Here is a 53,990-nt window from a genome sequence, read left to right as displayed (position 1 = left end):
TCAAAACATAAAAAATTCACTACCGCAACAAGAAACTTCTGCGCCGCAGCAGCGAAAAACCGAACTATACGCACATAAACAAACTTTGTCAAAGGGTTTGACGGGAAATTTGGGAGAAAATGGTATAGTTATTGTTTTTATTTGGTATTTTGTTGGGCGTTTTGTGGGGTTCAGCGCAGTTTTTGTCCGCTTTGCCATTCGATGATTGTGCTGGGCTGTTTTCTGTTGCCGGTTCTGCCGCGAATGATGTGTATGCGGCAGCCGAATTGGCGGCGCACTTCGCGGGCGGTTTTGCAGGGTTTGCGTCCGCTACGGTTGCAGGAGGTGGAAATCAGGGCGTTGCCGAGCATGCGGCACAGACGGCGCGCGCCGGTGTGGTCGGGAATGCGTACCGCCAGTTGTTTGCGCCGCCGTCCGCGCAGGGCGGGCAGGACGTTGCCGGCATCGAGCAGGTAGGTTGCGGGGGCAGGCCAGATGTTTTGCAAACGGGCTTGGGTGGTCGGGGAAAGCGGGCGCAGGTAGGGGGTGAGCCGCGACAGTTTGTCGGCGATGACAATCAGTCCTTTGTGTTGCGGGCGTTGTTTGAGCCGCAGGATTTTGCGCAGGGCGTCGGCACGGTGCGGCAGTCCGCCCAGGCCGTAGCAGGATTCGGTGGGATAGGCGACGATGCCGCCGCGCCGCAGATGGCGCACGGTTGCGGGGTTGATTCTCATAAAGCACCTGAAAAAACGCCCCGAACCGTGTGGATTCGGGACGTTGCATTTTAGCGCAAAACGGGTTTAACGGGGCAAGGTAATGCCTTGATTGCCGTTATTGCCGCTTGCGGAAATGCCGTTTACTTCGATTTCCACGCGGCGGTTGGGTTGCAGGCAGGCAATCAGTTCGGTGCGGTTGCCGTTGTTGGCACATTGTTTGACCGGATAGCCTTCGCCCATGCCGAATGCGAGCATCAAGCCGCGCGGCACGCCGCGCTGGTAGAGATAGCGGCGGACGGTTTCGGCACGTTGCTGCGACAACATCATGTTGTAGTAGTCGCTGCCCAAATAGTCGGTATGACCCATGATGCGGATTTGGTCGATGCGCGGGAAGCGGCGCAATTCCACTGCCAATTGGTCGAGTTCGGCTTTGCCTTTGGGCAGCATGTTGGCTTCATCGCCTTTGTCGAACACGAACAGGGCGTCTGCCGACAGGGTGAAGCGGTGCGGTGCGGGCTGCTCGGGCGTGGGCGCGGGAACAGGCTTGGGCTGCGGCAATTCGGGCGGACACACGGCATTGACGGGGTCTACCGCTTTCCAATAAAAGCTGCGGGCAAATTTGTTTTTGTCGAACAAAACTTTGTATTGGCAAGTGGTTACGCCATCCGTGCCTTGTCCGGGCGTGTTGAAGTGGAACAGGTAGTTCCATTCGGTTACGCGGAAGCCTTCGTTAAACTGGGGGCGACCAATCAGGTAATACAGTTGGTCTTTGCTCATGCCGCTACGGATTTCTTTCAGGTTCGCCACGTTGGGAAAGGTGCCGCGGTCTTTGTTAAACGCGGTGCTTTCGGGGTTGGGCCAAACCAGTTGGTCGGCGCTGCCGTCTGCGTGGACATAGGTGCCGGAAGTGCCGCAAGCCGACAGTGCCAACGCAGCCGCCAACGACAATGCCCATGGTTTCATAGTGTGTTTCATTTAAGATTCCTTGTTTGTCTTGCAAGCGGTCTGCGCTTTGGCACAGACCGCCCGCATTACAGTTTGCGCATTACCACTGGTAACCCGCACCGACAGTCGCGCCGAAGTGTCCGCGCGTATGGCCGTTCACCGAGCCTTTGATGACCCAGTTGCCGCCGTCGCTGATGGCGGAGAAGCCTACGGCGTAACCCTGCTTGCCGCGATAGGTGCTGCCGGCAACGGAAACCATGCTCTTGCCGGGCAGATACGCCTGCGGCAGACCTGCGGTCGCCATGGCGGCGGCGGTACCCGCATCGGCCTCATCGGCGATGTCGCCCAAACGGTTGTGGATTTGGGTCAGACCCGCTTTGAGCTGGTCAACGTTCACCGCGTCCGTACCGCGTTTGCCCGGTGCGACATTGTGAATCGTTACCGGTTGCAGATTGCCTTTGTCGTCTTTATTGACCACCAAGCTCACCGCATCGGCTTTCGAGCCGTCCTCATTGTAAACGTGTGCCAGAGGCGTATCGATTTTCACGGTCGGCTGCGGCGCGGTTTTGTCCAGCGACACGGTCGTACCCTGACCATCGACAAATTTCACCGTTGCCGGCGCGTTGCCTGTGGGCTTGACGGTTACCGGCGCTTCATCGTTCACGCCCAGATTCCAGCCCGCGCCCGCTACGGCGTTGACGTTGTTTACAGTGGACTACAGTGCGTACAACTGGCTGCCGTTTACCGCATCGGTGCTGTTTTCGCCAATCATGCCCGGCGCCACGTTTTGAATGCGGCGGGTTTCACCGGCATTGCCCACGCTGACCACGCCGACCACCTTGTCGCGTCCGGCATAGGCATTGTCTGCCACGTTTGCCGCGTCTTGGTTCAAGGCTTTGGACGAATCGTGTTTGTCCGCGCCGCCGGTCGAGCCTTGCGTGTCGCTTGCCGCAACATAAGCGGATTTATCGCCCAAGAACACCGAATTGTCGGCAGTGGTTTCCACATTGCTGCCCAACACGAACGTACTGTTGGTGGCGACTTTATTGTCGTTGCCGATGGTGTAGCTGCCGTCTCCGGACACTACGGACGGGTCGCCGATGGCACCCGAGCGTTTGCCGGTAACTTGGTTGCCCACGCCGATGCTGATGCTGTTGTCGCCAATCGCACCCGCGCCTTTACCGATGGCAATCGCATTCGCACCCGAAGCATTGGCTTCATTGCCGATGGCCAGCGTGCTTTCGCCCGAAGCATCGGCTTTGTAACCGACTGCGGTGGCGTATGCGCCGCTCGCGCTCGAATCATTGGTGCTCTTGCCCTGCTCGACCGGTTTGACCACGCCGTCATTGGTGTGGAAGAACTTGATGCCTTCCTCATTCATGCGTCCGACCGCTTCAATCACGTTGTTGGTCAAGTATTTGCCACGGTCTTTCACATTATAGGTTGTCAGCGTGTAGCCGTTGGACGAAGGTACTTTCTGTTTGGTAACCGAACCGTCCGGCTGGACAACGTCTACCTCAAGCGTGGTGAAGTTGGTTTTCGCGGGGTCGCCGCCCACCACTTGGTACACCTGATACAACTGGCTGCCGTTTACCGCTTCTTTGCTGTCGGGCGCGACTTTGCCGTCTGCAACATTGACAATCTTATTGCCGCCGTTGTCCAAGCCCGTGCCGGTGAGGCTGACCACACCGCCGGTTGCCGGCGTAATCGTCAAGCCGTTGCCGTCCAGCTTGGTGGTTTTGTCGCCGTCTTTGGCGGTAACGCTGACCACATTCAGATTGTCGCTGGTGGCAACCGAGAAGCCGTTGTCGATTTGGGTAATTTTGATGTTTTTACCCGCATCGAGCGTCATGGTTTCGCCGTTGCCGATGCGTTTGTCGGTGGCCTTGCTGTCGCCCAACTCGCCGCCTTCGGACTTGCTGGCATTCAGGTTGAAGCCCGTATTGCCCGCAGCCGTGTTGATGGCTTTGTTCAGGTTTTGCAGGTCTGCCACATTCACCGCATTGTTCAGTTGCGAACCGGTCGCATTCTCCAAAGCGGTAACAAAGGCATCGTCTTTCAAGTTTTCACCCACACCACTGGCAACGTTGTGCAGACGTACGGGCGCATCTTGGTTTCCGCCAATCAGGGTAATGCTGTTGGTCGGTTCGCCCATGACTTTGTTACCAACGTTCTTCACGTCGGCACCGTCGGTGTAGCTCAACGGGGTGTCGATGCGGATGCTGCTGGTTTTGCCGTCTTTGTTGTCGATGACGATGTTGCTGCCGTAGCCGTTGACGAAGTCGACGGTGTCGCTGTGGCGTACGAAGTCTTTGGCTTCGCCGTTGGCTTTGAGGTTCCAGCCGGCGTTGACGACGTCGCTTACGGTGGCGGCGTTGTTGGCTTTCAACTCGGGTACGGCGGTGGACTCGGTGCGGTTGCCCGCTACTTCTTTCTCACCGGTGGCGTCGTACACTTTGTTGCCCGCATCGTCAACGACGTTGAGGTTGCCTTTGACGTTGGCAAGGGTGGTCGGTGCTTTGGTGTCGTCGCCGCCGCTGTTCATGGAGGCGATGACGTCATCGGCATTGACTTTGTCTCCTGTGCCGTCGGGCTGTTTGGTGAAGCTGCCGTCGGGTTGTTTGTAGACTTTGTTGCCTTCGGTATCGGTGTACACGACGGGCAGTTGGGCGTGGTTGGTGATGTTTTGGGCATCAAGGTCTACGGTGATGGTGTGGACGCCGTTGTCGTTTTTGCCGCTGACTTTCACGAGGTCGCCGCCGCTGATTTTGACTTCGCCGGCGTTTTTCACTTGTCCGCTATAGGGGGTGTTGTTGATGCCGTTGTCGTCTTGGGTTTTGTCGGCGCTGATGACCCAACCCATGTTGCGCAGGTCGCCTACGGTGGCGGCGGTGTTGTCAGCCACGGGGGCGCCGTTTTTGCCGTTGCCGGTCAGGTCGAGCAGTCCTGCGGGTTTGCCGTCGGCATGGGTGTTGAGTCCGCTGCTGACGTTGCTGATGCTGACGGGGGCGCCGTCTGCATTGCTCAGTTTGAGTCCTTCAGGGGTACTACCGAGTTTGACGGTGTTGCCGCCGTCTTTCAGGTCGATGCCTTTGAACTCGGGGTTGTCGGCAAATTTAACCTTCAGTTTGCCGTTTTCGTTGGCAATGTAGGTGTTTTTGTCGCTAACCGCTGCGCCGTCGTTGCCGCCTTCGAGGTTGAGGGTTTCGCCGAGTTTTTTGTGAATCTCGGCGCCGTCGTTGCCGGCAAATTTCATGCCGGTGTCGATGAGGTGGTCAACGGCTTTGTTGGTGACGTTGGCAACGTCGCCGGTTTTGGCGAGTTTGTTTTCGTCGGGGGTCGATGCTTTGCCGTCTGTGAAGGTGACGTCGCCGGTCAGGGCGGCGGTGTTCACTTCGTATTTGACGGTGGTGGCGCCGTTGTCTTCGCCGATGGTGACTTTGGTGCTGTCGCCGTCGATGAAGTTGACTTTGCTGCCGGCTTTGATGTCGGCTTTGTCGGCGCCTTTTTCTTGCAGGGTCCATGCGACGTTGTTGACGGCGTTGGCGACGTCGCCGACGGTGGCGATTTTGCCGCTGTCTTCGTTGGCTACGGCTTTTTTGTCTTCACCAACGGTAACGCTGCCGGTCTTGACGTCGAAGCTGACGTTGACTGTGCCGTTTTCGCCCGCTTCAACTTTGCTGGCGGTGTTGTCGCCGTCTTTGAAGTTGAGTTGGTCGGTCGGGGTCAGTTTGGCTACTTCGGTACCCGCATTGTCGCCAACTTTGATGCCTTCGTTGATGTAGGCGTTCAGGTTGGTGAGGGCGTCTTGGACGTTACCGGCTTTGTTGCCGTACGGGCTTTGGTCTTCTTTGCCAACTTGGAAGTCAAAGCCTTGGACTTTGCCGTCTTCAAATTTGGTGTCGCCGCCAAGTACGTTGCGGATGCTGTCGCCCAGGGCGTACAGTTGGCTGCCGTTGACGGCATCGGTGCTGGTTTCGCTCAGGTCGGCAGGGGCAACGTTGGTGATTTTGGCTGCGGCGCCGTCGTTTGCTTCAACTTTGAGGACGCCGTCCTTCGCGGTCAGGGTAACGGGATTGGCGGTCGCAGGGTCGCTGCCTTTGCCGATGGTGACGGTGTTGCTGTTCACTCCGGTAAAGGTGACGGTTTCTTGGGTGCCGAAGGTGAAGTTGTTGCCGTCTTGCTTCACTTTCAGGTTCTTGCCCGCTTGCAGGGTCACTTTGTCGCCCGCTTTGACCAGTTGCGCTTGGTCGCCGCCTTCGACAACGCCGCCTTCAACCGCACCTGCCTGCGCCAACCAGCCGCTATTGTTGATGGCATTGGCAACAGTGGTGGCATTGACGGACTTACCGCCTTCGGCTGCGCCGGGATTCACCACTTTGCCATCACCGCCCACGCTCAAATCGGCAAAGCTGACTTCCGGCACATCGGCAGAAATGGTTACTTTGTTACCGTCTTTTTTCACGCCGATGCCTTTGCCCGCCACCACGGTTACCGTGCCGTTGCCGACTTCGCTTGCGCCTTTTCCGGTCGCCGTGCCGCCGTCTTCATCAACGTCCAGTTTCCATTTCAGCGCATTCAGTTGGCTTACGTTCACGGCGTCTTTACCGTCCACACCGTCTGCCACATTGCTGATGGTTACGGGCGCGTTGGTATTGCCGCCGCCCAATTTCAGCTTGTTGCCTTCCACAGGGCTCAGATTGACGACATGGTTACCGTCTGCCAATTTCACCCCTTTAAATTCGGGATTTTCGGCAAACTGCACCAGCAATTTATCACCGTCTTTGGAAACGTAGGTGTTTTTGCTGCTCACGCCCGTGCCGTTGTGTCCGCCCTCGATATTCAGGGTTTCGCCCAATTTTTTATGCACGGGATTGCCGTCGTTGCCGGCAAACTTCATGCCCGTATCCACCACGTGCTTCACAGCCGCGTTGGTTACATTGGCAACGTCGCCCGCTTTGGCAACTTTATTGGCATCGGGTGCTTTGGCTTGATTGTCTGCGGGGTCGAATTTCACTTCGCCCGTATCCACGCTGTATTTCACCGTGGTGGTGTCGCCCGCATGGGTAACGCTGACTTTGGTGTTGTCGCCGTCAACAAAATCCACTTTGCTGCCCGCTTTCACGTCGGCTTTGTGCGCGCCTTTTTCCTGCACGCTCCACGCCACGTTGTTTACGGTGTCCGCCACATCGGCAACGGTGGCAATTTTGCCTGCCGCGTCATCGGCAACGGCTTTTTTGTTTTCGGCTTTGACTTTGCCTGTTTTCACGGCAAAGCTCACATCAACCTTGTCGCCGTTCGCCGTTACCGTGCCGGTAACGCTGTCGGTGTCTTTAAAGTTCAGTGTTTCGGTCGGCGTCAATTTGCCCTTATCGGCATCGTTTTGGGCAACTTTAATGCCTTCGTTCACATAATCATTCAGATTTTTGAACGCATCGGTAACATTGTTTGCCTGATTGCCGTAATTGCCGTTTTCTTTACCAACTTGATATTTGAAATCTTTCACCGCACCGTTTTCAAACTTGGTATCGCCGCCAAACACATTACGCACGCTGTTGCCCAGCGCGTACAGTTGGCTGCCGTTTACCGCGTCTTTGCTGGTTTCGCTGATGTCGGCGGGGGCGACATTGGTGATTTTCGCCGCAGCATCGTTGTTGCCCGCCACTTTCAATACGCCGTTGTTTGCCGTCAAGGTTACGGGATTGGTGGTCGCGGGGGTGCTGCCTTTGCCGATGGTTACGCTGTTGCTGTCCACATGGGTAAAGGTTACGTTTTCTTGCGTGCCGAAGGTAAACTTGCCGTCTTCTTGTTTGACTTTCAAGTTTTTACCGGCTTGCAGGGTAACTTGGTCGCCCGCTTTCACCAGTTTGTTGGTGGGGTTGCCGTCTTGTGCGCCGCCGTCTGCGGTGCCGGAAGTTACTTTCCAGCCACTGTCGTTGATGGCTTTGGCTACGGTGGTGGCATTAACGGCTTTCGCGCCGTCTGTGTTGCTCGGTGTGGCAACTTTGCCGTCCGTACCGACATTCAAATCGGCGTATTCCACGTTTTGCACGGGCGCACCGGGCTTGACGGTGGACGAAATGGTCAGATTGGTGCCATTTTTTTCCACTTTAATGCCGTTACCCGCCAACACGGTTACGGTTTGGCTGCCCACTTCAACCGCACCTTGTCCGGTTGCCGTGCCGCCGGCCGCATCAACGTCCAGTTTCCATTTCAGGTCTTTCAACTGGCTGACGTTTACAGCATCGCTGTCCTGCACGCCGTTTGCCACATTGCCGATGACCACAGGCGCATTGTTGTTGCCGCCGCCCAAGTTGAGCTTGTTGCCCGCTACGGGGTTCAGATTCACGGTGTTGCCGTTATTGACCAGCTTCACGCCTTTAAATTCGGGGTTTTCGGCGAATTTCACCACCAAATTGCCGTTTTCGTTGGCAACATAGGTGTTTTTGTCGGAAACGCCTTGTCCGCCGTGTCCGCCTTTAACGGTGAGCTTCTCGCCCAAGTTTTTATGAACCGCACCACCCGTATTGCCTTCAAAGTTCATGCCTTTTTCAATCAGGTGGGTAACGGCTTTGTTGGTTACGTCTGCCACGTCGCCCGCTTTGGCGAGTTTGTCGCCGTCTTTGCTTGCCGTGCCGTTTTCAAATTTTACTTTGCTGGTTTCGGCATTGTATTTGACGGTGGTGGTGTCGCCCGCATGGGTAACAACGGCTTTGGTGTTGTCGCCGTCGGCAAAATTCACTTTGCTGCCCGCTTTCACATCGGCTTTGTCTTGACCGTTGCCTTGTGCTTTCCATGAAACGTTGTTGATGGTTTGCGCCAAGTTGCCCGCTTGCACGTAGGCATCGCCTTGTGCGGGGTTTTGCACTTTGCCGTTTTGTACGTTCAGGTTGGTGTTGGTGATGGCGGGGCCGCCTTGCTGCGGGGTTGCGCCGATGGTAATCACAGTTTCGCCGTTTTGTTCTTGGGCAACATTCACGGTTGCGCCGTTGCCCGCCACAAATTTCACTTTGTCGCCGGGGGTAACTTTGGCTTTTTGACCGGTTTTGTCGTGAACTTCCCAGCCTTCGTTGATGTAGTTGTTGAGGTGGGTGAAGGCGTCGCCGACATTATTGACGTTGCGGCTTTGTCTGGGATTGGATTCGTGAACAATGCGGTAAGTCGGGGCAGTGAGATTGCCGTCATCATTTACTTTTGCGTTTCCGCCCAAATGCTGCGCGGTGGTTTTCGCCACATTGCCCAAGCGGTCTTGCGTCCAGTACAATTGCGAGCCGTTGATGGCATCGGTGGAGTTTTTGTCGATTTTGCCCGCCGCCACGTTGATGATTTGGCGTTCGCCGCCCTGTTTGCCCACGCTCACCACGCCTTTGGCGGGTGCGCCTTGTCCGGCAAAGCCACTGTATTTCAAGCCGTTTACATTGGCGGTGTTTTCGGTGGTGGCGGCGCGGTCGGTGGAGCTGTCGCCCAAAATCACGCTGTTGTCCTGCGTGGGATTGACGCTGTTGCCCACCACGAAGGTTTTGTTTTTGCTGTTTTGGTTTTTGTTGCCGAACACGCCCGAATCGGTGCCGCTTACTTTGTTTTCAAAGCCCACTGCCAAGGAGCGTTCGCCCGATGTTTGGGTTTTGGTGCCGACTGCGATGGCGTTTTTGTTGCTTGCTTCGGCTTCCGAGCCGATGGCGGTGGCGGTTTCAGCGCTGTTTTTGGCTTTGAAGCCTACGGAAATGCCTTTTACGCCCGATGCTTTGGCTTCGTTACCGAAAGCGATGGTATGGTTGGCATTGGGTTCGGCATCGGCAAAGGCGCCGATGGCGATGGAAGTGTAGGAATCGGCTTGGGCGCCGCTACCGAAGGCGATGGCATCGTCGCCGGAAGCGCGGGCTTGGCTGTCTTTTTGGTAGTTGGTGCCGGCTTGCGTGCCGTATGAGCCGACCGTTCCGCCCGCATCATTGATGTTGGACGAGCCGATGGCGATGGCGCGGTAGCCGGTGGCGTTGGCGGAGTGTCCGACTGCCAGCGAGCCTTTGCCGGTGGCGGCGGCAACGTTACCGATGGCTTGGGCAAAGTCGGCGTCGGCAGCCGATTGGCGGCCGAGTGCCAAAGCGGTGTTGCCACTGGCGTAGGCGGAAGGGCCGATGGCGATGGTGGACGTACCTTGGTTGGCTTTTTTCACGGCATGGGCATTCGCGCCGATGGCAATGCTCAAGCCCGAGCCTGATTTGGCGCGGTCACCCAATGCCACGCCGCCGTTGCCGCCGGTGGCATCGGCATTCGGGCCGATGACCACGCTCACGGAAGAGGTATTGCCTTCAATACCGGCATTGGTCGCCAGCATCGAGCCGGCGTTTTTAATCACGTAGACGCTGCCCGATTTTGTCAAATTCTCTTGTTTTGACAACGGGTTGAACGGATTTTCGCGGTCAAGGTGGCGGCTGCCGCCGTCCGAGCTTTTCGCATTCCAGCCGATAACGACCGCACCGTCAGTGCCTCTTGCGGCGCTCGCGCCCGCACCCAAGGCAACGGTTGCCAAGCCTTGTGCATCTGCTTTCGTACCGATGGCGATGGCATCGGCTTTGTCGGCACCCTTCTCGCTCAGCCTGCTGGTATTCGATTCGCCGTTGCTGCCCGCCATCGCGCCATCACCGATGGCGATGGTTTGTTTGGAATAGGCAACCGCGCCCGCGCCCACAGCAGTGGCATTGGCGCCGCCCGCCATGGAATTGGTACCCACAGCCGTGGTGCGGTCGGAAGCGGCGAAGCTTTGCGAACCGATGGCGGTTGCCTGAATACCCCTAATCGAGTCCAGATTCAAATCGTTGGTGTTAAACGTACCCGACACCACTTTACCCATGCCCGCAACCGCGCCCGCGCCGATGGCGGTGGCACCGTGGTGCAGCGATTGGGTGTGTGCGCCCAAGCTCAATGCGCCACTGCCTTGCGCCACAGTGGAAATATAGGTATCGGGATTGTTTTTGTCGGTGCGGACAAAGCCCTCGCCCTTACGCTGTTTGTCGTCGCCGTCCACCAAATAGCGGTGGGAAGAAACGATGGTTTGCGCGTTGCCCGGCGTTTGGGCAGTGCCGGTGTCGTCCGTACCGATGGCAATCGAGCCGAAGCCGCCCGCGAAAGTGTCGTTACCTGCGGCGATGCTTTGGTTGCCGATGGCTTGGTTGCGCGTACCCAATGCCAGCGCCTGCGTGCCTTTGGCGATGGTTTTCGGGCCTGTTGCGCCCATCGTGCCGAGCGCAACCGATTCTGCGCCCGCCGCTTCCACCTGACGACCGATGGCAACGCCGAAACGGTCGTTGGCTTCGGCAGCATGACCGATGGACACGGTGGAGGTGTGCCCTTTGGTGCTGGCGCCGATGGCAATCGAATTTTCACCGCTTACAGAGGGAGCTGTACCGCCGTTGGGCTTGATTAAGATATTGGTTCTACCCGAACCGCCGGCGATACTGTCGGTCATCAAAGCAGATGCCATGCCCGATGCGCCGCCGAAGGTCAGTGCCACGGCAGCAGCCACCGCCGTTTTCACCGATTTGCTTTTTTTGCCGCGTGCCGGTTCGTTTTCCGACACGGCGACATAGGTATTGGTGGTTTCGTTATAAACAACCCGATAGGTATGGTTCATAATGCAAAATCCTTTATAAACATTGCTCGGTTGCAGACACGCCCCGCGTGCCGCAGATACGCCCCGACACAGACCGTATGCCTTGAGTCGCGGCTGCGTACCGCGCCAAGCGGCACGCAGATTCGGAAACCGCCCGTTTGCCCGCCCTTTGGCGGCGCTTGGGCGCCAAAGGCAAGAATAAGCAAACGGCATACCACCCGCAAAAAGGCGGAACGGCTTCCGGTTGTGGGTTTGTCGGACGAGTTGCCCGCACCTTGAATTTTCGAGTACGGACTCTCGGTAAGTACTTCAGTTTAACACCGCACGAAAAAGGCATCAACATACGGCGGCAAAATCCCGCGCGCGCACACAGCCATGCCGCCGCGCCGTCCTGCCCGTGCGGGCGCATGGTTCTGCGGTTTCTGCTGATTTGCCGCAGCCGGAAACGGCACGGCAGCGCACCCGAATGCCATTGCAATTTTGCTTATCATACCATTAGATTTTATCAATAGAAAAAAGACGGGGACATGTCATCATGCACCTGTGGCGCGTCATTAAATTAACCGAAAAAACACCACACCGTCATTCCCGCGCATGCGGAAATCCAAGTCGAAGCACGACAAACCTTGATAAAACACGGCTTACCAAGCATCGGGCAGTGGATTCCCGCCTGCGCGGGCATGACGGCAGTTTTTATGCTTCGTTGATTCGCAATGAAAGAAATGAAAGAATTTAAATGATGGCACACCCTGGCAAGCCGTCAATCATGGGGTTGTGCTTCGGGGCGCATCATTTGATTTTTATACCCCGACCCCGTGCATGACCACCAACCAATTTATCAAGGACACAATCATGAACATCAAAATCGCCGTAACTTCCGGCGAACCTGCGGGCATCGGGCCGGATATTTGTCTGGCATTGGCAGATGCGGATTTGTCCTGCCGCACGGTGGTGCTGGGCGACAAAAATTTGCTGGCAGAGCGCGCTGCCATGCTCGGCAAAAACACCGTCCTGCACGACTTTTGCGCCGGTGCGCCCGCGCCCGCACAGGGCTTGGAAGTGCTGCACCTGCCACTTGACACGCCCTGCACGGCGGGCAAGCCCGACCCGCGCAATGCGGAATACGTGCTGCGTCTGCTCGACAGGGCGCATCAGGGCATCGCATCGGGCGAATTTGCGGGCATGGTTACCGCGCCCGTGCATAAGGGCATCATCAACGAAGCGGGCAGGGCGGCATTTTTTAGCGGACACACCGAATATTTGGCGGAAAAATCGGGAACGGAACAGGTGGTGATGATGTTGGCGGGCGGCGGTTTGCGCGTGGCACTGCTCACCACCCACCTGCCGCTCAAAGACGTGGCGGCGCAGATTACCCGCGAACGGATTGTACGGATTGCCCGCATCGTCCACGCCGATTTGCGCGACAAATTCGGCATTGCCGCGCCGCGCATTTTGCTGGCGGGGCTGAACCCGCACGCGGGCGAAAACGGGCATTTGGGGCGGGAGGAAATCGATGAAATGCTGCCCGCGCTGGCGCAATTGCAGGGCGAAAGCATCGACATTCGCGGGCCCTATCCTGCCGACACGCTGTTTCAGCCGTTTATGCTGGACGGGGCAGATGCGGTGCTGGCGGCGTATCACGACCAAGGTTTGCCCGTGTTGAAATACGCATCGTTCGGGCGCGGAGCAAACATCACGCTGGGCTTGCCCTTCGTCCGCACATCGGTAGACCACGGCACGGCGGCGGATTTGGCGGGAACGGGGCGGGCAGACGCGGGCAGTTTGTTGGAAGCGGTGCGGGTGGCGCGGGCGATGTGCGGGAATTAGGGTGCGTCATCATTTAAATTTTTCTACCGAAAATCAGTGGCAGGTTGGGTTGGAACGAAGTGAAAACCCAACGATTTCACGATAAAACAATGTATTGTTGGGTTTGCGCCATGCTTCAACCCAAGCTACGCAGGAATGAACTGTCCTTTAGAGTGCGTCATCAATTAGCCAAAAAAACGCCGCACCGTCATTCCCGCGCAGGCGGGAATCCAAGTCGAAGCACGAGAAACTTTGATAAAACATGGCTTGCCAAGCATTGGGAGGTGGATTCCCGCATAGGCGGGAATCCAACAATAAACTCAAGCAAATCTTGATAAAATATCGCTTGCCAAGCATTGCACAGTAGATTCCCGCATTCGCGGGAATGACGGATTTTTTATATTGCACTGAATTTTCAGCATAAAAAATCAATTGATGACACGCCCTAATCCGTCCAAATGTCTTTGTCGCGCTTCAGGTAAACCTCATCGCTGAAGGTTGCCAGCAAACGCGGGGCAAACGACAGCAAAATCGCGGCAAACAATCCGCTTAAAAACGCTTCGCCCCACGCCAGCAGCACAAATACGCGCAGCACCGCAGCGCCGTGCCAATATTGTGCCAGCACGCCCGTCAGCAGCATACCCGCCGCCGCCGCCAAAAAGCCGTACACAAAGATGTACACAAACACGTTCGGCGGCAGATACCGCGTACCGATGCGCCGCACCGCCACGCCCACCGCCCAAGCGGGCAGCACCGTCAGCAGCGACTGCAGCGGCCACACCGCGACAAAGCCCGTGCCGTAGCGCAGGGTTTCCGCCACCAGCAGCCAAAAGCACGCCACGCACCACGCTGCCCGTCCGCCCAGCATCAAACACGCCAGATTCACCCCGAGCAAATGATACGCCGCACCGCCGTAACCCGCCGGCACCTGCGCCAGCAATGCCCCCGCCGACACCAGCGCGCCCGCCCCCAACAAATCCGCCCGCCCGCGCCACAAACGCACAAACGCCGGAGCGCACCATGCCGTCAGCCCCAAGCACAACACCGCCGCGCCCGCCAGCACCTGCCAAGAAAACCACGCCGCATCTGCATTCACATCATCACCCCCGAAGCCGTTATCGCGGCAGTATAGCCGATTTTGCTTGCCCTTTGCGGCAAACACGGTTACAATCCTCGTTTTCCGTCTCGGAGAGGTGGATGAGTGGTTGAAGTCGCACGCCTGGAAAGCGTGTATACGTGAATAGCGTATCGAGGGTTCGAATCCCTTCCTCTCCGCCAGTTTGCTGCAAGCCTTTCGGTATTCCGAAAGGCTTGTTTTGTTTCCCGTCCCACCGAATCGGGGTACAATCCGCCCCCAAATCTTTTTTTCCGGAGAACAATCATGTCGGCATGGTCCTACGGCTACGTCAGCAACGTCGGCTACACCTACGGCTACTATCACGAACTCAACCCTTTACGCGCCATCGTGCCCATGCTTCAGGAAGGTTTGGCGGTTCCCGAAATCAAAAATGCCTGCGAACTGGGCTTCGGGCAGGGCGTGTCGCTCAACGCCCATGCCGCCGCACAGCAAATCCGTTGGTACGGCACGGATTTCAACCCCGCCCACGCCGCTTTCGCCCGCGATTTGGCAAGCACCTGCGGCAGCAACGCGCTGATTACCGACCAAGATTTCGCATCGTTTTGCAGCCGCGACGATTTGCCCGAATTTGAATTTATCGGCTTGCACGGCATTTGGTCGTGGATTTCCGATGACAACCGCCGCATCATCGCAGACTTCGTCCGCCGCAAGCTGGCGGTCGGAGGCATACTCTACATCAGCTACAACACCCTGCCAGGCTGGTCGGCACACGCCCCCATCCGCCACCTGCTTGCCATGCACGACAACGTCCGCTCGGTTGGCGGTCAAAGCCACGAACAAAACGTGCAAAACGCTTTGGCATTCGGCAGCCGCGTGCTGGCACAAAGCCCGCTCGTCCAACACAACGCCCCCAACATCGCCAAACGCTTGGACGAAATCGCCAAGCAAAACACCAACTACCTCGCCCACGAATACCTCAACCGCGACTGGCACCCGATGTATTATGCCGATTTGGCACAGTGGCTCGAACCCGCCAAAGTGGGCTTTGCCTGCTCCGCCAATTATCTGGACGATTTCAATCTCTGCCTGTACACCGCCGAACAGCAAAAGCTGATGGACGAAGTGGCGGGCACGCCTTTGGCACAAACCGTGAAAGACTTTTTGCTGAACAAGCAGTTCCGCCGCGATTTGTGGGTGAAGGGCGCGCGCCGGCTCAACAACGTGCAATTGGCACAACAGCGCGGCAAACAACGCTTCGTGCTGACCGTGCCGCGTGAAAGTGTGGAATTGAGCGTGTCCAACCACGTTACCGTCGGGCTGATGCCGGAAGTGTTCGAGCCGGTGCTGGAAATTTTGTCCGACCACCAAGTCCACCGCACCGCCGACATCACCCAAGCACTCGCAGGCAAAGCCAATCCCGCCCAAGTTTTTGCGGCACTGACGATTTTGCACGCCAAACACCAAGTGGCACAGGTACAGGACGAAGTTTCGGTGGAAGCCGCACGCGGACGCTGCCGCGCCTTCAACGAATCCGTTATCGCCGCCGCCCACAACAACGGCGAAATTTACTACCTGACCAGCCCGCTCTCCGGCGGCGCGGTCTCGGTTTCCCGCATCGACCTGCTGTTTGCCGAAGCCCACAACCACGGCTTGCGCGAACCGCAACAATGGGCGGCACACACTTGGCAGATTCTGCAAGCGCAAGGACAAGCCATGCTCAACAAAGACGGCGAAGCACTCACCACCGAAGCCGACAACCTTGCCGAGCTGACGCGTTTGGCAGAAGAATTTGCCAAACAACGCCTGATTGCACTGAAAGCCCTGCAAATCCTGACCGAGTAAACCGCACACGCGCTGCCGTATGCCGCTTCGGCGGCGCATCTGCCCCACCCGAGCCGCAAAGGAATGCCGATGAAATACCTGCCCTACTGCCTGACCGCACTGACCGCCATCTTGCTCGACCAATTGAGCAAATACATCATCTTGCAAAATTTTCAAGACCACGAACGCCTGAACGTCATCCCGAATTTCTTTGACCTGACGCTGGTGTACAATCCGGGCGCGGCGTTCAGCTTTCTTGCCGACATGGGCGGGGCGCAGAAATACATTTTTACCGTCTTGGCATTTGTGATTAGCGGCTACTTGGCACGCGCCATCGTCAAAGGCGAATTCGGACGCTTGGGCAACTGGGCGGCAGCGATGATTATCGGCGGCGCGTTCGGCAACGTGATTGACCGCTTCGTACACGGCAAAGTAGTGGATTTTCTGCTGTTTTACTGGCAAAACTGGTATTACCCCGCTTTCAACATTGCCGACAGCTTTATCTGCGTGGGCGCAGCCTTGCTGATTATCGAGGGCTTTACCCAAAAGAAAACGCAGGCTGCCTGAAAGAAAACCTCATGAATCAAAAAACCATCATCCTCGCCAACCCGCGCGGCTTTTGCGCGGGCGTCGACCGCGCCATCAGCATTGTGGAACGCGCTTTGGAAGCATACGGCGCACCGATTTACGTGCGCCACGAAGTTGTCCACAACAAATTCGTGGTGGACAATCTGCGCGACAAAGGCGCGGTTTTTATTGAAGATTTGGCAGACGTGCCCGAAGGCGCAACGCTGATTTACTCCGCGCACGGCGTATCCAAAGCCGTGCAGGACGAAGCGGCGGCACGCGGCTTCCGCGTGTTTGACGCCACCTGCCCGCTCGTTACCAAAGTGCATAAGGAAGTGGCGCGGCTGGACGCGCAGGGCTACCAAATCATCATGATTGGCCACGCCGGACACCCCGAAGTGGAAGGCACGATGGGACAGCTTTCCGAAGGCGCGATGCTGCTGGTGGAAACGGTGGACGATGTGGCGAAACTGGACGTGCGCGATGCGGAAAAACTCGCCCACGTCAGCCAGACTACGCTGTCGGTGGACGAAACCCGCGACATCATCGCCGCACTGAAAAGCCGTTTCCCGCACATCAAAAGCCCGCACAAGGAAGACATCTGCTACGCCACCACCAACCGCCAAGAAGCGGTGAAAGATTTGGCAAAACAATGCGATGTGGTGATTGTGGTCGGCTCGCCCAATTCGTCCAACAGCAACCGTCTGCGCGAAGTGGCGGCCTTGCGCGGCGTGGACGCCTATATGGTGGACAACGCTTCGTATTTGCGCGAAGCGTGGTTTGCGGGCAAACAATGCGTGGGGGTCACGGCGGGCGCGTCCGCGCCGGAAGTGTTGGTGCAGGAAGTCATCGCGCAAATCCGCGCGTGGGGCGCGGACACGGTGCGGCAAAGCGGCGACGTGGAAGAAAACATCGTGTTTGTGCTGCCGAAGGAATTACGCGAAAAATCGGGTAAAGAATAAAACTGTGCCAGTCCGATGGTGGGAAAATACGCGTTTTGAACGAAAGGTGTCAAAATATGAAAGCCAAAATCCTGATGTTGTCCGTTGCGCTGTTGGGCGCGTCCCTGCCCGCGCTGGCCGCGCCGAAACAAAAAGATACGGTGGTGCGCGAATTTACCGCCGCAAGCGGCGACGGCAACAACGGCTGGCGTGCGGTGGTCAAAGGCAACCGCATGGCTTTGGAAACCGTCCGCAACAGCCTGTATTATCCGAATTTGCGGGTGCAACGTTCCGCCTATGCCAAAGGCGTGGAATTTACCGCCAAAACGCCGCACGGCGAAGCGGTGTTGAACATTCGCGGCCAGCGTTGCCGCGACCACAACGGCAAGATGAACGAATTTACCGCCGTATTGCATTATCGCGGTAAAAGCGTGAAAGGTTGCGCGGTGCGCGGGGCTTACGGACACGCACCGACTTGACGGCTTAAACGGTCGGCGCGGGCAAGCATTTCGGGAATCCGTCCTTTACCCGATAAACCCCGCACCCATTGTTTCGCTTCTGCCAAGTCCGTGCCAACTGCCGTAACATACAAAGGTTTGCGGCTTTGTCCGCGATACACGCGATACGTTTCCCCCATATCGCGAAAAGGTTTTTTGGCAATGCCGATAACGGGATAACGTCCGTTTAGGCTACGATGCAAATGTGCGCCCAAACCTTCCGAACCCTCATCGTCCAGATACACGAAACCGTCAATCGCAATTTGGTCAAAGCCCTGATTGACCTGCGCCAGCACCGCCAACAAACACGGCAGTTCGCGCAGATAAAATTTACCGGACTGATACGGTGCAACGGCATCTATATCAGTTTGGTAATTTGCCAGTTCGCACCCGTTGCCGTCAAACAGCACGGCGGCGGCGCGGGCGCGGTCAAACGGTTCGCCGTGTTCGTAAAATACGTCTAAAACCAAAGTTTTCATTTTTCATCGTCAGGCTGCCTGAAAGCCTGATTATAATCCCCATGCCCGACTTTGATTTAAACCATTTTCTCGCCACCCTGCCCGCACTGCCCGGCGTGTACCGCATGCTGGCTGAAAACGGCGCGGTGCTGTATGTCGGCAAAGCGGTGAACCTGAAACGGCGCGTGTCCGGCTATTTCCACAAAAACGCCCATTCCCCGCGTATCGCGCTGATGCTCAAGCAAGTGGCGCGGGTGGACATCACCGTTACCCGCAGCGAAGCCGAAGCCTTGATTTTGGAAAACAATCTCATCAAGTCGCTCGCGCCCAAATACAATATCCTGTTTCGGGACGACAAATCCTATCCTTATTTGAAATTGAGCGCCCACGCCTTCCCGCAACTGGGCTACCATCGCGGCGCAACGGTGAAACCGCACCGCTATTTCGGGCCTTATCCCGACGGCAACGCCGTGCGCGAAAGCATTGACGTATTGCAAAAAGTATTCCGCTTGAGAACCTGCGAAGACAGCGTGTTCGCCCACCGCAGCCGCCCCTGCCTGCTGCACCAAATCCAACGTTGCCACGCGCCTTGCGTGGGCGCGGTGTCGGAAGCTGAATACGCCGTCCACGTCCGCGCCGCCACCGATTTTCTCAACGGGCGCACCGCCGAACTCACCCGCAAACTGGAAACACAGATGCAATCCGCCGCCGATGCGCTGGATTTTGAAGCCGCCGCCCGTTTTCGCGACCAAATCCACGCGCTCGGCACGGTGCAATCGCGCCAGTTCGTGTCGGACGGCGGCGCGGCGCGGACGGACGTGGTGGCGGTGGCAGCGGCGCACGGCACGGTGTGCGTGCATTGGGCGGCGGTGCGCGGCGGTCGCTATAGCGGCGATTGTAGCCTGTTCCCCGACACCCGCCGCGACCCCGCGCCCGACCCGCAAGCCTATGCCGAAGCCTTTGTCGCGCAACGTTATTTGCAAGCGGAAAACGCGCCCGAACTGCTGGTGTGCGCTCTCCCGCTTTCAGACAGCCTGCGCCAAGCCCTGCAACCGATGCGCGTGGTCGTGCCTGTGCGCGGCGAAAAACGCAAATGGCTGGAAATGGCGCAACACAACGCCGAAATCGCTTTGGCGCGGCACATCGGCGGCACGCAAGACCGTTTGCGCCGCCAAGACGAATTGGGGGAAATTTTGGGATTTGCCGTCAAGCGTTTGGAATGTTTTGACATCAGCCACACGCAGGGCGAGGCGACTGTTGCCGCCTGTGTGGTGTATGACGGTTTGGCGATGCAGCCCGCGCAATACCGCCGTTTCAACATCCGCAGCACCGCTTGCGGCGACGATTACGCCGCCATGCGCGAAGCCCTGACGCGCCGTTACGCCAACGCCGACACGCTGCCCGATGCCGTGCTGATTGACGGCGGCACGGGGCAAATCAATGTGGCGCGTGAAGTGTGGGCGCAGTTGGGTTTAAACGTACCGCTTGTGGGGATTGCCAAAGGCGAAAGCCGCAAAGCGGGTTTGGAAGAAATCATCTTGCCGTTTCAAAACAAACGTTTCAGGCTGCCTGAAACCTCTGCCGCGCTGCATCTGCTGCAAACCGTGCGCGATGAGGCGCACCGTTTCGCCATCACCGGACACCGCAAAAAACGCGACAAAGCGCGTTTGCAGTCTTCATTGGACGACATCGCGGGCATCGGCGCGAAACGCAAAAAAGCCCTGCTGACCCGTTTCGGCAGCGTGCGCGGCGTGGCGGCGGCGGGCGTGGACGAAATCGCGCAAACCGAAGGCATCAGCCGTGCGCTGGCGGAGAAGATTTATGCGGCTTTGCATGGAAATTGACAAACCAACGGCAAAAATCTATGCTTGAACAAACTTCTCCGAGAACAACCATGCTGATACACACCGTTGAAATTCAAAAACCTTTACAAAAAGCCGGCACCTATCCCTTGCCCTGCCCGCTTGACGAAGCCCAATTGTGGCAACAACTGAAACACCATTATACTGAATTGTCGCTGGGCGGATATTTTCAAATCAAACAAAACAATAACGAAAACACCATGATGGTGGGCATCAGCAGCACCCCTCAGCCCGACACCCCCGCTGCCAACATCGCCGATGCACTCGCCGCCGACCACGCCACCGCCGCCATAGATTGGGACACATGATGACTTTCCGCTATCTGTTGGACACCAATGTGTTATCGGAAATCCGCAAAATCAAAAACGGACGTGCCAACACGGGCGTGGTGCAATGGGCGCAGACGGCAAATAAGGCAGAACTGTGTGTCAGTGTCATTACCGTATTGGAACTGGAAAAAGGCTGCTTGCTCAAACAACGCCACGACCCGCAACAAGGCAGCTTGCTGCTGCATTGGTTTGAAACCGTATTTTTGCCCGAATTTGCCGATAAAACCTTGCCCGTGAATACCGAAATCGCCCGTCTCTGCGCCCGTTTGCACGTTCCCGACAAAAAGCCGCAATTCGATTCCCTGATTGCGGCAACCGCATTGCACCATGATTTGATTTTGCTGACACGCAATACCAAAGATTTCAGCGCAAGCGGCGTCAAGCTGTTTAATCCGTTTTCATCATAAAGCTGAAACGCCACACCGCATCATCATTTCTCACCCCCCGCTATTGAGTTTGACCACTCTCCCCCCATATTTGCGCCAACTTGTTTTCCCAAATAGCACGGCACATACCATGAGCAACCAAGATTTTTACGAAACACTGGGCGTCGCCCGCAACGCAAACGACGACGACATCAAAAAAGCCTACCGCAAGTTGGCGATGAAATACCACCCCGACCGCAATCCCGACAACAAAGAAGCCGAAGAAAAATTCAAAGAAATTCAAAAAGCCTACGATATATTGTCCGACCCGCAGAAAAAAGCCGCCTACGACCGCTTCGGCCATGCGGGCATCGACCCGAACAATATGGGCGGCGGCGGCGGATTTGACGGCTTCGGCAACTTCGGCGGCGCGGGCGGATTCGACTTCGGCGACATCTTCAGCCAAATGTTCGGCGGCGCAACCGGCAACGGCGGACGCCAACAGCAAAGCCGGCAAGGCGCGGATTTGCAATATTCAGTGGAAATTTCGCTGGAAGAAGCCGCACAAGGTCTGAAAAAACAAATCACCATTCCCACCTACGAAGAATGCGACGTGTGCCACGGCTCGGGCGCGAAACCGGGCACCAGCGCCAGCACCTGCCGCACCTGCCACGGCACCGGCACGGTACACGTGCGCCAAGCCATTTTCCAAATCCAGCAAACCTGCCCCACCTGCCACGGCTCGGGCAAAGAAATCAAAGACCCCTGCCACAAATGTCGCGGCGACGGGCGCGTAAAAACCACCAAAACCGTGGAAGTCAATATCCCTGCGGGCATCGATGACGGACAACGCATCCGCCTGAGCGGCGAGGGCGAACCGGGCAGCGACGGCGCACCGGCGGGCGACTTGTACATTCACGTCGGCGTCAAAGAACACAAAGTGTTCCAGCGCGACCCGAACAACCCCACCGACCTGCATTGCGAACTGCCCATCAGCTTTCCCACTGCCGCGCTCGGCGGCGAAGTGGAAGTGCCGACCCTGAACGGGCGCGTGCAAATCAGCATTCCCGCAGGCACGCAAAACGGCAAACAACTGCGCGTTAAAGGAAAAGGCATCAAGCACTTACGCAGCAACCAAATCGGCGATTTGTATTGCCATGTGGTGGTGGAAACCCCCGTAAACCTCACCGACCGCCAAAAAGAGCTGTTGGCGGAGTTCGACCAAATCGCCACAGGGCTGAACCGCAGCCAAACGCCGCGCCAACGCGGTTTTCTCGACCGTTTGAAAGAAATGTTTGACTAGGGCGTGTCATCAATTAGCCGAAAAAACGCCGCACCGTCATTTTTGCGTGGGCGGAAATCCACTATCTGATGTTTGTGAAGCGATGTTTTATCAATGCTTTTTGAAATTTGTTTTGGATTCCCCCCTCGCGGAAATGACGGCGCGGGTTTTTTTCGGTTAATCGATGACACGCCCAAATCATCTGCGGCACTGTTTGACAGTGCCGTTTTTCCGCCCCATCACATTGAAAAAAAAAAAAAAAAAAAAAAAAAAAAAAAATAGAAAATGCCGCAAACGGTAGAATAGAACGTCAATTTCTGTGGCAAAAACTCGGTTTTTCCCGTACAATTTTTACACATCACAACATTCCGTGCCAAAACGCACGGAATATCCGTCAAACCATCACACCCATAGGTAGAAATATGGACGCACGCCATCTCAACTACACTGCCCAAGACGGCACGCAATTGCACAGCCGGTTGTACCTGCCCGCCAACACCGACCAAGCACATGCCGGCGTGTTGGTCTTCCCCGAATGGTGGGGCGTGGGCGAACACGTTTTGCACAGTGCTGAGCGTTTGGCACATTCGGGCTACGCTGCGCTCGCCGTAGATTTGTACGGCAACGGTTTGTTGACCGATAAAGCCGAAGAAGCCAACCGCCACATGAGCCATCTGCTCAGCCACCCCGAAAAATTGGTCGAACGCTGCGATTTGGCATTGGCGGCGCTGCGCCATGCCGACAATGTGGACGGCACACGCATCGCCGCCATCGGCTTTTGCTTTGGCGGACGGGTGGTGCTGGACATGGCGCGGCGCGGGGCAGATGTGAATGCGGTGGCGAGTTTTCACGGCATTCTCGCCACCGACACGCCGGCACGGGCAGGTGCGGTGAAAGCCGCGATTTTGGTGGAACACGCCGGCGGCGACAGCATGGTCGGCATGGACGATGTTGCCGCTTTCCGCGCCGAAATGGACGCGGCGGGCGCGGATTACCGCATTGATGTGTTTGAGCACGCCAAACACGGCTTCACCAATCCGCAAGCCACTGCCAACGGCGAGCGCAACGGTGTGGATTTGGCATACAATGCCGATGCCGCCGCCGATGCGTGGGTCAATATGCTGGCATTTTTCGGCAAGCATCTTTAAGGGTGCGTCATGGTTTGACGGGAAAGCCGCAGCACCGTCATGACACACCAACAAAACGGCAGAACCGGAGTTCTGCCGTTTTTATGGCTACTGGGCTTCGCCAAACAGGGCTTCGACAAAGGCTTCCGTGTCAAACGGGCGCAAATCGTCGATTTTCTCGCCCACGCCGATGTAGCGCACGGGAATGCCGCGCTCCGCCAACGCCGCCAACACGCCGCCTTTCGCCGTGCCGTCCAGCTTGGTTACCACCAAGCCCGTTACCCCCAATGCACTGTCAAACGCCGCCACTTGGTTCACCGCGTTTTGCCCGATGTTGGCATCGAGTACCACCATCACTTCGTGTGGTGCATCGGGAATCGATTTTTGCAATACGCGTTTGACTTTTTTGATTTCTTCCATCAGGTGAAGCTGGGTGGGCAGGCGCCCTGCCGTGTCTGCCAGCACCACGTCGATTTTGCGGGCTTTGGCAGCTTCCAAGGCGTCAAAGCACACGGCCGCCGAATCCGCCGATGCTTGGGAAATCACGGTTACGCCGTTGCGCGCGCCCCATTCTTGAAGCTGCTCGCGGGCGGCGGCGCGGAAGGTGTCGCCCGCCGCCAGCAAAACTGTTTTGCCCTGTGCCTGAAAGTATTTTGCCAATTTGCCGATGGAGGTGGTTTTGCCCGCGCCGTTGATGCCCGCCATCATAATCACAAACGGGCCTTGTCCTTCGGGAATCCGCAGGGGCTGTTCCAAAGGACGCAACAGGTCGCACACGGCATCTTTCAGTGCCTGACGCAGTTCCGCGCCGTCTTTCAAGCCGCTCAAGGACACGCGGTCGCGCACTTGCGCCATCAGTTTTTCGGTGGCTTCGATGCCCATGTCGCTGGTCAGCAGCACGGTTTCCAGTTCTTCGTACAGGTCTTCATCGATTTGCCCGCCGCCGAATACGGCAGCCAGCGATTTTGCCATTTGGTTGCGCGATTTGGTCAAGCCTTCTTTCAAACGCGCTGCCCAGCCTTGTTTGTGCGGGGCGGCGGCATCGTCGGGGGTGGCTTGGTTTGTTTCGCGGTCGGTTTGCGCCGATGCCGTGCCGTTGTCTGTGTCGGCGGGCGCGGTTTCGCCGTTGTCGTCTGACGGCGTTTCGGGGCTTGCCTGTGTTTCGGGAATGTCTGTTTGAATGTCTGTTTGCGCGGGTGTGGTATCGGTATCGGCAGACTCGGTTGGGGCATCATGCCCGTCCGCCGCTTCAGGCTGTGCCGGTGTGCCATCGGAAGCGGTTTGGTCGTTTTCTTTTTCCGCCGGTGCGGTACTTTCATCGGCTTCGATGTCGATGTCCGACACTGCCGTTTCGTCCGCTTCACCCTCGTGGTGTCCGGCAATTTCCAAAGACACGGATTCGTCCGTAACCGTATGTTCGGTTTTTGTTTCTTCTGCAAGGGGACGGTGGTCTTCTTCCACTTCCAGCGAGATTTCGGGAAACGGCGGCTCGATGGGCGGGCTGTTGGCGGCTTCTTCCATTGCCAGCATTTCCGCTTCGATTTCGTCTGCATCAACGGTTTCGGTGTCGGGCTGCAATACGGGGTCAAGCTGCTCGTCTTCGGCGTACAAGTCCACCACGTCTATGGAAAACGGTGCTTCGCCCTGTTGTTCCGATGTGCCGTCATCGGGCAGGGCATCTGTTTCTTCTTCGCTAAATTCAAATATTTCTTCGCCCGATTCTTGCTGCATCGCTTGCACGGCGGCTCTGATGGCTTCGGCATCGACTGTTTGCGCCGTTTCCCCCAGCAGCTCGGCACCGATTTCAAATTCGTCTACGTCAGGCGCATCGTGTCCGTCAGGCGGGGTGTCTTCTGCCTGTACGTCCACTGCCTGTTCAAATGCGGTGGGCGCATCGTCTGCCGTTTGTCCGTTTTCTTCCGTTGCCGATGCCGATGTGCCGTTTGCAGTGTCTGCCGGCTCGGGCGGCGGTGTGGGGTCGGTGCGGGCGGCACTGCCGTCTTGTTCGTTTTCACCGGCTTGCGGCGGCGCATCGGGCAAAGTTTCGACCCCGCCGTCCTGCTGCTCCTGTACCGCAGGGGCAGCCACGTCCACATCAAACGAATCCGCCGTTGCCGGCACGGCATCTTCTTCCGCCCGCACATCGGTTTCGTTCGGCTGGGATTGGGACGGCACGGATTCGGTTTGCCCACTGGGCTGACGGCGACCGAAAAGACGTTTCAAAAAATTAGACATGTCGGTTTTCTTTGCTGATTTGTCAATCGGGGAACATAGCGGGCTATTGTAGCCCAACACGCGCAAGTAGAAAACGTTTTTGTCTGCAAATAACAGAAAATGTTGGCATTCCGCCGCCCGTGTCAAAAACGGACGACACGCGCTTCATCCACACGGACACAACAGCGTGCGGGCGGCGCAATGCCCTGATACCAAACGGACAATTCACCCCAATGCGGGTGCGCCAGCAGCAAACGCCAGCCTTCGGCCGCACGGTGGGCAGACAAAACGGTGCATTCGCAGCCGGATTCGTCCCAACAAACCGCTTCGGGCGGAACATAGCGCGTATCGCTGACATTCGCACAACCGAGCAAACGGGCGGCAGCAGCCGAAACGGGACGGCGGTACACCGCATCGGGCGTGCCTTGCTGCAACACCCGCCCCCCGCCGAGCAACACCAATTGCCGCGCCATACGGCACGCCTCTTCCGCATCGTGGCTGACCAACACGGCGGGAATCCCGCGCTGCCGCACCAAATCCGATGTCTGTTTTTGCAAACGCCCGCGCAAAGCCGCGTCCAACGCCGAAAACGGCTCATCCAGCAACAACAATTTTGGCTCTGCCGCCAAAGCCCGCGCCAATGCCGTGCGCTGCTGTTCGCCACCCGACAAATCCGCCACCCGCCGCGCCGCCAAATCCGCCAAGCCCACCTCCGCCAACACCGCCAAAGCACGGCGGCGGGCTTGCGCTTTGCCCACGCCGCGCAAACGCAGGGGCAAAGCGGCGTTGTCGCACACATTCAAATGCGGCAGCAGGGCAAAATCCTGAAACATCATCGCCACATCACGGCGCTCCGGCGGCAGCCCGTCCAGCCGCACCCCGCCCAAACGCACCTCACCGCCGTCGGCTGCGGTCAGCCCCGCAATCATGTTCAGCAAAGTGGATTTCCCGCTTCCGCTCGCCCCCAGCACCGCCGTGATTTCGCCCGCCGCCACCCGAAACGAAATCCCGTCCGCCACCGTGCGCTTGCCGAACGATTTACGGATTTGGCACACTTCCAGCATCGCCACCCGCACTACTCGCGTTCAAACGAATGATGCAATTGGCGCATCTTCACCGTATCCGCCAACAGGGCATCGGCGCACTGCTTCGCATACCGCGCCGCCGTTTCGTGCGCCAAACGGTAATTGTCGGCTTCCCACTCGTTCAGTGTTTTTGCCACACCGCCCTGTTTGCACACATAATTAAATGTGCCGTAAATTTCATTGGGCTTGACAAACTCGATTTCCGAAACCAATTCGTACTTTCCGCCCCTGCCGTCGGCAAACTTTTCATACACCAAAAACCAATGACGGCCGCCCACATACAGGGGAAAATACGCCGCACCGTCTTCCCCGCCATATTTACCCAACACATAATCGCGCACGGGACGGTAGGCAGCCGACAAAGAACGGTTCGGCACATTCGGCAGCGAATCGCCTTTCAAATCCTTCTTGTCCGAGCCTTGATAACTGCCGCCCAACAACAAACCCAGCGTTTTCAAAGCCACCACCTGCGTGGAATGGGACGGATGAATAATACGCAAATGCTTGGCGGGCATTTCCGTTTTGCCGCTTGCAGTAAAACGCGTCCAACCGTATGCCACCGTTGCCGCACCCTTGCGCTCTTCCGCTACGGTTTCATACTGCGCTTTGATGCTTGACAAACGTTCTGCACGGGTGGGTGGCTCATGGTTGCGCGAAGCGCACGCCGACAATACCGATACAGACAACACGGTTAGCAAAATCTCTTTTTTATTCACACTCGTCTCCCAATATTTAACGGTGATAATTCGGTGCTTCTTTGGTAATCTGCACATCGTGGACGTGCGATTCGTTCATGCCCGCCGCCGTGATTTCCACAAACTCTGCTTTTTCGTGCATCTCGGCGATGGTCGCGCAGCCCAGATAGCCCATGCTGGAACGCAAACCGCCCGTAAGCTGATGGATAATCTGTACAATCGGGCCTTTGTACGGCACGCGCCCCTCAATGCCTTCGGGAACGTATTTGTCGGCATTGTCCTGCTTGTCTTGGAAATAACGGTCGCTCGAACCTTGGCTCATCGCCCCCAGCGAACCCATGCCGCGATAGGATTTGTAGGAACGCCCTTGATACAGTTCAATTTCACCGGGTGCTTCGTCCGTACCGGCAAACATACCGCCCAACATCACGCAGTGCGCCCCCGCCGCCAACGCTTTGGCGATGTCGCCGGAAAAACGGATACCGCCGTCCGCAATCACCGACACGCCCGTGCCTTTGAGTGCTTCGGCAACATTATGCACCGCCGTCAGTTGCGGCACGCCCACGCCCGCCACAATCCGCGTGGTACAAATGGAACCGGGCCCGATGCCGACTTTGACCGCGTCCGCACCGGCGGCCGCCAAATCACGCGCGGCGGCGGCGGTGGCGATGTTGCCGCCAATGACCTGAATATGCGGAAAATGCTGTTTCACCCAACGCACGCGCTCAATCACGCCCTGACTGTGGCCGTGCGCGGTGTCCACCACAATCACATCCACGCCCGCTTCCGCCAAAGCGTGTACCCGCGCTTCGGTGTCCGCGCCCGTGCCGACCGCCGCGCCCACGCGCAAACGACCCTCGCCGTCTTTATTGGCATTGGGAAATTCGGTGTTTTTCAAAATATCTTTGACGGTAATCAGACCGCGCAACTCATCGCGTTCGTTCAACACCAATACGCGCTCCACTTTGTGCGTGTGCATCAGTTCGCGGGCTTCCTCGATGGACGTCCCCTCGCACACCGTTACCAAACGCTCGCGCGGGGTCATAATCGCCGATACGGGCAAATCGTGGCGGCTTTCAAAACGCAAATCGCGGTTGGTTACGATGCCGATGACCTTGCCGTTTTCCACCACAGGCAGCCCCGACATTTTGCGTTTGCGTTTGGCGCGTTCCGCCAGCAATTCGCCAATTGGCTTGTCGGGCGATACGGTAATCGGGTCTTTCACCACGCCGCTTTCGTGGCGTTTCACTTTGCGCACGGCCGTTGCCTGCTGTTCGGGCGACATGTTTTTGTGAATAATGCCGATGCCGCCTTCTTGCGCCATGGAAATCGCCAAACGCGCTTCGGTAACGGTGTCCATCGCGGCAGAAAGTAAGGGGAGGTTCAAAGTAATCGAGCGGGTGAGCGGGGTTTGAAGCGAAACATCGCGGGGAAGAATTTGGGAATGGGCGGGAACGAGCAACACATCGTCAAACGTGTAGGCTTTTTCAATGATTCTCATGATGCATTTACCTGTAAAGTCAGCTTGGAAAATGCACGCCATTGTAACACAAACAGGCGTTTTTTGGCAAAAAAGATGACAACAACAACAAGATACGTTACAATCGGCAGATTTCCTACCGCAAGGAAAACCTCCCGACCAAATAACACAATACAAACAAAAAGGAATGATGATGAACAAATCCCCATGGGCAATCGCAGCAGTATTGGCTTTATTTGCCGGCACCGCATCCGCAGCAGCCGTGTACAACTGGAAAGAAGGCGGCACCACCAAATATTCCGACACCCCGCGCGGCTTGAAAATCGGCAAATCCAATGTCATGAACGTCCGCACCCAAACCGTCATCCCCCAATCGGCGGCGCGTCCCACCATGCCCGAATCGCTGGCAGACCGTCAGGCACAACTGAGTCAGGAAATCGCCATGCGTAACCGCCAAGTGGAAGAACAAAATGCCAAAGCATTGGAGCACAATCAAAAAATCGAACAATGCAACAATGCCCGCAGCAGCCGCCGTTTGGCAGAAGGTGCGCGTAACCGCGAACAACTGATTCAAAAATACGATGAAGAAATCGCCCGCCACTGCAACGGCTAAATAAAAAACCGCTTGGAAACAAAAATCTCCACGCGGTTTTTTTTAAAAAAACCGGAACGGCACTGCATCAGACCGTTCCGATGGCTGCACCGGCTTACGCTTCGGCTGCTTCCGCAACTTCCGCTTTTTTCTCAACCAATTCCACCAAAGCCAAAGGCGCATTGTCGCCCTTGCGGAAACCGTATTTCAGAATGCGGACGTAGCCGCCGTTGCGGGCGGCGAAACGCACGCCCAATTCGTCAAACAGTTTCACCACCACATCGCGGTCGCGGGTGCGGTTGAACGCCAAGCGGCGGTTGGCCACAGACGGCTTTTTGCCCAAAGTAATCAAGGGCTCCACCACGCGGCGCAACTCTTTGGCTTTCGGCACGGTGGTTACGATGGTTTCATGGGTGAGCAAAGAATTTGCCATATTCCGCAGCATGGCAGCGCGGTGGCTGCTGGTGCGGTTCAGTTTACGGTTACCATTACGATGACGCATGTCATTATCCTTTAATCTTCAAAGCTTACGGCTTTTCCAAACCGGCGGGCGGCCACGCTTCCAATTTTGAGCCGAGCGTCAAACCTTTTGATGCCAACACTTCTTTGATTTCGTTCAAAGACTTGCGACCCAAATTCGGGGTTTTCAGCAGCTCGGTTTCGGTGCGCTGAATCAAATCGCCGATGTAATAAATGTCTTCGGCTTTCAGGCAGTTGGCCGAACGCACGGTCAGTTCCAAATCATCAACGGGGCGCAGCAGCACGGGGTCAATCGGCGGGGCTTTTTCTTCTTCCACTTCCACCGGCGTGCCTTGCAAATCGGCAAAGATGGACATCTGGTCAATCAAAATCCGCGCGGCGGTACGCACCGCTTCTTCCGGGTCAATCGCACCGTTGGTTTCAATGTCCAGAATCAGGCTGTCCAAGTCGGTGCGCTGCTCCACACGCGCCATTTCCACGTCAAAGCTGACACGGCTGATGGGCGAAAAACTCGCGTCCAACTGAATCGCACCGATTTTGCTGTGGTCTTTACCGTGCTGGCGGCGGCGGTCGGAAACAGGCTGGTAGCCGCGACCGGCTTCCACCTTGATTTCCATGGCAATGCTGCCTTTGTCCGCCAAATGGCAGATGACGTGGTCGGGATTGACAATCTCCACATCGTGCGGCAGCTCGATATCGCCGGCACGCACCACGCCCGCGCCTGATTTGTTCAGGGACACGGTTACTTCGCCGCGCCCGTGCAAGCGGAACACCACGCCCTTGATGTTCAGGAGAATATCAACCACATCCTCCTGAACGCCGTCTAAAGTGGAATACTCGTGCAAGACGCCTTCGATACTCACTTCGGTCGGGGCAAAGCCGTTCATAGATGACAGTAAGATACGACGCAAAGCATTACCTAAAGTATGACCGAAACCGCGCTCAAACGGCTGCATGGACACTTTGGCGCGGGTGGCGGACAAGGTATCCACATCAATCTGACGGGGTTTCAAAAATTCGGAAGTGCTGTTTTGCATTTAACTGTCCCTCGCTTCGCCGGCATTATTTAGAGTAGAACTCTACCACCAGCTGTTCATTAATATCGCTGTACAATTCAGCGCGGTCGGGCATATTTTTGAATACGCCTTCCATCTTGGCGGCATCCACCTGCACCCAGCCCGGAAAACCGATTTGGCCGGCCAAGCCCAAGGCTTCCTGAATGCGTACCTGTTTTTTCGCTTTTTCGCGTACCGCGACCACATCGCCCGCCTTCACTTGGAAAGACGGAATGTTCACCACCTGACCGTTTACGGTAATGGCTTTGTGCGATACCAACTGACGCGCTTCGGCGCGGGTGGAAGCAAAGCCCATGCGGTAAACCACATTGTCCAAACGCGATTCCAAAAGCTGAAGCAGCAATTCGCCGGTAGAACCTTTGCGGCGGTCGGCTTCGGCAAAATAACGGCGGAACTGGCGTTCCAACACGCCGTAGATGCGGCGGATTTTTTGTTTTTCGCGCAACTGCAAACCGTAGTCGGACAAGCGCGGTTTTTTCGCACCGTGCTGGCCGGGTGCGGATGCCATTTTGCACTTGGAATCCAAAGAGCGGCGCGCGCTTTTCAGATACAAATCGGTGCCTTCGCGGCGGGCGAGTTTACATTTCGGTCCAATATAACGTGCCATTCTCAATCACTCCTTAAATACGACGTTTTTTCGGGGGACGGCAACCGTTGTGCGGAAGCGGGGTAACGTCGGTGATGCTGGTGATTTTGAAACCCAGCGCATTGAGCGCGCGCACGGAAGACTCGCGGCCGGGACCGGGCCCTTTGATGCGTACTTCGAGGTTTTTCACGCCGTATTCTTGGGCAACTTTACCAGCGGCTTCTGCCGCAACCTGCGCGGCAAACGGTGTACTTTTACGCGAACCTTTAAAACCTGCGCCGCCAGAGGTAGCCCAAGACAACGCATTGCCTTGACGGTCGGTAATGGTAATGATGGTATTGTTGAACGATGCGTGAACATGTGCAATACCTTCACTCACGGTTTTGCGTACTTTTTTGCGTACACGTGAGGCTGTGTTTGCTTTAGCCATCAATTAATCCTTCAAAAATTATTTTTTACCTGCAATCGCTTTGCGCGGACCTTTGCGGGTACGGGCATTGGTACGGGTGCGCTGGCCGCGGCAGGGCAATCCGCGACGGTGGCGGAAGCCGCGATAGCAGCCCATATCAATCAAGCGTTTGATGTTCATCGTTACTTCACGACGCAAATCGCCTTCCACTTCGTATTTGGCAACTTGTTCGCGCAAAGCTTCCAGTTGCGACTCGTCCAAATCTTTCACTTTGGTGCTGCCTGAAACGCCTGCGGCTTCGCAGATGTTTTTCGCACGGGTCGCGCCGATACCGTAAATGGCTTGCAAGCCGATAACGATATGGGCATTGTTGGGGATATTCACCCCTGCAATACGGGCCATATTTTTTCCTTAAAGGCAAAAGTGCGCACTATATCACAAAATCAGGGCAACATCAGCCTTGAACTTGTTTGCTGCGCGGGTACAAACGACACCAACCGCAAGGCTGCCGGAACAGCCGTGCCGTCAGCGCGCGCGGAACACGATACGCGCCCGCGACAAATCATAAGGGGTCAGCTCGACCGTTACCTTGTCGCCCGGAGAAATGCGGATGTAGTGCATGCGCATTTTGCCGGAAATGTGTCCCAAAACGACGTGGCCGTTTTCAAGCTGGACTTTGAATGTTGCATTGGGCAAGGTTTCCAGAATCTCGCCCTGCATTTGTATGGTATCTTCTTTAGCCATAATCACTTACGCAAAGGTTTCACATCGGTTCGCCGAATCAGGTCTTCGTATTGCTGGCTCATGCGGTAGGAAGCGAGCTGGGTGTTGAAATCCATCGTTACCACCACCAAAATCAGCAATGAGGTGCCGCCCAAATAGAAGGGAATGCCCAAGCCTGTGGTCAGAAACTCGGGAATCAGGCAGACCACCGTAATATACAGCGCACCGTAAAAGGTCAGGCGCAACACCACATTTTCCAAATAACGCGATGTTTGCTCGCCCGGACGGATGCTGGGGACAAACGCCCCGCTCTTTTTCAGGTTTTCCGCCATTTCTTTCGGGCTGAATGCCAATGCGGTGTAAAAATAGCAGAAAAAGATGATGCTGGCAGCAAACAGGATAATGTATGCCGGTTGGCCGTGCTGCAAATAGCCTACGGCGCGGCTCACCCAGCCGGTCGGGTCGGAATTGCCCAGCCAGCCTGCCAACATGCCGGGAAACATGATGATGCTGGAGGCGAAAATCGGCGGAATCACGCCTGCCATATTCAGCTTGAACGGCATGTGCGAGCCTTGCCCCGACAATACTTGGCGTTTGGCATACTGCACCGGCACTTTGCGCAGCGCACTTTCAAAATACACCACGCCGTAAGTCAGCAGCAATGCGCCCAAAACCACGCCGATGGCGGTCAAAGGCCCCAACGCGCCCTGTGAAGTGAGCTGCCAAAGCTGGACGATGCCGGAAGGAATGCCCGACACGATGCCGGCAGTAATCAGCAGGGAAATGCCGTTGCCGATACCGCGCTCGGTGATTTGTTCGCCCAGCCACATCAGGAACATCGTTCCGCCCACCAAGCAGGTTACGGTGGAAATGAAAAACTCAAAGCGGTTAATCACCACCACGCCTTCACCGTAAACGAAGTTCGCCACCATAAAGCTTTGGGCAGTCGCCAGCAGCACCGTCCCCATACGGGTGTATTTGGTGATGATTTTGCGTCCGGCATCGCCTTCTTTTTTCAGTGCTTTCAGCGAGGGCACGATTTCCGCCGCCAATTGCATGATAATTGAGGCGGAAATGTAGGGCATGATGCCGATGGCAAACACGCTGAAACGCTCGAGCGAGCCGCCCGAAAACATATTCAGCATGCCGAAAATGCCTTTGCCGCTGCTTTCGGCAAGCCTTGCGGCAAGGGCGGCGGCGTTCACACCGGGCACGGGAACGTGCGCGCCGATGCGGAACACAATCATCGCCCCAAGCAGAAACATCAGGCGTTTACGCAAATCCGGATTCGACAACAGACCGCTTTTCGCCGATGAAGACAGTTGCTTAGCCACTTGTCGCTGCCTTATTCTTCTACTTTGCCGCCTGCGGCTTCAATGGCGGCTTTCGCGCCTTTGGTCGCTTTGATGCCTTTCAAAACAACGGCTTTGGACAATTCGCCCGAAGCAATCACTTTGACGTTTTGTGCATCGGCGGCGACCAAGCCCGCTTGTTTCAATACCAATACGTCGATTTCGTCCACCGCAACATTGTTCAGGGCAGACAAACGCACTTCGGCATTAAAAGGTGCGGTCATGGATTTGAAACCGCGTTTGGGCAGACGGCGTTGCAAAGGCATTTGACCGCCTTCAAAGCCGACTTTGTGGAAACCGCCCGCACGGCTTTTCTGACCTTTATGACCGCGACCGCCGGTTTTGCCCAAGCCGCTACCGATGCCGCGACCCACGCGGCGTTTGGCATGTGTCGCGCCTTCGGCGGGTTGAATCGTATTCAAGTACATGATTAACCTTCCACTTTCAGCAAGTAGCTGATTTTGTTTATCATACCGCGATTTTCGGGCGTATCCAGCACTTCAACGGTGTGCTCGCGGCGGCGCAAGCCCAAGCCGCGCGCGCAAGCGCGGTGCGATTCAATCGTACCAATCAGGCTGCGTACCAGCGTTACTTTGATTTTCTTTTGCTCACTCATGGTTTGCTCCGAAAATTTCCTCTACCGTCAGGCCGCGTTTGGCGGCGATTTCGGCAGGCGTGTACAGCTTGGACAAACCGTCCAAAGTGGCACGCACGATGTTGTAAGGATTGGTGGAACCGTGTACTTTGGCGGAGATGTTGTGCACGCCCAAAGCATCAAACACCAAGCGCATCGGGCCGCCGGCTTTCACGCCGCTACCTTCTTTGGCAGGCTGCATGAACACGCGGGTTGCGCCGTGTTTGCCGATGACTTCGTGATGAATGGTGCCGTTTTTCAAAGGCACCTTAATCATGGAGCGGCGGGCTTGGTCCATCGCTTTTTGCACCGCAACGGGTACTTCGCGGGATTTGCCTTTGCCCATGCCGATACGGCCATCGCCGTCGCCGACTACGGTCAGCGCGGAAAACGCCATAATGCGGCCGCCTTTAACCACTTTGGTTACGCGGTTTACGGCCACCATTTTCTCAATCAGGCCGTCGCCGCGCTCTTCTGTTTCATGTTTTGCCATATTTTTGGACTCCGAATCTGATTAGAAGCTCAAGCCGTTTTCACGCGCCGCTTCCGCCAAGGCTTTCACACGGCCGTGATACTGGAAACCGGAACGGTCAAACGCCACTTTTTCAATACCGGCGGCTTTGGCTTTTTCGGCGATGCGTTTGCCGACCACGGCAGCCGCTTCTACATTGCTGCCTGATTTCAGGCTGCCGCGCACTTCCGCCTCAACGGTGGAAGCCGATGCCAGCACTTTGTCGCCTTCGGCACTGATGACTTGGGCATAAATATGGCTGTTGCTGCGGAACACGCACAAACGAACCATTTTCAAATCTGCGATGCGGGCGCGGGTTTTACGGGCGCGGCGCAGTCTTGCAACTTTTTTATTCATGATGAGTGCCTCAATTATTTCTTCTTAGCTTCTTTCATGACCACCACTTCGCCAACGTAGCGGACACCTTTGCCTTTATACGGCTCGGGCGGACGGAAGGCGCGGATTTCGGCGGCTGCCTGACCGATAACCTGCTTGTCGGCACCGCTCAACACGATTTCGGTTTGGGTCGGGGTTTGCACACTCACACCGGCAGGCATTTCATACTCAATCGGGTGGGAAAAGCCCAAAGCCAGATTCAGCTTGTTGCCCTGCGCTTGGGCGCGGTAGCCCACGCCAATCAGTTGCAGTTTTTTCTCAAAACCTTCCGACACGCCTTTTACCATATTGGCAACCAAAGCGCGTACCGTACCGGACATGGCGCGGGCGTGTTTGCTCTCATCAGCGGCGGCAAAAGTCAAAGCACCGTCATTGAGTTCCACTTTCACCGCAGCAGTCAAAGGCAGCGACAACGCGCCGTTTTTGCCTTTAACGGTCAAAACGTCTGTTCCGAAGTTTACTTCTACGCCAGCAGGAACAGTTACTGGATTTTTCGCAACGCGAGACATCTTCGCTCCTTTAGGCAACAATACACAGCAGCTCGCCGCCGACACCGGAAGCGCGCGCCTTGCGGTCGGTCATCACGCCTTTGGACGTGCTCACCACGGCGATACCCAAACCGTTCATCACGGCGGGGATTTCGTCCGCGCCCTTGTACACGCGCAAACCGGGGCGCGACACGCGCTTGATTTGCTCGATAACAGGGCGGCCGGCATAGTATTTCAATTCAACCGACAACACGGGTTTCGCATCGGCGGACACGGAAAAATCTTCGATATAACCTTCTTCTTTCAAAACTTTGGCAATCGCGCATTTCAGTTTTGAAGAAGGCATGGCAACCGACGTTTTATTGGAACGTTGCGCGTTGCGGATGCGGGTCAGCATATCGGAAATAGGGTCGTGCATACTCATTTTTTATACTCCCATTACCAAGAGGCTTTAATCACGCCCGGGATACCGCCGCGCATGGCGATTTCACGGATTTTGATGCGGCCCAAACCGAATTTGCGGAACACGCCGCGCGGACGGCCGGTCAAAGCGCAACGGCGGCGTTGGCGCACCGGTGCGGCATTGCGCGGAATGGACTGCAATTTCAGACGGGCTTCAAAACGCGCCTCGTCAGTTGCATTCGCGTCATTGATGACGGCAAAAATCGCAGCACGTTTGGCAGCGTATTTTTTCGCCAAAGCGACACGCTTTGCTTCACGATTAATAAGTGCTTTTTTAGCCATGATTAGCCTTTAAAGGGAAACTTGAACAAGGACAGCAGCGCTTTGGCTTCTTCATCGGTTTTGGCGGTGGTGGTGATGGTGATGTTCAAACCGCGCAACGCATCGATTTTGTCGTATTCGATTTCGGGGAAGATGATTTGCTCGCGCACACCCATATTGTAGTTGCCGCTACCGTCAAACGCTTTGCCGCTCAAACCGCGAAAGTCGCGCACGCGCGGCAGGGCGATGGTTACCAAACGGTCGAGAAACTCAAACATGCGCTCGCGGCGCAGGGTCACTTTGCAGCCTACGGGATAGTTGTCGCGGATTTTGAAGCCTGCGATGGATTTACGCGCTACGGTAACCACCGGTTTTTGACCGGCGATTTTTTGCAAATCGGCAACGGCGTGTTCCATCACTTTTTTGTCGGCAACCGCTTCGCCCACACCCATGTTCAGGGTGATTTTTTCAATGCGCGGCACTTCCATAATGGATTTGTAACCGAATTGCTTCATCAATTCGGGCACCACAACATTTTGATAATGCTCTCTCAAACGTGCCATGTTTATTTACCTCGCTTGGGGGTGGGCACTTCCGCGCCGTTGGATTTGAACACGCGGACACGTTTTACTTTGCCTTCGCCTTCAACCAGCTTGATGCCGACACGGTCTGCTTTTTGGGTTTCGGGATTGAAGATGGCAACGTTGGAAATCGCCAAGGGCATGTTTTTCAAAATAATGCCGCCTTCAATACCGCGCATTTGGTTGGGTTTTTGGTGGCGTTTGGCAACGTTTACGCCGTCCACGACCACTTTGTCGCCCAATACGCGCAACACTTCGCCCTGTTTGCCTTTGTCTTTGCCGGCAATCACGACCACGCGGTCGCCTTTAATGATTTTGTTCATTATTTGCCTTTCTTACAGCACTTCGGGTGCCAGCGATACGATTTTCATAAAACGCTCGGTACGCAATTCGCGCGTTACCGGGCCGAAAATACGCGTGCCCATCGGCTCAAGTTTGTTGTTCAACAATACGGCGGCATTGTTGTCAAACTTGATTAAGGCACCGTCCGGACGGCGGATGCCTTTGGCGGTACGCACCACCACCGCATTGTATACGTCGCCTTTTTTCACGCGACCGCGCGGTGCGGCATCTTTTACCGCCACCTTGATGATGTCGCCCACGTTTGCGTAGCGACGCTTGGACCCGCCCAACACTTTGATGCACATCACGCGGCGCGCACCGGAGTTGTCAGCCACATCCAAGATGGTCTGCATTTGAATCATGTCTGTAACCTATTTATTAAAAAATCCAACTTAATCTGCCATTTTCAGGCAGCTTGGCAACGTGTTTGTTGCGGCGGCTGCCTGAAACCTTGCGGTTCGAGCAAATCAGTCTTGGCTCCGAAGGGAGAACGCTCTGTTAAAGCAGAGCCGAAAGAAGTCGGCAAGTTTAGCGCATACGCTTGGGGAAAGCAAGTTTTTTGTTTCAGGCTGCCTGAAAATCAACGTGCCAGCCATTTGTTTTTGATTTTTTCCAAAGTGCCGTCCGCTTTAATCGCCGCCAAACCCGCATTTACCTGCGCCAATAATTCCGTATCGCCCTTGCGGATTAGGAAAATAAATTGATGTTGTTGCGCTTTCGGGTCGGCACTCAAACGCAAACCTTCGTCTTTGAACTGGTTGGCATAATAGGTCAAAACCACTTGGTCGCCGTACACCACATCCGCTTTGCCGCCAACCACTGCCTTCACGCCTTCGTAAATGCTGTTAATCGGCACGATTTTAATTTCATCGGCATAAGACAGGCTGCGGATTTCGCGGTCTGCCATTGATTTGGCAAACACCGCCAACCGCTTGCCGCGCAAATCCGCCAAACCATTGACGATAATACCTTTTGCCGAAAGCAACGCGAAACGGGTATCCATATATGAGTCGCTGACTTCAAAACGGGCGGCGCGTTCGGGATTGGGATACATCGCCGCCGACAACAAATCCGCCTGCCCGCTTTCCACACTTTTGAACAACACGTCCCAAGCCGCCAGCATGGGAGAAAACTCAAAACGGATATTTTGCTTTGCCGCCACCGCCTGCAACACTTCGGTTTCAAACCCGCCCACTTCGCCTTTACTGTTGCGGATAACAAACGGCGTGTAAACATAAGAAGTTACTTTATAAGTTTTGACGGCGGCGAACGCAGGGGCAGACACTTCGGCAGCCGAATCGGTTTTGTCTTTGCCGCAAGCTGCCAGCAGCACGGCACAAGTAAGGGAAACAATTAATTTTTTCATCAAAATTCCTTTTCGGTTTGAAATGCCGCCATTGGCGGCAGTAAAATCAGCCTTTGTTCGGGCGTGGCACAACCCCGTCCGCATCAGGGCAACACATGGGGCTATGCTTTATGTTTAGCCCCGCGAGTTGAAACATCATGATTCTAAAAGACAAAAGAAGCGAAGCATTGCTTGTTGCAATTGCTTCACTTCTGTTTCAAACCAAATAACGCTTACACGGTACGCGCTTTTTCAACCAGCTCTTTGACCACCCAAGCTTTGGTTTTGGACAAGGGGCGGGATTCCTGAATCACCACCACATCACCGATACCGTATTGGTTTTGTTCGTCATGGGCATGGATTTTGGTGGAACGGCGCACGATTTTGCCATACAAGGGGTGTTTTACCTTGCGCTCAACCAGTACGGTTACCGTTTTGTCCATTTTGTCGCTCACGACTTTGCCTTGCAGGGTGCGGACAGTTTTTTCAGTACTCATTGCTTGCTGCCTTTTTCAGTAATGACCGTTTTGATGCGGGCGATGTTGCGGCGTACTTTTTTCAGTTCGCTGCTGTTGCCCAGTTGTCCGGTGGCATGCTGCATACGCAGGCTGAATTGGTGTTTCAGTTGGTCAAGCAGGTCTTTGTTCAACTGCTCCACTGATTTTTCTTTCAATTCTTTGGCTTTCATTATTTACCCACCTGTCTGGTTACAAACGTGGTTGCCACAGGCAGCTTGGCAGCCGCCAACGCAAACGCTTCACGCGCCAACGCTTCGGGAACACCATCCATTTCATACAGCACTTTGCCCGGCTGGATTTCGGCAACATAGTATTCTACCGAACCTTTGCCGCCGCCCATACGCACCTGAATCGGTTTTTCGGTAATGGGTTTGTCGGGGAAAACGCGAATCCAAATACGGCCGCCGCGTTTGATGTGGCGGGTCATGGCACGACGCGCCGCCTCAATCTGACGCGCGGTCAAACGGCCGCGACCGACCGCTTTCAAACCGAAATCGCCAAAGGCAACGGTATTGCCGCGCGTGGCGATACCGGTATTACGGCCTTTGTGCTGTTTGCGGTATTTCATTCTAGTTGGTTGCAGCATGACGACCACCCTTTCTACGACGGTTTTCTTGCTCGGGTTTGGCTTGAACCTGACCGGCCTCGCCCTTGTACACCCAAACTTTCAGGCCAATCACACCGTAAGTGGTGTGGGCTTCGCTGGTTGCATAATCCACATCGGCACGCAAAGTGTGCAAAGGCACACGGCCTTCGCGGTACCATTCGCTACGCGCGATGTCCGCACCGTTCAAACGGCCGGAAGTCATGATTTTGATGCCTTTGGCACCAGAGCGCATGGCGTTTTGCATGGCGCGTTTCATGGCACGGCGGAACTGCACGCGTTTTTCAAGCTGCTGGGCGATGCCGTCTGCAACGATTTGCGCGTCCAATTCGGGTTTGCGGATTTCTTCGATGTTCACGTGAACGGAAACGCCCATCAGCTTTTCCAATTCGCGTTTCAACACTTCGATGTCTTCGCCTTTTTTGCCGATGACCACACCCGGACGGGCGGAATGAATGGTAATGCGGGCGGATTTTGCCGGACGCTCAATCACCACGCGACCGACCGATGCGTTTGCCAAACGTTTGCGCAAATATTCGCGAACATCGATGTCTTGTTTCAAAACGGCTGCAAAATCATTGCTTTTGGCAAACCATTTTGACGACCAATCTTTATTTACAGCCAGGCGGAAGCCAACCGGATGAATTTTTTGTCCCATTGTTGTTCCTTAATTGCCCACTGTCACATTGATATGACAAGTTTGTTTCTCAATACGGTTGCCGCGACCTTTGGCACGGGCTTGAAAGCGTTTCAGGCTGGGGCCTTTGTCCACAAACACGGTAACCACTTTCAGCTCGTCAATGTCGGCGCCTTCGTTGTGCTCGGCGTTGGCAATGGCCGATTCCAGCACTTTTTTCAGCAGTTCCGCGCCTTTTTTCGGGCTGAATGCCAAAATGTCCAACGCTTGGGCAACGTCTTTGCCGCGAATCAAATCTGCAACCAAACGGGCTTTTTGTGCAGAGATACGGGCATTTTTATGTTGTGCAGATACTCTCATGCTTCACCTTATTTCTTCTTGGCCTTTTTATCGGCCAAATGACCTTTGAAGGTACGGGTCAGTGAGAACTCGCCCAATTTGTGTCCGACCATATTGTCGCTGATGAACACGGGTACGTGGGTACGACCGTTGTATACGGCGATGGTCAAACCGATAAAGTCGGGCAGAATGGTAGAGCGGCGCGACCAAGTCTTAATCGGACGCTTGTCGTTGTTGGCGCGTGCCGCATCAACTTTTTTCAACAAATGCAGGTCTACGTATGGACCTTTTTTCAGTGAACGAGCCATATCAATTAACCTTTATTTGAGTAACGGCGGCGGACAATCATATTATCCGTACGTTTGTTGTTGCGGGTGCGGTAGCCTTTGGACGGCGTACCCCACGGGCTGACGGGTTCGCGCGCTTCGCCGGTACGGCCTTCGCCACCGCCGTGCGGGTGGTCTACGGGGTTCATCACCACGCCGCGAACGGTCGGGCGGATACCGCGCCAACGGTTGGCACCGGCTTTACCGATTTTCTTCAGGCTTTGCTCTTCGTTGCCCACTTCGCCGACTGTGGCGCGGCAATCGATGTGGATGCGGCGCACTTCGCCGGAACGCAAACGCACTTGCGCGTACGCGCCTTCTTTTGCCAGCAGCACGGCAGACGCACCGGCAGAGCGGGCGATTTGCGCGCCTTTGCCCGGTTTCATCTCGATGCAGTGAATGGTGGTACCAACGGGAATGTTGCGAATCGGCAGGGTGTTGCCGGTTTTAATCGCCGCTTCCGAACCGGAAACCAAGACCGCACCGGCTTTGATGCCGCGCGGGGCGATGATGTAGCGGCGTTCGCCGTCCGCGTAGCACAGCAAAGCGATGTGGGCGGTACGGTTGGGGTCGTACTCGATGCGTTCCACTTTGGCGGGAATGCCGTCTTTGTTGCGCTTGAAGTCAATCACGCGGTAGTGGTGTTTGTGGCCGCCGCCTTTATGACGGGTGGTGATGTGGCCGTTGTTGTTGCGGCCGGCGGTGGAATGTTTCTTTTCCAGCAGGGGCGCGTAGGGTGCGCCTTTGTGCAGACCTTCGGTAACGACACGCACCATGCCGCGACGGCCGGCGGAAGTCGGTTTCATTTTTACGATAGCCATGCTTACTCCTTATCCGCAGTAGCGGCTGCGGCTTCCAAATCCAGCTCCTGACCGGCAGCGAGGCTGACATAGGCTTTTTTCACATCGCTGCGGCGACCGAGCGTGCGACCGAAACGTTTCACCTTGCCTTTGGTGGTGGTGGTGGTAACCGAAGCGACTTCCACACCGAACAGCAGTTCAACCGCCGCTTTGATTTCGGGCTTGCTGGCATCAGACAGCACTTTGAAAGCCATTTGGTTGCGTTTTTCGGCCAGCAGATTGCTTTTTTCCGACACGATGGGTGCCAGAATGACTTTCATCAGGCGTTGTTGGTTCATACCCATTGCTCCTCCAACTGTGCGACCGCGTCTTTAGTCAGCACGACTTTTTTGTAGCGCAGCAGGCTGTAGGGGTCGGCTTGCGTGGCTTCCAAAACCAGCACGTTCGGCAGGTTGCGTGAAGACAGATAAACGTTTTCGTCCAACTGCTTGGTAACAAACAGCACATTTTCCATACCCAAGTTTTTCACCTGTTCGGCAAACGCTTTGGTTTTGGGCGTGGCGGCGGACAACTCTTCCACCACAAACAAACGCTCATCGCGCACCAGTTGCGACAAAATCGCCGCCATACCGGCACGGTACATTTTGCGGTTTACCTTTTGGGTAAAGTTTTCATCGGGTTTGTTCGGGAATGCGCGGCCGCCTTTGCGCCACAGGGGGGACGAAGTCATACCGGAACGGGCGCGGCCGGTGCCTTTTTGACGCCACGGTTTTTTGGTGGAATGCTTCACTTCGGCGCGGGTTTTCTGGGCGCGGTTGCCGGAACGGGCGTTGGCCAGATACGCGGTAACCAGTTGGTGCACCAAGGCTTCGTTGTATTCGCGGGCGAACAGGGCATCGGAAGCGTTCACGCTGCCTGAAACCTGACCGTTCGCATCAATCAATTTCAATTCCATTACGCACCTACTTTCACGGCATGACGGACAACCACATTGCTGTTTACCGCGCCGGGAACGGCGCCTTTGACCAACAGCAGATTGCGCTCGGCATCAACGCGCACGATTTCCAGATTTTGCACGGTGGATTTGGTATTGCCGTATTGGCCGGCCATGCGCTTGCCCGGAAACACGCGGCCGGGGTCTTGCGCCATACCGATGGAACCCGGCACGCGGTGCGAGCGCGAGTTACCGTGGGACGTGCGTTGTGCGCCGAAGTTGTGGCGTTTGATGGTACCGGAGAAACCTTTACCTTTGGAGGTGCCGGTTACGTCCACCAACTGCCCCGCTTCAAAGATGGCAACGGTTACTTCGTCGCCCGCTTTCAATTCGGCGGCTTTTTCTGCGGAAACGGCAAATTCGTGCAAACCGCGACCGGCTTCCACGCCTGCTTTGGCAAAGTGTCCGGCTTCGGCTTGATTGACACGGTTGGCCTTTTTCCGACCGAAGGTAACTTGCACGGCGTTGTAGCCGTCAGTGGCTTCGGATTTGATTTGGGTAACGCGGTTGGCGGTCAATTCCAGCACGGTTACGGGGATGGAAGCACCCTGTTCCGTAAACACGCGGGTCATGCCGACTTTGCGTCCAACCAGACCTAAAGTCATGATTTTTTCCTTGTATAACAAAGGGGTCGGCTGCGATTGGCCGACCTGTGGCAAAAAATAATGCTTGGCGTAACGCCAAGCCCGTTAATATAACACAGTTTTTCCAAAGGTTTCAAGCAAAAATTGCCGATTCCGGCACAAATGCCACCCCTTCCACTATAATCCCTCCTTACAAACACCCGTTCAGGAACGCACAACATGAAATCCCCCCACAACCTTTGCTGGCTCGACATGGAAATGACGGGTCTGAACCCCGACACCGACAAAATCATCGAAATCGCCATGATTATTACCGACAGCGATTTGAACGTGCTGGCACAATCGCCCGTGTATGCCGTCCACCAAAGCGATGACATTTTGAACGCGATGGACAAATGGTGCACCGACACCCACACCCGCACCGGCTTGGTGGAACGCGTGCGCCAATCCACATTTACCGAAGCGCAGGTCGAACAGGCATTGCTCGACTTTATGGCACAATGGCTGCCGAAAAACAGCACCCCCATGTGCGGCAACACCATTCATCAAGACCGCCGCTTCATGGTGCGCCACATGCCCGCGCTGGAAGCCTATTTCCACTACCGCAATTTGGACGTTTCCACCCTGAAAGAGCTTGCCAAACGCTGGCACCCCGCTGTGCATCGCGGCGTGGTCAAAAAAGGCGCGCACAAGGCTTTGGACGATATTCTGGAAAGCATTGAAGAATTAAAATATTACCGCCGACACTTGTTTAAGCTGCCCGATTAAGGCATGTCGTCAATTAAACTTTCCTACCGTCAATCAGCACAATACAAAAACGCCGTCATTCCCGCGAATGTGGGAATCCACTGCCTGATGTTTGTGAAGCGATGTTTTATCAATGCTTTTTGAAATTTGTTTTGGCTTCCCGCCTGCGCGGAAATGACGGTGCGGTGTTTTTACAGCAGTTTGTCGGGAAAACCCCGCACCGACTGCCATATAGCGGGCGCGGATTTTGGCTGAAAATACCGCCGCATAAGCCAATCACGGCACGCCCCGATGCCGCAAGGGCTTGCGGGCGCACGAAAACTGTTATATTATCGTAACTTTTACCGAATTTTAAGGAAGTTTCCCAATGAAAGCAGGCATCCACCCTGAAAATTACCGTACCGTGCTGTTTTACGACAGCAGTGCGGAAACCGGCTGGCTGATTCGCTCCTGTGCGCCGACCAACCGCACCATGAAATGGACGGATGGCGAAGAATACCCCGCATTTATGTTGGATACGTCTTCGGCTTCCCACCCTGTTTACACCGGCAAACAGCGCGAACACAATAAAGAAGGTCGCGCCAGCCAATTCAACCAACGTTATGCGGGCATGATGGGCGCGCTGAAAAAAGGAAAATAATCATGCAAATACTCTCTTCACTCAAAGCAGCCAAACAACGCCACCGCGATTGCCAAGTGGTACGCCGCAAAGGCAAGGTGTATGTGATTTGCAAATCCAATCCGCGTTTTAAAGCGCGTCAGCGTTGAAGCAGAATCCCCGAATGTTTTGATTCGGGGATTTTTTATTGCCCAAGCAAGGCGCAAGCGCGCTGCCCGAACCGCAAACAGTTCGGGCAGCCGTAGCTTAATCAGTCATCATACGCAGACATCGGCGGGCAGGAGCAAACCAAATTGCGGTCGCCGTAAACATCGTCCACGCGCTTGACGCTCGGCCAGAATTTGTTTTCGCGCACATAGGGGAGCGGAAACACGGCTTCTTCGCGGCTGTAGGGGTGCGTCCATTCGGCGGCGGTGATGTCGGCGGCGGTGTGGGGCGCATTGACGAGCGGGTTGTCGTCTTGCGGCCACACGCCATTTTGTACTTTCAATGCTTCCTGCTTGATGGCTTTGAGTGCGGCGATGAAACGGTCGAGTTCTGCCTTGCTTTCGCTTTCGGTCGGCTCAATCATCAGCGTCCCCGCAACGGGAAAGGACACGGTGGGCGCGTGAAAGCCGTAGTCCATCAGGCGTTTGGCAATGTCGGTTTCGGTGATGCCGCTTGCCGCTTTCAGGGGGCGCAAATCCACGATGCATTCGTGCGCCACGCGTCCGTTTTTGCCGGTGTACAAAATCGGATAGTCTTCCGCCAACTGCTTGGCAACGTAGTTGGCGTTCAGCAATGCCCAACGGGTTGCCTGTTCCATGCCCTGTTTGCCCATCATGGTGATGTACATCCACGTAATCGGCAAAATGCCGGCAGAGCCGTAGGGGGCGGCGGAAACCGCGCTCATGCCTTCGCTTGCGCCGCAAACGGACACCACGCTGTGATTGGGTACAAACGGGGCAAGGTGCGCTTTCAAGCCGATGGGCCCCATGCCCGGCCCGCCGCCGCCGTGCGGAATGCAAAACGTTTTGTGCAAATTCATGTGCAACACGTCCGCGCCCACTTCCGCAGGCTGCATGATGCCGATTTGCGCGTTCATGTTCGCCCCGTCCATATACACCTGCCCGCCGTGTTCGTGCACGATGCGGCAAATGTCGCGAATGCCTTCTTCATACACGCCGTGCGTAGACGGATACGTAATCATCAACGCGCCCAAATTGGCGTGATGCGCTTGGGCTTTCGCCTGCAAATCGGCAACGTCCACATTGCCCTTATCGTCCGTTTTCACCACCACCACATTCATGCCCAACATTTGCGCGGTGGCGGGATTGGTGCCGTGCGCCGATTGCGGAATCAGGCACACATTGCGTTCGGGCTGACCGTTGGCTTCGTGGTAGCGGCGAATCGCCAGCAAACCCGTGTATTCGCCCTGCGCGCCCGAATTGGGTTGCAGGCAAATGGCGTCAAAACCCGTAATGGCTTTGAGCTGTTGCGTCAAATCGCGCAGCAGTTGCGCGTAGCCCTGCACCTGTCCGCGCGGGGCAAACGGGTGGATGTCGGCAAATTCCGCCCATGTAACGGGCAACATTTCGGCGGTGGCATTGAGCTTCATGGTGCAGCTTCCCAGCGAAATCATGCTGCGGTTCATTGCCAAGTCGCGCTCTTCCAGTTTTTTCAGATAGCGCAACATTTCGTGTTCGGTGTGGTAGCGGTTGAACACTTCGTGGGTCAAGATGGCATCTTGGCGCAGCAGGGCATCGGGCAGGACGGAAGCGGCGCGGTCGGGCAAAGCGTGCGCCGTGCCGGTAAACAAGCGGGTCAGGTCGGCAAAATCTTCGGCAGACGATTGTTCGTGAAACGCCACCGCCAACACCGTTTCACCGACTTGGCGCAGGTTGTAGCCCGCGTCCGAAGCGGCTTGGTAAACGGCTTGGGCATCAGCGCCGCAATCCACGGCAACGGTGTCGAAAAACACGGGATGAACCACGCTGCGGCTGCCCGCCACCGCGTCCGCAAAAGCGGCGGCAAGCGCGTGAATGCGGGTGGCGATGCGCTTGACCCCTGCGGGCCCGTGATAAACGGCGTACATGCCCGCCAAGTTTGCCAACAGTGCCTGCGCGGTGCAGATGTTGGACGTGGCTTTTTCGCGGCGGATGTGCTGTTCGCGGGTAGACAGTGCCATGCGCAGCGCGGGTTTGCCCGCCGCGTCTTTCGACACGCCGATGATGCGTCCGGGCGATGAGCGTTTGAATGCGTCTTTAAAGGCGAAATAAGCGGCGTGCGGCCCGCCGAAGCCCATCGGCACGCCGAAACGCTGAGTGTTGCCCAAGGCGATGTCCGCGCCCAGTTCGGCAGGGGATTTGAGCAGCACCAAGCTCATTACGTCTGCCGCCACCGCCACCACTGCGCCTTTGGCTTTGACGGCGGCAACCGTGTCTGCCAAATCCGCCACGTCGCCGTCTTTGCCGACATATTGGAACAGTGCGCCGAAAAATTCGCCCTGCGCGGCAAGGTCGAAACCGCCCACCACCAGCTCGAAACCGAAATATTTGGCGCGGGTTTTCATCACGTCCAGCGTTTGCGGGAACACGCGCTCATCAACAAAAAATTGATTGGATTTGGCTTTGCTCACGCGCTTTGCCATTGCCATCGCTTCGGCGGCGGCGGTGGCTTCGTCCAACAGCGATGCGCCCGCCACGTCCAAGCCGGTCAGGTCGATGCACATTTGCTGGAAGTTGAGCAGGGCTTGCAAACGCCCTTGTGCGATTTCCGCCTGATAAGGGGTGTAAGCGGTGTACCAACCGGGGTTTTCCAACACATTGCGCAAAATCACGTTGGGCAGACGGGTGGGGTAGTAGCCCAAGCCGATGTAGCTTTTATTGACTTGGTTTTTGGCGGCAACGGCTTTCAGTTTTGCCAAGGCATCGGCTTCGCTCAAGGCTTCGGGCAAGTCCAATTCGGACGGCATGCGCACGCTTTGCGGCACGGTGTTGTCGATGAAGCCGTCCATATCGCGCTCGCCCAAAGCCGCCAGCAAGGCGGATTCGTCTGCAAAGCTGATGTGGCGCGAGGCAAATTCATGGTGGTGGAACAGGTCGTTGAAGGTCATGTTTTGTCCTTTGTACAGAAAACGGGATTATTTCAAGCGAATCAGCTTGCCATTTTTTTCAAGAAAATATACGGTTTGGCAAATGCCGGTGGAAGAATGGGGAATATACAATTCATGACCGCCGCGCACTTCCAACAAACGGCTGTCGGGACGCATTCGGACGTATCCGTACGTACCGTCCGCACACCCATAGTCGGGATTGACGATTAAGTCAAACTCATATGGCTTGCCGGTTGCCACATTTAAAAAACGATGATCAAAACACGCCACGCCACAACCTATTACCGTATAAGTATATTTGCCCGCAAAGGCAATGGGTGCCTGACGCATTTTGCGGTAGGTGGTGCGGTAAAGTCTGGTTTCGGGATTTTTCTGCAAATGGCGTTTGCCGGTGTATATTTTGACCGGATAATCGGCAAATTTGGGCGCGGCAATCGCGCCGGCAGAACAAACGGCAAAAACCGTTATCAAAAGTCCTTTGATGTTCATGGTTCAAGCCTCCGGCGCGGCGCGGTTGTAATGCCCCGCCAAATACACATAATGCGCCGCCGAATAACGCAAAAACGCCAATTCTTCTTCGGTGAGCGGGCGCACTTCGCGCACGGGCGCACCGATGTAGAGCCAGCCGCTTTGCAAGCGTTTGCGCGGCGGCACAAGGCTGCCTGCGCCAATCATCACATCGTCTTCAATCACGGCATCGTCCAACACGGTCGTCCCCATGCCGACCAACACGCGGTTGCCCACCGTGCAGCCGTGCAATACGGCACGATGCCCCACCGTAACGTCGTCGCCGATGATTAAAGGCGAGCCTTCGGGTTTGGCTTCGGTTTTGTGGGAAACGTGCAGCACCGACAAGTCTTGAATGTTGCTGCGTTTGCCGATGCGGATGAAATTCACGTCGCCGCGAATCACCGCGCCGGGCCACACCGATGCTTGGGCGTCTGCCGCCACATCGCCAATCACGACCGCACTTTCGTCAATGTAGCAGCCGTCGCTGATTTGCGGGAAAGTATTGAGATAAGAACGCAATGCCATGGTTTACCGCCTGATGGTTTCAAAGCGGCATATCATAACAAATTTTGTTACAATCCAGCGTTTTTTTCGGAACGGGGACAAATATGTGGTTTGATTTGAACCGTTATTCCCGCCGCGCCTTTGCCAAAGAAGCCCGCCGTCTGCTGCAATTGGCACTGCCGATGATGTCGGCGCAAATTGCGGCGGTGGGCGTGGGCGTGGTGGATACGGCGATGGCGGGCGGCGCGGGCAAAAACGACCTGACGGCAGTGGCACTGGGCGCATCGGTATTTGTTACCGTATTCGTTACCTTCTTGGGCGTGATGAACGCGCTCAACCCCATCATCGCCCAACTGTACGGCGCGGGCAAACGCGAAGCGGTCGGCGAAACGGGACGGCAGGGCTTGTGGTTCGGCGCCATACTGGGCATGGCGGGCATGCTGTCCGTCATGCTGCTGATTGCCCCCCTGCAACGCTATTTGGACATGCACGCCGACGTGGAAACCATGCTCGGCGATTATTTGTTCTACGTTGCCCTCGCCCTGCCCGCCGCCATGCTCTACCGCGCCCTCTACGCCTACGCCTCCAGCTTGGGCAAAACACAGGCGATTATGTGGATAAGCTGGGCGGCACTGCTGCTGAACATTCCCTTCAACTACATTTTCGTTTACGGCAAGCTCGGCATCGCCGCCATGGGCGGCGCCGGCTGCGGCTTGGCAACCGCGCTGGTGTTTTGGTTCAACGCGGCGGCACTGGGCGCATACGTTGCCAAAAACCGCTTTTTCGCCCCGTTCGGACTGACGGCGCGTTTTTCCCGCCCCGACCCCGCCGTATTGAAACATATCTGGCAACTGGGCTGGCCCATCGGCTTATCCTACTTTTTGGAAGTGAGCCTGTTCAGCTTCGTGGTGTGGCTGATTGCCGACTTGGGCGCAGACACCGTTGCCGCCCAACAAATCACCCTCAACATCGGCAGCATCACCTACATGATACCCTCCGCCATCGGCGCGGCAGCCACCGTACGCGTGGGCTACTGCGTGGGCTTGCGCCAATTTGCGCGGGCAAAATACGTTTCCGGCGTGGCGCTGCTGCTGTCGGCGGCATCGGCACTGCTGTGCATGCTGCTGCTCATCTTGTTCCGCGACTTCTGGGCGCAACGCTACACCAACGATACAGACGTATTGGCGATTGCCGGACAACTGCTGATACTGTGCGCCGTCATGCAGTTGTTCGACTTCACCCAATGCGTTGCCTCCTACGCCCTGCGCGGCTACAAAATCACCCGGCTGCCCATGCTGATTCACGCCATCACCTTTTGGGGACTGGGACTGCTGCCCGGCTACTGGCTCGCCTACGGCGCACCCGCCATGGGCATTTACGGCTTTTGGACGGCACTGCTGCTGTCGCTCGGCACGGCGGCGGCACTACTCATCGGATACCTGCACCGTTGCAGCACATGGCTGGCACGCAGCCCGCGCCACTGCTGAAAGCCCGCCGCAAAAACACCGTGCGCCCGACAACACGCGGGCGCACGGCACATATCCGCCATTAAAAATTAAACAACACCAAACTCAAAGCCATCACCGCCATACCGATACACAAACCATACACAGGCTCATGCCCCGTAGAATAACGCTTCGCGGCGGGCAACAGCTCGTCCAGCGACAAAAACACCATCACCCCCGAAATAATCCCGAACACCGTACCGAACACCATCGGCGACAAAAACGGCTGCAACACCGCATAGCCCAACAACGCCCCCAAAGGCTCCGCCAAACCCGAAGCCAAACACGCCAAAATCGTCAAACCCTTCTTGCGCGTGGCAAAATACACGGGCGCGGCAATCGAAATGCCTTCGGGAATATTGTGAATCGCAATCGCCAGTGCCAAAGGCAAACCGATGGTCGGGCTTTCGAGCGTGGCAAAAAACGTTGCCAAACCTTCGGGAAAATTGTGCGCGGTAATCGCCAGCGCCGCCATAATTCCCACCCGCGCCACCGCATTGCGGTTTTTCTCATGAAACATCGGGTCTTGCGGGTCGAGCGTTTCGTGCGGGTTGGGCACGAAATAATCAATCAGCACCGTCAGCATCAGCCCCGCCAAAAATGCCAAAGTCGCATACGCCATGCCGTGTTTGTCGCCCGCCGCTTCGGCAAACGCTTCGGTGGATTTGGTCAAAATCTCCGTCAGCGACACATACACCATCGCCCCGCCCGCAAATGCCAAGCCGAAAGCGAGAATGCGCGGATTGGGCGTTTTGGAAAAAAACACCAACGCGCTGCCCAATACCGTTGCCAAACCTGCGGCAACGGTAATCCCAAACGCCGTCATGACGTTGTAACTGAACCATTCCATGATGAAAAGGACACCTTTTGTGATAACCTGAAAAAGTGTAAGGTTATCACAATTCTCCCGCCCCGCACAACTAAATGATAATGAAAATCATATGCGATTGGTTTTATTTGTTCAAGGTATGCCAAAATACCAGCAAAATCGCCGCAGGGGCAAGCCAGCGCAAGGCAAGATACCACGCGCCGAGCAGCTTTTCCGGCACGCTGCTGCCTTCGCGCATGTGCGCCAGCACGGTTTCACGCGGCTGCGCCCAGCCGACAAACGCTGCCGTTGCCAATGCGCCCAAGGGTATCATCCACGAGGTAATCAGGTAATCCCACAGGTCGAACACGGTTTTGCCCATGATTTTCCATTCGCCCAACACGCCGAATGAAAGTGCGGACGGAATGCCCACCAGCAAGATGGCAAGGGCGGTGAGCAGGGTGGTTTTGCGGCGTTTGCTTTCGTTGCCGCGAATCAGTGCCGCCACCACCGTTTCCAGCATGGCAAAGGCGGAAGTGAGGGTGGCAAAGGCAATCAGCACCATAAATACGGCAAACAGGGCGGTGCCGAACGGGATTTTTTGGAATACTTCGGGCAGGACGATGAAAATCAGTCCGGGCCCGGCATCGGGCTTCATGCCGAAGGCGAACACGGCGGGGAAAATCACCAGCCCCGCCAGCAGCGATACCAGCATGTTCAGCCACATGACGCTGTTGGCGGAGCGGAACAGGTCTTGTTTGTTGTCGAGATAGGCGGCGTAGGTGAGCATGGCGGACACGCCCAAGCTCAAGGCGAAAAAGGCTTGCCCCAAGGCGGTGAGCAGGGTTTCGCTGCCAATTTTGCCAAAATCGGGGGCAAGCAGAAAGGAAACGCCCGCCATTGCGCCGGGCAGGGTCAGCGAGCGCACCGCTAACAGCAAAAACATGACAAACAGCAGGGGCATCAGGTAGCGGCTGGCGCGTTCGATGCCCTGCGAAATGCCGTTTTGCACCACGGCGGCGGTAATCAGCATAAACAGCAGTTGCCACACCACCGCAGGAAGCGGCTCGGCAATGGTTTTGCCGAACAATTCGCCAAAATCCGCGCCCGCGTACACGTTGCCGCCAAAGGCGTGCCACACATACGCCAACACCCAGCCGCCGACCACACTGTAAAACGACAGCAGCAGAAAACACGCCGCCACGCCCGCCATGCCCACCGCTTTCCATGCGGGGGTCCGGGGGGCGAGTGCGCCGAAAGCGTCTAGGGCATTGCGTTGCGATTTGCGCCCGACATAAAATTCCGCCAGCAAGACGGGCAAACCAATCAGCAGGGTAAACACCAAAAAAATCAAGAAAAAAACCGCACCGCCGTTGTTGCCTGCGGTGTAGGGAAATTTCCAAATCGCGCCCAAGCCGATGGCAGAACCCGCCGCCGACAATACGAAGCCGATTTTGGACGACCAATGTGCCTGTTGTGCCATGCCGTGTTTCCAAAAGCAAAAGTGCGATTATAAAGGATTGTTGCGCCCCAAATGCTTTTTTACGGGAAAACCCCGCAAGCCTTGCCGATAAAAAGCACAAAATGGCAAGATGCTGTGTTTGCACCCCACAAGTCGGCACGCTTGGCGTGTATCGGCACACAAGTAGGGCACGGGGCGGCGCAATCGGCAACAAAATGCCCTGCGCGGCAAGCCCTGCCCGCAGATGCGCCGATGCCGTTAAAATGAACTGATTTTCATACATAAATATCAAACCTGCCAAGCAGCATTTGATTTTTTCCGCAAAACATCTATAATGGGCAGGTTAAACACGGGGCGTTTGCCGCCCCGCCCTTATTCCGAACGGTCTTGCAAAAGACCTCTGTTTTTGTTCTTTTAACCTGCTCTTTTAAGGAATTGCCTCATGGCTAAAGAAAAGTTTGAACGCAGCAAACCGCACGTAAACGTCGGCACCATCGGTCACGTTGACCATGGTAAAACCACCCTCACCGCCGCCCTGACCACCATCTTGGCGGAAAAATTCGGCGGTCAAGCACGCGCCTACGACCAAATCGACAACGCCCCCGAAGAAAAAGCGCGCGGCATCACCATCAACACCGCCCACGTGGAATACGAAACCGAAGGCCGCCACTACGCACACGTCGATTGCCCCGGCCACGCCGACTACGTGAAAAACATGATTACCGGTGCCGCCCAAATGGACGGCGCGATTCTGGTTTGCTCCGCCGCAGACGGCCCCATGCCGCAAACCCGCGAACACATCCTGCTGGCACGCCAAGTGGGCGTTCCCTACATCATCGTCTTC

General features: G+C 56.1%; 60 protein-coding genes and 1 tRNA gene. 18 read left to right on the top strand and 43 right to left on the bottom strand.

Annotated elements, in window-relative coordinates:
• Positions 1–205, top strand: a 205-nt coding sequence (locus tag G392_RS14060; RefSeq protein WP_211224354.1) for a hypothetical protein, incomplete at its 5' end; no start/stop codon positions are given.
• Here G392_RS14060 and G392_RS0106710 read toward each other — a convergent pair.
• The 4 genes from G392_RS0106710 to G392_RS0106695 all read right to left on the bottom strand — a co-directional run bounded on the left by G392_RS0106710 (position 171) and on the right by G392_RS0106695 (position 11,271).
• A complete protein-coding gene (locus G392_RS0106710; protein WP_027009630.1) occupies positions 171–713 on the bottom strand; it encodes an L-threonylcarbamoyladenylate synthase in 543 nt (180 codons plus the stop codon). The two genes, G392_RS14060 and G392_RS0106710, sit on opposite strands and share 35 nt — an antisense overlap.
• 66 nt (positions 714–779) lie before the next feature.
• Positions 780–1,670 carry an OmpA family protein gene (locus G392_RS12340; RefSeq protein WP_034334608.1) on the bottom strand — a complete coding sequence of 297 codons (891 nt, stop codon included), beginning with the start codon at positions 1,668–1,670 and terminating at the stop codon, positions 780–782.
• A 70-nt stretch (positions 1,671–1,740) separates the two neighbouring features.
• The gene (locus G392_RS0106700; RefSeq protein WP_027009629.1) at positions 1,741–2,304 is read right to left on the bottom strand and encodes a YadA-like family protein; all 564 of its coding nucleotides are present in this window, start codon (positions 2,302–2,304) and stop codon (positions 1,741–1,743) included.
• A gap of 51 nt (positions 2,305–2,355) precedes the next feature.
• Complete coding sequence (locus G392_RS0106695) at positions 2,356–11,271, bottom strand: ESPR-type extended signal peptide-containing protein (RefSeq protein WP_027009628.1); 8,916 nt, start codon at positions 11,269–11,271, stop codon at positions 2,356–2,358.
• An 831-nt stretch (positions 11,272–12,102) separates the two neighbouring features.
• Between G392_RS0106695 and pdxA the strand changes: the two genes are divergently transcribed.
• Positions 12,103–13,077 (top strand): 4-hydroxythreonine-4-phosphate dehydrogenase PdxA, encoded by a 975-nt coding sequence (gene pdxA / locus G392_RS0106685; protein ID WP_027009627.1) that lies wholly within the window; start codon positions 12,103–12,105, stop codon positions 13,075–13,077.
• Between the two features lie 424 nt (positions 13,078–13,501).
• On the opposite strand, the gene G392_RS0106675 is transcribed toward pdxA, so the two are convergent.
• Positions 13,502–14,152 (bottom strand): energy-coupling factor ABC transporter permease, encoded by a 651-nt coding sequence (locus G392_RS0106675; protein WP_051255620.1) that lies wholly within the window; start codon positions 14,150–14,152, stop codon positions 13,502–13,504.
• Positions 14,153–14,243: 91 nt separating this feature from the next.
• On the opposite strand from G392_RS0106675, the gene G392_RS0106670 reads away from it, so the two are divergent.
• The 5 genes from G392_RS0106670 to G392_RS0106650 all read left to right on the top strand — a co-directional run bounded on the left by G392_RS0106670 (position 14,244) and on the right by G392_RS0106650 (position 17,942).
• A tRNA-Ser gene (locus G392_RS0106670) sits at positions 14,244–14,334 on the top strand.
• A gap of 103 nt (positions 14,335–14,437) precedes the next feature.
• Entirely contained in the window at positions 14,438–15,976 is a 1,539-nt protein-coding gene (locus tag G392_RS0106665) for a methyltransferase regulatory domain-containing protein (protein ID WP_027009624.1), read from the top strand.
• A 69-nt stretch (positions 15,977–16,045) separates the two neighbouring features.
• Positions 16,046–16,522 (top strand): signal peptidase II, encoded by a 477-nt coding sequence (gene lspA / locus G392_RS0106660; RefSeq protein ID WP_027009623.1) that lies wholly within the window; start codon positions 16,046–16,048, stop codon positions 16,520–16,522.
• An 11-nt stretch (positions 16,523–16,533) separates the two neighbouring features.
• Positions 16,534–17,484 carry a 4-hydroxy-3-methylbut-2-enyl diphosphate reductase gene (gene ispH / locus G392_RS0106655; protein ID WP_027009622.1) on the top strand — a complete coding sequence of 317 codons (951 nt, stop codon included), beginning with the start codon at positions 16,534–16,536 and terminating at the stop codon, positions 17,482–17,484.
• Positions 17,485–17,540: 56 nt separating this feature from the next.
• On the top strand, positions 17,541–17,942 hold the full coding sequence (locus G392_RS0106650) for a hypothetical protein (protein WP_027009621.1): 402 nt from the start codon (positions 17,541–17,543) through the stop codon (positions 17,940–17,942).
• Here G392_RS0106650 and G392_RS0106645 read toward each other — a convergent pair.
• Positions 17,921–18,439, bottom strand: a complete 519-nt coding sequence (locus G392_RS0106645; protein ID WP_027009620.1) for an endonuclease V — start codon at positions 18,437–18,439, stop codon at positions 17,921–17,923. The two genes, G392_RS0106650 and G392_RS0106645, sit on opposite strands and share 22 nt — an antisense overlap.
• 41 nt (positions 18,440–18,480) lie before the next feature.
• Between G392_RS0106645 and uvrC the strand changes: the two genes are divergently transcribed.
• The 5 genes from uvrC to G392_RS0106615 all read left to right on the top strand — a co-directional run bounded on the left by uvrC (position 18,481) and on the right by G392_RS0106615 (position 23,404).
• On the top strand, positions 18,481–20,262 hold the full coding sequence (uvrC, locus tag G392_RS0106640; protein ID WP_027009619.1) for an excinuclease ABC subunit UvrC: 1,782 nt from the start codon (positions 18,481–18,483) through the stop codon (positions 20,260–20,262).
• A 20-nt stretch (positions 20,263–20,282) separates the two neighbouring features.
• Complete coding sequence (locus G392_RS0106635) at positions 20,283–20,588, top strand: hypothetical protein (protein ID WP_156900836.1); 306 nt, start codon at positions 20,283–20,285, stop codon at positions 20,586–20,588.
• Positions 20,585–21,016, top strand: a complete 432-nt coding sequence (locus G392_RS0106630; protein WP_245571940.1) for a type II toxin-antitoxin system VapC family toxin — start codon at positions 20,585–20,587, stop codon at positions 21,014–21,016. The genes G392_RS0106635 and G392_RS0106630 overlap by 4 nt, the downstream gene beginning before the upstream one ends.
• A 109-nt stretch (positions 21,017–21,125) precedes the next feature.
• Positions 21,126–22,277, top strand: coding sequence for a molecular chaperone DnaJ (gene dnaJ / locus G392_RS0106625; protein WP_027009616.1), 1,152 nt, complete (start codon positions 21,126–21,128; stop codon positions 22,275–22,277).
• A 401-nt stretch (positions 22,278–22,678) separates the two neighbouring features.
• Positions 22,679–23,404, top strand: coding sequence for a dienelactone hydrolase family protein (locus tag G392_RS0106615; protein ID WP_027009615.1), 726 nt, complete (start codon positions 22,679–22,681; stop codon positions 23,402–23,404).
• An 87-nt stretch (positions 23,405–23,491) separates the two neighbouring features.
• Here G392_RS0106615 and ftsY read toward each other — a convergent pair whose 3' ends face one another.
• The 4 genes from ftsY to guaB all read right to left on the bottom strand — a co-directional run bounded on the left by ftsY (position 23,492) and on the right by guaB (position 28,878).
• Positions 23,492–24,844 (bottom strand): signal recognition particle-docking protein FtsY, encoded by a 1,353-nt coding sequence (gene ftsY, locus G392_RS12335; RefSeq protein ID WP_407065677.1) that lies wholly within the window; start codon positions 24,842–24,844, stop codon positions 23,492–23,494.
• 896 nt (positions 24,845–25,740) lie between these two features.
• Positions 25,741–26,661, bottom strand: a complete 921-nt coding sequence (locus G392_RS0106605; RefSeq protein ID WP_027009614.1) for an ABC transporter ATP-binding protein — start codon at positions 26,659–26,661, stop codon at positions 25,741–25,743.
• 11 nt (positions 26,662–26,672) lie between these two features.
• The gene (locus G392_RS0106600) at positions 26,673–27,398 is read right to left on the bottom strand and encodes a hypothetical protein (protein ID WP_156900835.1); all 726 of its coding nucleotides are present in this window, start codon (positions 27,396–27,398) and stop codon (positions 26,673–26,675) included.
• A gap of 16 nt (positions 27,399–27,414) precedes the next feature.
• On the bottom strand, positions 27,415–28,878 hold the full coding sequence (gene guaB, locus G392_RS0106595; protein WP_027009612.1) for an IMP dehydrogenase: 1,464 nt from the start codon (positions 28,876–28,878) through the stop codon (positions 27,415–27,417).
• Between the two features lie 172 nt (positions 28,879–29,050).
• Between guaB and G392_RS0106590 the strand changes: the two genes are divergently transcribed.
• The gene (locus tag G392_RS0106590) at positions 29,051–29,470 is read left to right on the top strand and encodes a DUF4124 domain-containing protein (RefSeq protein ID WP_027009611.1); all 420 of its coding nucleotides are present in this window, start codon (positions 29,051–29,053) and stop codon (positions 29,468–29,470) included.
• A 94-nt stretch (positions 29,471–29,564) separates the two neighbouring features.
• On the opposite strand, the gene rplQ is transcribed toward G392_RS0106590, so the two are convergent.
• The 28 genes from rplQ to rplC all read right to left on the bottom strand — a co-directional run bounded on the left by rplQ (position 29,565) and on the right by rplC (position 43,918).
• A complete protein-coding gene (rplQ, locus tag G392_RS0106585; RefSeq protein ID WP_027009610.1) occupies positions 29,565–29,951 on the bottom strand; it encodes a 50S ribosomal protein L17 in 387 nt (128 codons plus the stop codon).
• 25 nt (positions 29,952–29,976) lie between these two features.
• Positions 29,977–30,966, bottom strand: a complete 990-nt coding sequence (locus tag G392_RS0106580; RefSeq protein ID WP_027009609.1) for a DNA-directed RNA polymerase subunit alpha — start codon at positions 30,964–30,966, stop codon at positions 29,977–29,979.
• Positions 30,967–30,991: 25 nt separating this feature from the next.
• Entirely contained in the window at positions 30,992–31,612 is a 621-nt protein-coding gene (gene rpsD, locus G392_RS0106575; protein ID WP_027009608.1) for a 30S ribosomal protein S4, read from the bottom strand.
• Positions 31,613–31,625: 13 nt separating this feature from the next.
• Positions 31,626–32,021 carry a 30S ribosomal protein S11 gene (gene rpsK, locus G392_RS0106570; protein ID WP_027009607.1) on the bottom strand — a complete coding sequence of 132 codons (396 nt, stop codon included), beginning with the start codon at positions 32,019–32,021 and terminating at the stop codon, positions 31,626–31,628.
• Between the two features lie 18 nt (positions 32,022–32,039).
• Positions 32,040–32,402 carry a 30S ribosomal protein S13 gene (gene rpsM / locus G392_RS0106565; RefSeq protein WP_027009606.1) on the bottom strand — a complete coding sequence of 121 codons (363 nt, stop codon included), beginning with the start codon at positions 32,400–32,402 and terminating at the stop codon, positions 32,040–32,042.
• A gap of 123 nt (positions 32,403–32,525) precedes the next feature.
• A complete protein-coding gene (gene infA, locus G392_RS0106560) occupies positions 32,526–32,744 on the bottom strand; it encodes a translation initiation factor IF-1 (protein WP_027009605.1) in 219 nt (72 codons plus the stop codon).
• Between the two features lie 2 nt (positions 32,745–32,746).
• Entirely contained in the window at positions 32,747–34,057 is a 1,311-nt protein-coding gene (gene secY, locus G392_RS0106555) for a preprotein translocase subunit SecY (RefSeq protein WP_027009604.1), read from the bottom strand.
• 11 nt (positions 34,058–34,068) lie between these two features.
• Positions 34,069–34,503, bottom strand: coding sequence for a 50S ribosomal protein L15 (rplO, locus tag G392_RS0106550; RefSeq protein WP_027009603.1), 435 nt, complete (start codon positions 34,501–34,503; stop codon positions 34,069–34,071).
• Between the two features lie 2 nt (positions 34,504–34,505).
• Positions 34,506–34,691 carry a 50S ribosomal protein L30 gene (gene rpmD / locus G392_RS0106545; RefSeq protein WP_027009602.1) on the bottom strand — a complete coding sequence of 62 codons (186 nt, stop codon included), beginning with the start codon at positions 34,689–34,691 and terminating at the stop codon, positions 34,506–34,508.
• The gene (gene rpsE, locus G392_RS0106540; protein ID WP_027009601.1) at positions 34,684–35,202 is read right to left on the bottom strand and encodes a 30S ribosomal protein S5; all 519 of its coding nucleotides are present in this window, start codon (positions 35,200–35,202) and stop codon (positions 34,684–34,686) included. Before rpsE ends, rpmD begins: the two co-directional genes overlap by 8 nt.
• A 21-nt stretch (positions 35,203–35,223) precedes the next feature.
• Entirely contained in the window at positions 35,224–35,577 is a 354-nt protein-coding gene (gene rplR, locus G392_RS0106535; RefSeq protein ID WP_027009600.1) for a 50S ribosomal protein L18, read from the bottom strand.
• A 14-nt stretch (positions 35,578–35,591) separates the two neighbouring features.
• A complete protein-coding gene (gene rplF, locus G392_RS0106530) occupies positions 35,592–36,125 on the bottom strand; it encodes a 50S ribosomal protein L6 (protein WP_027009599.1) in 534 nt (177 codons plus the stop codon).
• Between the two features lie 10 nt (positions 36,126–36,135).
• Positions 36,136–36,528, bottom strand: coding sequence for a 30S ribosomal protein S8 (gene rpsH / locus G392_RS0106525; RefSeq protein ID WP_027009598.1), 393 nt, complete (start codon positions 36,526–36,528; stop codon positions 36,136–36,138).
• A 14-nt stretch (positions 36,529–36,542) separates the two neighbouring features.
• Positions 36,543–36,848, bottom strand: a complete 306-nt coding sequence (rpsN, locus tag G392_RS0106520) for a 30S ribosomal protein S14 (RefSeq protein WP_027009597.1) — start codon at positions 36,846–36,848, stop codon at positions 36,543–36,545.
• A 2-nt stretch (positions 36,849–36,850) separates the two neighbouring features.
• Positions 36,851–37,390, bottom strand: a complete 540-nt coding sequence (gene rplE / locus G392_RS0106515; RefSeq protein WP_027009596.1) for a 50S ribosomal protein L5 — start codon at positions 37,388–37,390, stop codon at positions 36,851–36,853.
• 2 nt (positions 37,391–37,392) lie between these two features.
• On the bottom strand, positions 37,393–37,731 hold the full coding sequence (rplX, locus tag G392_RS0106510; RefSeq protein WP_027009595.1) for a 50S ribosomal protein L24: 339 nt from the start codon (positions 37,729–37,731) through the stop codon (positions 37,393–37,395).
• Between the two features lie 12 nt (positions 37,732–37,743).
• Entirely contained in the window at positions 37,744–38,112 is a 369-nt protein-coding gene (gene rplN / locus G392_RS0106505) for a 50S ribosomal protein L14 (RefSeq protein WP_003783296.1), read from the bottom strand.
• 218 nt (positions 38,113–38,330) lie between these two features.
• Positions 38,331–39,116: a substrate-binding periplasmic protein gene (locus G392_RS0106500; RefSeq protein ID WP_027009594.1), complete on the bottom strand. Its 786-nt coding sequence runs from the start codon at positions 39,114–39,116 to the stop codon at positions 38,331–38,333.
• Positions 39,117–39,328: 212 nt separating this feature from the next.
• Positions 39,329–39,592, bottom strand: coding sequence for a 30S ribosomal protein S17 (rpsQ, locus tag G392_RS0106495; RefSeq protein ID WP_027009593.1), 264 nt, complete (start codon positions 39,590–39,592; stop codon positions 39,329–39,331).
• Complete coding sequence (rpmC, locus tag G392_RS0106490; protein WP_027009592.1) at positions 39,589–39,783, bottom strand: 50S ribosomal protein L29; 195 nt, start codon at positions 39,781–39,783, stop codon at positions 39,589–39,591. Before rpmC ends, rpsQ begins: the two co-directional genes overlap by 4 nt.
• On the bottom strand, positions 39,783–40,199 hold the full coding sequence (rplP, locus tag G392_RS0106485; RefSeq protein WP_027009591.1) for a 50S ribosomal protein L16: 417 nt from the start codon (positions 40,197–40,199) through the stop codon (positions 39,783–39,785). The genes rpmC and rplP overlap by 1 nt, the downstream gene beginning before the upstream one ends.
• Entirely contained in the window at positions 40,183–40,875 is a 693-nt protein-coding gene (gene rpsC, locus G392_RS0106480; protein WP_027009590.1) for a 30S ribosomal protein S3, read from the bottom strand. Before rpsC ends, rplP begins: the two co-directional genes overlap by 17 nt.
• A 9-nt stretch (positions 40,876–40,884) precedes the next feature.
• The gene (gene rplV / locus G392_RS0106475) at positions 40,885–41,214 is read right to left on the bottom strand and encodes a 50S ribosomal protein L22 (protein ID WP_027009589.1); all 330 of its coding nucleotides are present in this window, start codon (positions 41,212–41,214) and stop codon (positions 40,885–40,887) included.
• Between the two features lie 8 nt (positions 41,215–41,222).
• Complete coding sequence (gene rpsS, locus G392_RS0106470; protein ID WP_027009588.1) at positions 41,223–41,501, bottom strand: 30S ribosomal protein S19; 279 nt, start codon at positions 41,499–41,501, stop codon at positions 41,223–41,225.
• 5 nt (positions 41,502–41,506) lie between these two features.
• A complete protein-coding gene (rplB, locus tag G392_RS0106465; RefSeq protein WP_027009587.1) occupies positions 41,507–42,340 on the bottom strand; it encodes a 50S ribosomal protein L2 in 834 nt (277 codons plus the stop codon).
• A 2-nt stretch (positions 42,341–42,342) separates the two neighbouring features.
• The gene (rplW, locus tag G392_RS0106460) at positions 42,343–42,657 is read right to left on the bottom strand and encodes a 50S ribosomal protein L23 (RefSeq protein ID WP_027009586.1); all 315 of its coding nucleotides are present in this window, start codon (positions 42,655–42,657) and stop codon (positions 42,343–42,345) included.
• Positions 42,654–43,274: a 50S ribosomal protein L4 gene (rplD, locus tag G392_RS0106455; RefSeq protein WP_027009585.1), complete on the bottom strand. Its 621-nt coding sequence runs from the start codon at positions 43,272–43,274 to the stop codon at positions 42,654–42,656. Before rplD ends, rplW begins: the two co-directional genes overlap by 4 nt.
• The gene (rplC, locus tag G392_RS0106450; protein ID WP_027009584.1) at positions 43,274–43,918 is read right to left on the bottom strand and encodes a 50S ribosomal protein L3; all 645 of its coding nucleotides are present in this window, start codon (positions 43,916–43,918) and stop codon (positions 43,274–43,276) included. Before rplC ends, rplD begins: the two co-directional genes overlap by 1 nt.
• Before the next feature lie 198 nt (positions 43,919–44,116).
• On the opposite strand from rplC, the gene orn reads away from it, so the two are divergent.
• From orn to ykgO, 3 genes are all read left to right on the top strand, one after another.
• On the top strand, positions 44,117–44,665 hold the full coding sequence (gene orn, locus G392_RS0106445; protein ID WP_027009583.1) for an oligoribonuclease: 549 nt from the start codon (positions 44,117–44,119) through the stop codon (positions 44,663–44,665).
• A 346-nt stretch (positions 44,666–45,011) separates the two neighbouring features.
• On the top strand, positions 45,012–45,284 hold the full coding sequence (locus G392_RS0106435) for a type B 50S ribosomal protein L31 (RefSeq protein ID WP_027009582.1): 273 nt from the start codon (positions 45,012–45,014) through the stop codon (positions 45,282–45,284).
• A gap of 2 nt (positions 45,285–45,286) precedes the next feature.
• Positions 45,287–45,412 (top strand): type B 50S ribosomal protein L36, encoded by a 126-nt coding sequence (gene ykgO / locus G392_RS0106430; protein ID WP_027009581.1) that lies wholly within the window; start codon positions 45,287–45,289, stop codon positions 45,410–45,412.
• A 101-nt stretch (positions 45,413–45,513) separates the two neighbouring features.
• Here the strand turns inward: ykgO and gcvP are convergent, their stop codons facing one another.
• From gcvP to G392_RS0106415, 3 genes are read right to left on the bottom strand one after another with little or no spacing between them, the layout of a single operon-like run.
• Complete coding sequence (gene gcvP / locus G392_RS0106425) at positions 45,514–48,357, bottom strand: aminomethyl-transferring glycine dehydrogenase (protein WP_027009580.1); 2,844 nt, start codon at positions 48,355–48,357, stop codon at positions 45,514–45,516.
• A 27-nt stretch (positions 48,358–48,384) separates the two neighbouring features.
• Complete coding sequence (locus G392_RS13045; protein WP_051255617.1) at positions 48,385–48,846, bottom strand: hypothetical protein; 462 nt, start codon at positions 48,844–48,846, stop codon at positions 48,385–48,387.
• A 3-nt stretch (positions 48,847–48,849) separates the two neighbouring features.
• Entirely contained in the window at positions 48,850–49,392 is a 543-nt protein-coding gene (locus tag G392_RS0106415) for a gamma carbonic anhydrase family protein (RefSeq protein ID WP_027009579.1), read from the bottom strand.
• 83 nt (positions 49,393–49,475) lie between these two features.
• Here G392_RS0106415 and G392_RS0106410 point away from each other — a divergent pair, with 83 nt between their 5' ends.
• A complete protein-coding gene (locus tag G392_RS0106410; protein WP_027009578.1) occupies positions 49,476–50,858 on the top strand; it encodes an MATE family efflux transporter in 1,383 nt (460 codons plus the stop codon).
• A gap of 61 nt (positions 50,859–50,919) precedes the next feature.
• Here G392_RS0106410 and zupT read toward each other — a convergent pair whose 3' ends face one another.
• Together zupT and G392_RS0106400 are read right to left on the bottom strand one after the other, a co-directional pair.
• The gene (zupT, locus tag G392_RS0106405) at positions 50,920–51,726 is read right to left on the bottom strand and encodes a zinc transporter ZupT (protein WP_156900834.1); all 807 of its coding nucleotides are present in this window, start codon (positions 51,724–51,726) and stop codon (positions 50,920–50,922) included.
• 103 nt (positions 51,727–51,829) lie between these two features.
• Positions 51,830–53,167, bottom strand: a complete 1,338-nt coding sequence (locus G392_RS0106400; RefSeq protein WP_027009576.1) for a sodium-dependent transporter — start codon at positions 53,165–53,167, stop codon at positions 51,830–51,832.
• A 421-nt stretch (positions 53,168–53,588) separates the two neighbouring features.
• Between G392_RS0106400 and G392_RS12325 the strand changes: the two genes are divergently transcribed.
• Positions 53,589–53,990: GTP-binding protein (locus G392_RS12325; RefSeq protein WP_034334611.1), on the top strand; the 402-nt coding region annotated here is incomplete at its 3' end.

The sequence above is a fragment of the Conchiformibius kuhniae DSM 17694 genome, from assembly GCF_000428785.1.
Lineage (GTDB): Bacteria > Pseudomonadota > Gammaproteobacteria > Burkholderiales > Neisseriaceae > Conchiformibius > Conchiformibius kuhniae.
Note: the sequence above shows the minus strand (reverse complement) of the source record. Positions and strands in the feature narration are given on the sequence as shown.

Excerpts from the sequence above, each read along its gene's own strand:
- G392_RS0106710 (WP_027009630.1), bottom strand. The coding sequence starts at position 713 with ATGAGAATCAACCCCGCAACCGTGCGCCATCTGCGGCGCGGCGGCATC.
- G392_RS12340 (WP_034334608.1), bottom strand. The coding sequence starts at position 1,670 with ATGAAACACACTATGAAACCATGGGCATTGTCGTTGGCGGCTGCGTTG.
- G392_RS0106695 (WP_027009628.1), bottom strand. The coding sequence starts at position 11,271 with ATGAACCATACCTATCGGGTTGTTTATAACGAAACCACCAATACCTAT.
- pdxA (WP_027009627.1), top strand. The coding sequence starts at position 12,103 with ATGAACATCAAAATCGCCGTAACTTCCGGCGAACCTGCGGGCATCGGG.
- G392_RS0106665 (WP_027009624.1), top strand. The coding sequence starts at position 14,438 with ATGTCGGCATGGTCCTACGGCTACGTCAGCAACGTCGGCTACACCTAC.
- lspA (WP_027009623.1), top strand. The coding sequence starts at position 16,046 with ATGAAATACCTGCCCTACTGCCTGACCGCACTGACCGCCATCTTGCTC.
- ispH (WP_027009622.1), top strand. The coding sequence starts at position 16,534 with ATGAATCAAAAAACCATCATCCTCGCCAACCCGCGCGGCTTTTGCGCG.
- G392_RS0106650 (WP_027009621.1), top strand. The coding sequence starts at position 17,541 with ATGAAAGCCAAAATCCTGATGTTGTCCGTTGCGCTGTTGGGCGCGTCC.
- G392_RS0106645 (WP_027009620.1), bottom strand. The coding sequence starts at position 18,439 with ATGAAAACTTTGGTTTTAGACGTATTTTACGAACACGGCGAACCGTTT.
- uvrC (WP_027009619.1), top strand. The coding sequence starts at position 18,481 with ATGCCCGACTTTGATTTAAACCATTTTCTCGCCACCCTGCCCGCACTG.
- G392_RS0106635 (WP_156900836.1), top strand. The coding sequence starts at position 20,283 with ATGCTTGAACAAACTTCTCCGAGAACAACCATGCTGATACACACCGTT.
- G392_RS0106630 (WP_245571940.1), top strand. The coding sequence starts at position 20,585 with ATGATGACTTTCCGCTATCTGTTGGACACCAATGTGTTATCGGAAATC.
- dnaJ (WP_027009616.1), top strand. The coding sequence starts at position 21,126 with ATGAGCAACCAAGATTTTTACGAAACACTGGGCGTCGCCCGCAACGCA.
- G392_RS0106615 (WP_027009615.1), top strand. The coding sequence starts at position 22,679 with ATGGACGCACGCCATCTCAACTACACTGCCCAAGACGGCACGCAATTG.
- G392_RS0106605 (WP_027009614.1), bottom strand. The coding sequence starts at position 26,661 with ATGCTGGAAGTGTGCCAAATCCGTAAATCGTTCGGCAAGCGCACGGTG.
- guaB (WP_027009612.1), bottom strand. The coding sequence starts at position 28,878 with ATGAGAATCATTGAAAAAGCCTACACGTTTGACGATGTGTTGCTCGTT.
- G392_RS0106590 (WP_027009611.1), top strand. The coding sequence starts at position 29,051 with ATGAACAAATCCCCATGGGCAATCGCAGCAGTATTGGCTTTATTTGCC.
- rplQ (WP_027009610.1), bottom strand. The coding sequence starts at position 29,951 with ATGCGTCATCGTAATGGTAACCGTAAACTGAACCGCACCAGCAGCCAC.
- G392_RS0106580 (WP_027009609.1), bottom strand. The coding sequence starts at position 30,966 with ATGCAAAACAGCACTTCCGAATTTTTGAAACCCCGTCAGATTGATGTG.
- rpsD (WP_027009608.1), bottom strand. The coding sequence starts at position 31,612 with ATGGCACGTTATATTGGACCGAAATGTAAACTCGCCCGCCGCGAAGGC.
- rpsK (WP_027009607.1), bottom strand. The coding sequence starts at position 32,021 with ATGGCTAAAGCAAACACAGCCTCACGTGTACGCAAAAAAGTACGCAAA.
- rpsM (WP_027009606.1), bottom strand. The coding sequence starts at position 32,402 with ATGGCCCGTATTGCAGGGGTGAATATCCCCAACAATGCCCATATCGTT.
- infA (WP_027009605.1), bottom strand. The coding sequence starts at position 32,744 with ATGGCTAAAGAAGATACCATACAAATGCAGGGCGAGATTCTGGAAACC.
- rplO (WP_027009603.1), bottom strand. The coding sequence starts at position 34,503 with ATGTACTTGAATACGATTCAACCCGCCGAAGGCGCGACACATGCCAAA.
- rpmD (WP_027009602.1), bottom strand. The coding sequence starts at position 34,691 with ATGAGTGAGCAAAAGAAAATCAAAGTAACGCTGGTACGCAGCCTGATT.
- rpsE (WP_027009601.1), bottom strand. The coding sequence starts at position 35,202 with ATGGCAAAACATGAAACAGAAGAGCGCGGCGACGGCCTGATTGAGAAA.
- rplR (WP_027009600.1), bottom strand. The coding sequence starts at position 35,577 with ATGAATAAAAAAGTTGCAAGACTGCGCCGCGCCCGTAAAACCCGCGCC.
- rplF (WP_027009599.1), bottom strand. The coding sequence starts at position 36,125 with ATGTCTCGCGTTGCGAAAAATCCAGTAACTGTTCCTGCTGGCGTAGAA.
- rpsH (WP_027009598.1), bottom strand. The coding sequence starts at position 36,528 with ATGAGTATGCACGACCCTATTTCCGATATGCTGACCCGCATCCGCAAC.
- rpsN (WP_027009597.1), bottom strand. The coding sequence starts at position 36,848 with ATGGCTAAAAAAGCACTTATTAATCGTGAAGCAAAGCGTGTCGCTTTG.
- rplE (WP_027009596.1), bottom strand. The coding sequence starts at position 37,390 with ATGGCACGTTTGAGAGAGCATTATCAAAATGTTGTGGTGCCCGAATTG.
- rplX (WP_027009595.1), bottom strand. The coding sequence starts at position 37,731 with ATGAACAAAATCATTAAAGGCGACCGCGTGGTCGTGATTGCCGGCAAA.
- rplN (WP_003783296.1), bottom strand. The coding sequence starts at position 38,112 with ATGATTCAAATGCAGACCATCTTGGATGTGGCTGACAACTCCGGTGCG.
- G392_RS0106500 (WP_027009594.1), bottom strand. The coding sequence starts at position 39,116 with ATGAAAAAATTAATTGTTTCCCTTACTTGTGCCGTGCTGCTGGCAGCT.
- rpsQ (WP_027009593.1), bottom strand. The coding sequence starts at position 39,592 with ATGAGTACTGAAAAAACTGTCCGCACCCTGCAAGGCAAAGTCGTGAGC.
- rpmC (WP_027009592.1), bottom strand. The coding sequence starts at position 39,783 with ATGAAAGCCAAAGAATTGAAAGAAAAATCAGTGGAGCAGTTGAACAAA.
- rplP (WP_027009591.1), bottom strand. The coding sequence starts at position 40,199 with ATGCTGCAACCAACTAGAATGAAATACCGCAAACAGCACAAAGGCCGT.
- rpsC (WP_027009590.1), bottom strand. The coding sequence starts at position 40,875 with ATGGGACAAAAAATTCATCCGGTTGGCTTCCGCCTGGCTGTAAATAAA.
- rplV (WP_027009589.1), bottom strand. The coding sequence starts at position 41,214 with ATGAGAGTATCTGCACAACATAAAAATGCCCGTATCTCTGCACAAAAA.
- rpsS (WP_027009588.1), bottom strand. The coding sequence starts at position 41,501 with ATGGCTCGTTCACTGAAAAAAGGTCCATACGTAGACCTGCATTTGTTG.
- rplB (WP_027009587.1), bottom strand. The coding sequence starts at position 42,340 with ATGGCTATCGTAAAAATGAAACCGACTTCCGCCGGCCGTCGCGGCATG.
- rplW (WP_027009586.1), bottom strand. The coding sequence starts at position 42,657 with ATGAACCAACAACGCCTGATGAAAGTCATTCTGGCACCCATCGTGTCG.
- rplD (WP_027009585.1), bottom strand. The coding sequence starts at position 43,274 with ATGGAATTGAAATTGATTGATGCGAACGGTCAGGTTTCAGGCAGCGTG.
- rplC (WP_027009584.1), bottom strand. The coding sequence starts at position 43,918 with ATGACTTTAGGTCTGGTTGGACGCAAAGTCGGCATGACCCGCGTGTTT.
- orn (WP_027009583.1), top strand. The coding sequence starts at position 44,117 with ATGAAATCCCCCCACAACCTTTGCTGGCTCGACATGGAAATGACGGGT.
- G392_RS0106435 (WP_027009582.1), top strand. The coding sequence starts at position 45,012 with ATGAAAGCAGGCATCCACCCTGAAAATTACCGTACCGTGCTGTTTTAC.
- ykgO (WP_027009581.1), top strand. The coding sequence starts at position 45,287 with ATGCAAATACTCTCTTCACTCAAAGCAGCCAAACAACGCCACCGCGAT.
- gcvP (WP_027009580.1), bottom strand. The coding sequence starts at position 48,357 with ATGACCTTCAACGACCTGTTCCACCACCATGAATTTGCCTCGCGCCAC.
- G392_RS13045 (WP_051255617.1), bottom strand. The coding sequence starts at position 48,846 with ATGAACATCAAAGGACTTTTGATAACGGTTTTTGCCGTTTGTTCTGCC.
- G392_RS0106415 (WP_027009579.1), bottom strand. The coding sequence starts at position 49,392 with ATGGCATTGCGTTCTTATCTCAATACTTTCCCGCAAATCAGCGACGGC.
- G392_RS0106410 (WP_027009578.1), top strand. The coding sequence starts at position 49,476 with ATGTGGTTTGATTTGAACCGTTATTCCCGCCGCGCCTTTGCCAAAGAA.
- zupT (WP_156900834.1), bottom strand. The coding sequence starts at position 51,726 with ATGGAATGGTTCAGTTACAACGTCATGACGGCGTTTGGGATTACCGTT.
- G392_RS0106400 (WP_027009576.1), bottom strand. The coding sequence starts at position 53,167 with ATGGCACAACAGGCACATTGGTCGTCCAAAATCGGCTTCGTATTGTCG.